A 55,760-nucleotide genomic window follows, 5' to 3' on the forward strand; every position below is an offset into this window, starting at 1 on the left:
ACCCCGAAGGGCCCGCTCGACTTGCATGTGTTAAGCCTGCCGCCAGCGTTCGCTCTGAGCCAGGATCAAACTCTCACGTTGAAGAGATTGATCTGGCCGATCACGTGTATTCTCAGACGGAGCCTCACAATCGACCAGGCACCCAAACGCTTCACAGCGCCCAAATACCCGTCGGTGAGCTCAAAAAGAGAAACACACGATCGGCACAAGTCTCTCACGCCAGGGCCTAAGCCCCAGCCGCAAGGACAAACGCCGCCCGCGTCTCCCTTCCTCAAATCCAACTTGTCAAAGAGCCGCCCCGTCGCCGGAGCCCATCACGCGGCAAACAGAAGACCGCCCGGCAACCTCGCCGGCCAGTCCCGCCGCTTGTCAGAAGATAGACCAGCGCCCGGACCACTCTCGCGGCCGGCGCCGATGAGCCGGGGTATAGATCCACCAATCACTGCCGTCAACAGGCTTGTTGGCCGGGAAGCCGATTTTCTTGGACTCCGCCGACGACAGGTGTGTGACGCCCGATTCGCCCCCCAGGCCTTCAGGCGTCGACGCTCAGGCTCAGGCCGTCATAGGCGGGCACGACCCCCTCCGGCAGCCGCGCCGCCAGGGCGGCGTAATCGAGGTCGGTGTGCAGGTTGGTCAGCACCGCCCGGCGCGGCCTGACCTCGGCGATCAGGGCGAGCGCATCGGAGACCGAGAAGTGCGTCGGGTGCGGAATGTCCCGCAGGGCGTCGATGATCAGCAGCTCGAGACCGAACAGCCTGGCCAGGCTCGCCTCCGGGATCAGGCTGACGTCGGGCATGTAGGCGGCGGCGCCGAAGCGGAAGCCCAGGGCCGCCTCGGTCCCGTGCTCCACCGGGAGCGACTCCACGGTGATCGGACCGCCCGCCCCCTGCACGATCAGGTCCCGGTCGACGGGGAGATCGTGCAGGTCGAGGATCGGCGGGTAGGCGCTCCCGGGGGGCGTCTCGAAGCAGTAGCCGAACCGGCTCGTGAGCAGCGACCGGGTCAGGGCCTCGGCATAGACCGGGATGCGCGCCCGCATGGCGATCACCAGCGGGCGCAGGTCGTCGATGCCGTGGGTATGGTCGGCATGGGCGTGGGTATAGGCCACCCCGTCGAGGTGCCGCACCTCCGCGTCGATGAGCTGCTCGCGCAGGTCCGGCGCGGTGTCGACCAGAAGCGTGGTCCGGCCCGACCCCGACAGGCGCTCGACCAGGATCGAGCAGCGCCGCCGCCGGTTGCGCGGGTTCTCCGGGTCGCAGGCGCCCCAGCCGCTGCCGACCCGCGGCACCCCGCCGGACGAGCCGCAGCCGAGGATGCGCAGGGTCAGGCGCGCCATCCGGATCCCCCGCTCCGGCCCGCCCCCTCCCCGGGCGCCGCCTTGTCGAACAGGCGGAAGAAATTGGCCGTGGTGATCCGCGAGAAATCCTCGGCGGAGAGCCCCAGGGTCCCGGCGAGCGACCGGGCGGTGTCGGCCGTGTAGGCCGGCTCGTTGGTCCGGCCGCGATGGGGCTCGGGGGCGAGGAACGGCGCGTCGGTCTCCACCAGGATCCGGTCCAGGGGCACGGCCCGGGCGATGTCGCGCAGGGCGTGCGAGCGGCGGAAGGTGACGATGCCGGAGAACGACACGAACAGGCCCAGCTCCACGCCGACCTTCGCCAGCCGCGGCCCCGACGAGAAGCAGTGCAGCACCGCCCGGAACGGTGTCCGACCCATCTCGTCGGCGAGTATCCGCTCCATGGGGTCGTCGGCGTCCCGGGCGTGGATCACCAGCGGCAGGCCGGAGAGGCGCGCCGCCGCGATATGGGCGCGCAGCACCCGCTCCTGCACCGCCTCGGGGGCGGCGTCGGGGTAGTGGTAGTCGAGCCCCGCCTCGCCGATCCCGACGCAGCGCGGGCTGCCGGCGGCGAGCGCCGCGATCGTCTCGGCGGGCACGTCCGGCTCCTCGGCGGCCCCGTCCGGATGGGTGCCGATCGTGTGCCAGACCTCCGGATGGGCCTCGGCGATCGCCCGGTAGGTGTCGGCCCGGGCGACCCGGGTCGAGATCGTGAGCATCCCGGCGACGCCCGCGTCCTTCGCCCGGGCGATCACCCCGGGCAGGTCGGCGGAGAAATCCGGGAAGTCGAGGTGGCAGTGGCTGTCGATGAGCATCGGGTCTCGGGGCCGTCGGGCGGGAGGGGCCTCGGGCGGGAGGGGCTTCAGGCGGAAGGGGTTTCGGGGCGCTCGAAGCGCGGGAAGATCGGCGCCGGCTCGGGTAGGGGCGTGCCGGGCACGAGGCGCCCGCCCGCCCCCACGTCGGCAAGCATGCGCCGGTCGGCCGGCACCGCCAGCAGGTCCAGGAGCTTGGCGGCCGCCCCGGGGACGAACGGCTGAACCAGGATGCCGAAGGCCCGCAGAGCCTCCAGGGTCGTGGCGAGCACGGCGTTCATCCGCGCCGGGTCGGACTTGCGGAGCTTCCACGGCTCCTGCCCGGCGAAGTAGCGGTTGGCCTCGGCGACCACCGCCCAGATCTCGGCCAGGATGGTGTGGAGCGCGAGGTCGCCCATCAGGTCCCGTACCTTCGCCGGCAGGGCGTCGACCTGGGCCAGCAGGGCGCGGTCGGCCGGGTCCGCGGCGGCGGAATCCGGCACCGCGCCGCCGCAGTTCTTGGCGACCATCGAGAGCGAGCGCTGGGCGAGGTTGCCGAGATCGTTGGCGAGGTCGGCGTTGATCCGGCCGATGATCGCCTCGTGGCTGTAGCTGCCGTCGCCGCCGAACGGGACCTCGCGCAGCACGAAGTAGCGCACGGGATCGACCCCGTAGGTGTCGGCGAGCTCGAACGGGTCGAGCACGTTGCCCAGCGACTTCGACATCTTCTCGCCCTTGGAGAGCAGGAAGCCGTGGCCGAAGACGCGCCTGGGCAGGGGCAGCCCGGCCGACATCAGGAAGGCCGGCCAGTAGACCGCGTGGAACCGGACGATGTCCTTGCCGATCACGTGGAGGTCCATCGGCCAGAACTGTTTTCGGGGATCGGACTCGTCGGGGAAGCCCGTCACCGTCAGGTAGTTGGTCAGGGCGTCGACCCAGACGTACATGACGTGGTTCGGATGCCCCGGCACCGGCACGCCCCAGTCGAAATTGGTGCGGCTGACCGAGAGGTCCTTGAGGCCGGAGCGCACGAAGCTGGCCACCTCGTTCCTGCGGGTTTCGGGCCCGATGAAGTCCGGCTGGTCCTCGTAGAGCTTCAGCAGACGGTCCTGGTAGGCGGACAAACGGAAAAGAAAATTCTCCTCCTCCATCCACACCACCGGCGTGTCGGTGGCGAGGCTGCGGCGGCTGCCGTCCTCCAGGAGCCGGGTCTCGGCTTCGTCGTAATAGGCCTCGTCGCGGACCGAGTACCAGCCGGCGTAGGTGTCGAGGTAGATGTCGCCGTTGGCCTCCATCCGCCGCCAGATCGCCTGGGCGGCCTCGTAATGGCCCGGCTCGGTGGTGCGGATGAAGCGGTCGTAGGCGCAGCCCATCCGGTCGGCCATGGCCTGGAAGCGGGCGGCCGTGCCGTCGACATAGGCGCGGGGGCTGGTGCCGGCCCGGGTCGCGGCCTGCTGGATCTTGAGCCCGTGCTCGTCGGTGCCGGTCGAGAACAGCACGTCGTAGCCGTCGAGCCGGTGGAACCGCGCGATCGCGTCGGCGGCGATCACCTCGTAGGCGTGGCCGATATGGGGCGCGCCGTTGGGGTAGGAGATCGCGGTCGAGAGGCCGAAGGTCTTTTTGGAGTGCGCCGGGGCGTTGGACGTCACGTTTGTGGTGTTCCGGATGAGCGCGGGAGGCTGCCCGCGTTGTCGCGCGGCAGCGGCCGGGACGCAACCGCCGCAGGGCTCCGGGGACCGACGGTCCCGTCCGTCCGGGATTGCGCAGCAGGGCCTTGAACCCGGGCCTGCCGGCCGCAAGGCGTGCCGGAACCGGGATCGGCGCGCCGGCCCTGCCGCCGGATGCGCCTCATCGCTCCGCGCGCCGCAGCGCCGGGGCACCGCCCGGGGCGATCGCGGCTGAGAGCCACCGGGGGGCCGAAGAGGATGCCGCGGGCCGGGACGGTCAGGAGGGACAAAAAAACCGGAACCTCGTCGAGGGCCCTGGAATACGCCGGGGGGCGTCGGACCCGGATTTTCGATCCCGGCCGGCGCCTTGCCAACCGCGCGACCGGGCTGCGACCGCGCGGCGCGTGCGGGTTGCATCGGAGGCTCGAACCCGGCTCGTGACGGCCGTCGAAGGTCGTGACCAGACTTTCGCAACAGGAACGAAAGATGCATCAAGGCCGGGTCGTGGCTCGGCCTGGATGTTCGCTCACGCCCGCAGGAGGACACCGCGATGAGCCTTCGCGTCGGCATTGTCGGGATCAGCGGTTTCGGCGGCGGCGAGGTGCTGCGCCTGATCGCGAGCCACCCGGCTTTCGAGCTCGTCTACGCCGCGGGTGAGGGCAGCGCCGGCAGCCGCTTGGTGGACCGCTTCCCCGGCGTGCCGGCCAGGCTGGCCGGGCTGGTGATCGAGACGTGGGACCCTGTCGCCCTGCCGAGGCTCGACGTGCTGTTCGCGTCGTTGCCCACGGGGACCTCGGCCGGGGCGCTGGCGCGCGTCCCCGCGCCCGTGAAGATCGTCGACATCGGCGGCGACCACCGCTACGTCGCGGGCTGGGCCTACGGCCTGGCCGACGTCTGGCCCTCCGAGATCGCGGATCGGAGCCGTGTCGCCAATCCCGGCTGCTTCCCCGCGGCGACGCTGACCGCGCTGGCGCCGCTGCTGGCCGACCGGCTGATCGAGCCCGGCAACATCGTGATCGACGCCAAGACCGGCATCTCCGGTGCCGGCCGGGGCGGCGTCGACAGCCGGATCGGCTATGCCGAGAGCAACGAGAACCTCGTGCCCTACGGTCTGCTCAAGCACGTCCACATGCCCGAGATGGCCGAGACGATCGAGCGGCTCGGCGGCGGCAGCGCGGCCGGGCTGGTGTTCACGCCGCACCTGGTGCCGATGACCCGCGGCGTCCTCGCCACCATCTACTGCCGCGGCCACGCCACCACGGGCCAGTGCCTGGACGCGGCCCGGCGCTTCTACGCCGGTCGGGCGTTCGTCCGCGTGACCGACAAGCCGCCGCAGACCAAATGGGCGACCGGCTCGAACCTCGCCTTCGTCAGCTATGCGGCCGATCCGGAGCGCAATCTGGTGATCGCGATGGGCGTGGTCGACAATCTCGGCAAGGGCGCGGCCGGTCAGGCGGTGCAGAATGCAAACCTGATCTGCGGCCTGCCGGAGACCGCAGGGCTGGACGGCGTCCCGGTTTGGCCGTGAGATCTTCCGCGGGTCCGTGCCGTCCGTCGGTCGCCTGCCCGACGGTGGGATCGACCCCGTTCCGCGGACGGACTTGAGTCGGGCTGGCAAGGCCGGGCGCCTGCGCGTGGGGGCGCCCGGGTGATACAAGTCCGACGGCCGCGCGCCTGCCGTCGCTTCCGGCGCTTCCGGAGCGGGAGGCCCCGCAACCGCATCGCGTCCCGTCTCAGCCCCGGTCCCCCGTCGTGCCGCATACCCTGACCCCCGAGACCGCCGCCCGCCTCGCCGCCGTCACGCTCGCGCACGTCACCCGCGCGTATCCCAACAAGCCGGATCACGTGCTGGGGGGACCCGAGGATGCCCGGCCGCCGTCCGTCCTCCATCCGGTCTTCTACGGCAGCTACGATTGGCACTCCTGCGTCCATGGCTACTGGCTCCTGGGGCATGTCCTCCGACGCTTCCCCGACGGTGCGCAGGCGGCGGCGATCCGCGCCCTGTTCGACCGGCAGCTCGTGCCGGCGAAGATCGCCGGGGAATGCGCCTACCTCGCCGCGCCGACCGCGCGGGGGTTCGAGCGCCCCTACGGCTGGGCCTGGCTCCTGAAGCTCGCCCACGCGCTGTCCCTCCTGCCGGAGACGCGGTGGTCCCGTGCGCTGACACCCCTCGCCGACATCATCGCGCAACGCGTCCGGGACTTCCTGCCGATCGCGCCCTATCCGGTGCGGGTGGGCACCCACTTCAACACGGCGTTCGGGCTGCGGATGGCCGCCGACTACGCCGAGGGCGCGGGCGACGCGGCCCTGACCGCGCTCCTGATCGAAACGGCCGAGACCTGGTACGGCGACGACGCCGATTGCCCGGCCTGGGGCGAGCCGGGCGGCGACGACTTCCAGTCCCCCGCGCTGATCGAGGCGGAGTGCATGCGGCGCCTCCTGCCGCGGGAGCGCTTCCTGCCCTGGTTCGACCGGTTCCTGCCGCACCTCGCGCTCCGGCGGCCCGCGACGCTGTTCGTCCCCGCCCGCGCGACCGATCGCAGCGACGGCAAGATCGCGCATCTCGACGGCCTGAACCTGAGTCGCGCGTGGTGCTTCCGCGCCCTGGCGCGCGCGCTGCCGCCGGGCGATCCCCGCGGCGTCGCCATGCTGGCGGCGGCCGACACCCATCTCGACGCCGGTCTCTCTCACCTGACCACGGACTACATGGGTGAGCATTGGCTCTCGACCTTCGCGGTCTTGGCCATGGATGCTTGACCGCCGGGATCGGCCCGCGTCTCCTGCCCGGACCGAGACGTCCGAGGACGTATCCGGCACCGCCTGCCAGGCCGCGTGGCCTTCGACCCTGAACAGGCCGGTCGAGGCATCGGCTCGGGCAGCGGGGGGGATCGCGCGCGCTCCACCAGTAGGGGGCCGTGGCGGCCCCGCGCTAGCCGACCTCGGCCAGATCCCCGAACAGCGACAGCACCACCGGGCGCCGGTCGAGATTGTAGATCGCCGCCTCCCGGGCGGCGCGGCCGAAGCGGTCGGCGACCTCCACCAGGGCGGCGAGCCGCGCCGGCGGCTCGTCCCGGCGACGGTCGAGCTCGGCCGAGACGAAGCGCAGGACCGCGTCCTGGGCGGCCTCGAACCGCGCCTCCGCGTCCCGGCCCGCCAGGGTCTCGGCGAACTTGAGCACCCGGCCCCAGTCGGGCGTGTGCGCCCGGGCCAGCAGGGTCTCGACCTCGGCGACGAGGCCGGCCGTGACCGGGTCGAGCATCGCCAGCGCCCGGGCGACCGAGCCCTCGCACTGCGCGACCGCCCGGGCCAGGGCGGCATCCTCGGGCTGCGGGAACGGGGCGGGCAGGCCGCGCACCACGCGCGCCACCTCGTCCGGCGCCAGGGGACGCAGCATCAGCGCCCGGCAGCGGGAGCGTATCGTCGGCAGCAGCCGGCCGGGCTGATGCGCCAGGATCAGGAACAGCGCCCGGGGCGGCGGCTCCTCCAGCACCTTGAGCAGGGCGTTGGCGGCGTTGGCGTTCAGGTCGTCGGCGCTGTCGAGGATGCAGACCCGCCAGCCGGAATCGGTGGCCGTCGACGCGAACAGGTCCAGCGCCCGGCGGACCATGTCGACGGAGATCTTGGTCGGCAGCGCCTTGGCGCCGGCCGTCCTGTGGCGGCGCAGCGCCACGAGGTTCGGATGCGACAGGCCCGCCACCTTGCCGGTGACGGGGTCGCCCGCCGGCAGGTCGAGCCCGGCCGGGCCGCCGCCCCCGGGATGGGCGAGCAGGCGGCGCGCCACCCGGTAGGCCAGCGTCGCCTTGCCGATCCCGGGCGGGCCGCCGATCAGCCACGCATGGTGCAGGCGGCCCGCGGCGATCGCCGCCGCGAAGGACTCCGCCGCGGCGTCATGGCCGACGAGCGTCAGGGTCTCGCGCGGGCGCGGGATGCCGGGGAGGTCGCCGGGCTCGGTGTCGTCGGTGGCGCGGTCGATCGGTTTCATGGCGCGTCCCCGGACCCGGCGGGCGCTCGCCGCCCTGGCGATCCCGGTCCGGCTCTGCTTACAAGGGCGGACCCGCCGCGCCCAGCGCCCTGATGCCGGCCGCCTGCCCGCGTCCGGTTAGGGGGCGGACGCCGTCACGCCGCATCGCCCCGGCTCCCCTCCCCCGGCAGCAGATCGGGCAGGCGCGCCGCGACGGTCTCGCGGATCGCGGCCTCGACCGAGTCGGGATCGCGGCCGGCGTCGATCACCGCGCAGCGCTCCGGCTCGGCCCGGGCGATCGCCAGGAAGGCCTCCCGCAGCCGGGTGTGGAAGTCGAGGGACTCGGCCTCGAACCGGTCGGCACCCTGCCCCGCCCCCTGCCCCGCCCCCTGCCCTGCCCCGCGCGCGGCCGCGCGGGCGAGGCCGGCCTCGGGGGCCAGGTCGAGGATCAGGGTCAGGTCCGGCCGGGTCGGGCCGACCACGACCCGCTCCAGGGCGGCGACCACCGCCGGATCCAGGCCGCCCGCGGCGCCCTGGTAGGCCCGGGTCGAGTCGACGAACCGGTCGCACAGCACGGTCTCGCCGCGGCGGAGCGCCGGGCGGATCAGCCGGTCGAGGTGGTCGATCCGGGCGGCGCTGAACAGCAGGGCCTCGGCGAAGGGACCGTAGGGCTTGGCGACGCCGTCGAGGAGCGCCGTGCGGATCTCCTCCGCCCGGGGCGAGCCGCCGGGCTCGCGGGTCACGCACACGCCCCGGCCGGACCGGGCGCGCAGGGTCGCGGCGAGGCGGGCGATCTGGGTCGACTTGCCGGCGCCCTCCCCGCCCTCGAAGGTCACGAAGGCGCCCCGCGCCTCCGCGGGATCCCCGAACCGCGGCACGATCACGCGCGCGCCGTCACGACGGGTTGGCGGCCTTGTCGGCCGCCTTGTCGCCGCCGCCCTTGTCGCCGCCGCCCTTGCCGGCCCGGTCGAGGGCCTTGCGGACGAGACCGGTGCCGAATTCCAGCGCCGCGTCCATGGCCCGCTGCGGCAGCGTGCCGGGCTCCACCGCGGCGCCGGCGTAGAGGGGCTGGTCGAGGGCCACCGTGTCGCCCCGCTGGACCCGCAGGGCCCCGACCCGCTGCCCCTCCGCCACGGGGGCGACGAGCGGCCCGGTATAGACCGCCTTGGCGCTCACCCGGTCGCTGGAGCCGCGCGGCAGCAGCACCCGCACCGGCTTCTTCGCCACCAGGGGCACCGAGCCCGACTGGCCGCCGAACACGGAGGCCTCCGCCACCGTCTCGCCGGCCCCGAAGATCTGCCGGGGCTCGAAGGCGCGGAACCCCCATTCCATCAGCTTGCGCGCCTCGGCGGCGCGGTCCCGGGCGGTCTTGAGCCCCGAGACCACCAGCACCAGCCGCTGGCCGTTCTGCACCGCCGAGCCGGTCAGCGCGTAGCCGGATTCCTCCAGATAGCCGGTCTTGAGCCCGTCCGCGCCGATGTCGAGGGCGAGCAGCGGGTTGCGGTTCTGCTGGCGGATCTTGTTCCAGGTGAACTCCTTCTCGGCGAAGATCTTGTAGAAGTCCGGATAGGTCTCGATGATGTGCAGCGCGAGCTTGGCCATGTCCCGGGCCGTGACCTTCTGGTCGGGCGCCGAGTAGCCGGTGGCGTTGCGGAAGGTCGAGTTCGTCAGCCCGATCTCCTTGGCGCGCTGGTTCATCAGCCCGGCGAAGGCCTCCTCGGACCCGGCCATGTTCTCCGCGATGGTGATCGCCGCGTCGTTGCCCGACTGGACGATCAGGCCGCGCAGCAGGTCCGACATCTTGATGCGGCTGTTGACCTGCGCGAACATCGACGAGCCGCCGCCCCCCGCCCCGCCCCGCTTCCACGCGTCCTCGGTGACGGTGAACTCCGTGTCCATGGAGAGGCGGCCGGATTTCAGCGCCTCGAACACGATATCGGTGGTCATCAGCTTGGCCATGCTGGCCGGGGAGAAGCGGTCGTCGGCGGCCTTCTCGAACAGGACCGAGCCGGAATCGGCGTCGACCAGGATCGCGTGCGGCGCCGCGGTCTGGAAGCTCTGCGCGGCGGCGCCGGCGAGGCCCGCACCGAGCGCGCAGGCGGCCGCGAGAAGGGTGAGAAGGGTCCTGCGCATCACCGGTCCGTCCCGCGCCTGTCGCCCGGTCGAAGGGACTTCGACCGTATCCAGATAACAAGCGTGACCATATTATGGTTTCGGCGCCGGATCGAATGGAAATGCCGCCTCGCCGATCCGGTCCGCCGCGCCCGCGGACGCGCGCCGGCGGCGTCAGTAGATCCCGGCCAGGCGGGACGGCCGCGACCCGGCCGGCGCCGCGGCCTTGCCCGGCCCGGCCGCCGTCCTGCCGGCGGCCTTCTCGGCGGTTTTTTCCGCCGTCCTGCCGGCGGCCTTCTCGGCACCTTTTTCCGCAACCTTGGCGGTCGCGGCCGCTCGGCCCGGGGCCGCGTGCGGCGGGGCGCCGCTTCCGGCCGGCGGGGTCGCGGAGGCGAGACGCGCCAGGGCGAGCTTGGCCGAACCCGGCATCGCCGCCGGAGCGGCGTGCGCGAGCCGCGTCGGAGCGGGCGCGCCGATCCGGGCCGGCCCGACGCCGCGGATCCCGGGGGTCTCCCGTGGCCGGCCGCCGGCGGCGCGTCGGGACGCGCCGGGTTCAGGCCCGCGACCTTCAGGCCCGCGCCCCTGAGCGTGGGGGCCTGCGCGGTTGCCTGCGCCATCGCCGGCACGGGGGCGGGCCGGAACTCGCGCACCCGCGGGGCGGTGGGCTGCACGGCCGCCGGGACCGTCACGGCGGCCGCGGCCAGCACGACCGGCGCCGCCCTGCGGATCCGGGCGGCCGGGACCGCGGCGGGCTCCTCGCGCTCTTGAACCGTCTCTTGAACAGCCTCCTGGGCGGGCTTGAACGCGAGCGGCGCCGGCGTGGAGCGCGCGTAGCGCTCGGGCTCCTCCGAGGGGCCGAGATCGGCCACCATCACGGCCGAGCGGCCGGCCGGGCGTCCGTCGGTGCGCAGGCTGGCGAGCAGCTTGCGGTCGTCGCTGCCGGCGACCGAGGCTTTGCCGGCATACTCGACCCGCACCCGCGCGGTGCCCTGGCGGTGGAAGCCCAGGGCCTCGGCCGCCTCTTCCGACACGTCCATGACGCGGCCGGCGTGATAGGGGCCGCGGTCGTTGACGCGGACCACCATCGAGTAGCCGTTGTCGAGGTTGGTCACCCGGGCATAGCTCGGCAGCGGCAGCGTCGGATGGGCGGCGGCGATCGAGTGGCGGTCGAACACCTCGCCGTTGGCGGTCATGCGGCCGTGGAAGGCGGACCCGTACCAGGAGGCGAGGCCCTCGCGCACGTAGCCGCTCGGGTTCTCCTTGGGCACGTAGGTCTGGCCGGCCACCACGTAGGGCTTGCCGGTGTAGCGGCGGCCGCCCCCCTTCGGGATCACGTCGCCCTCGTTGTAGAGGCGCGGGCTCGCCTTGACGCCGTATTTCGGATCGACGCCGTTGCCGGCGGAGAGCGTCTGCTGGGGCGCGGTGGCGCAGTTGGCGGTGGCCAGGGCCATGCCCGAGACCGCCATGACCCGCAGGGCGAGGCGCGCCGGCCGGGGAAGCGTCGTGCGCACCATCGTGGAATTCACCAAACTCGACGCGTGACCGGGACCGGCCGCGCCAAGAAGGCCGTCGCCGGGTCCACCCAGAATTGTAGCGGTCGCGTAAAGGAAGCCTGAACGACGCCGGCCGCCGGGGTTCAGGAGGCGGGCCAGGCGGGGCCGGAAGGCTCGGAGGTGACGTGAAGAAGAGCGAAGAAGCCGCTGCCGGAGAACGAGAAAATCCGGCACTCCAGCAAGGCGTGCCTCGCCCGCCCCCGTGGAGGCGGCTGCGGGATTCGCCCACCGTGTTGAGCGCCGCACAGAACCCGAGGTGTGACGAGCGGGGCGCAGAGGGGGGAGGGAGAGACGCGGGGGCACCCTCCGTCTCGGTGAACGCCCCCCGCATCTCCCCGGGAAACGCCGGTCCGCCGCCCCGGAGGGTTCCCTCAGCGCGATTGCGGGTCGGTCAGCTGCGCGATCGACCGGGCGCCGCGCTGCTTGAACAGCAGGTCGAGCCCCTCCAGCATCAGGGCGTGCATCTTGGTCCGCTCGGCGTAGGCGAGGTCCCGGAGCTGGTCGTAGACCGGCGGCTCCAGGTAGACCGACATCTGGCGGGCGCGCTGCTTGAGCGTGGCGGCCGGCTTCGGCGCCGGGGGCGCCAGGGCCAGCGACACGATCTCGGCGCCCTGCGGCCGGGACGAGAGCCGGTCCGGCGGGTTCGCCGAGGCCACGATCGCCGCGAGGCTGAGCTTAGGCGGCTTGGACATGCTGACCGGTCCTCAGGGACTGCGTGCGGCGCTCGACCCACGACCAGAGGCGGCGGACTTCCCCGGCGGCCTGTCCCTTGGGGTTGAACTCGGTGACGCCCTGGCCGAGACCGATCGCGTCCTGGTGGTCGGTGCGGGAGACGATGTTCACGTCGGGCAGGATCCCGAGCACCGCCAGGCCGTCCGACGCGTCGCGGACCCGGTAGGAGCGCGGCGGGGTCTGGTTCAGCACGAAGGCGAACTTCTTCTCCAGCCGGTAGACGGCCGCGAGCGTCGGCTTGAACGCCCGCAGGTCCGCGGGGGTCGGCCGGCACGGGATGATGCAGAGATCCGCGGCGCGGATCGCCGAGAGCGTGCCGGTGGAATCGACCCCCGGCGTGTCGATGAACACGTAGTCGTAGGCGGAGTCGCGCAGGCGCTCCATCACGGCGTCGATCTGCGTGGCGTCGATCTGCGCCACCTCCGGGCCGTCGGCGGTGCGGTGGTCGAGCCAGTCGGAGATCGTGGCCTGGCGGTCCATCTCCAGGATGCAGACCGTGTGGCCGGCCTCCCGGGCGGCCACCGCCAGGGAGATGCACAGCGTGCTCTTGCCGCTGCCACCCTTCTGCGTGACGAAGGTGATCGCTTTCATCCTGGGCGTCCTCCAGAAGGCCCCGCAGAAGGACCCGCGCATCCCGTCCCGCGGCGCCGCGTGCCGACGCCGCGCCGATCGGGTCAACCTCAGGTCCCCGAGTCGCGGCCTGCCGCGATCCTGTGACCCAAGGATGCCCGACGCACGGTGCGTCCGGCATGGTTAATGAGTCGTTAAGATCGCGATCCGGCTTCGGTTTGCAGGTGCGGGTCGAGAGCGAGGCAAGGTTTTAAACTTCAGGTTAAGATTTTTGGCGTAGAATGGGTTAACAGCCTTTTCAGAGCCGCGAGGATACCGTAGCGTGAAGAGCGGCGACATCAGGAGCTGGTCGGAGGTGAATACCTCAAGTTTAAAGGCGTTGGATGTCCCGGCGAGGAATGGCATGGCCGAAGCCCCGATCCCGCAATCCGTCCTTGAGGCCTCCGGCGTGATCGGCACGTGGGTCCACGATTACTGGGCCGGGCAGCTGGAACTCTCGGCGACCCTGGCGGGTCTGCTCGGCCTCGACCCGGAGGCGGCGGCGACCGGCGTCTCGCTCGAGGCCTTCCTGGACCGCACCCATCCCGAGGATCGGGTCCGCATCGAGAGCTACCTGCACGCGGTGGCGGCGACCGGCGGCCCCATGGAGGCGGAGTTCCGAACCCGGGACACGCGGGACGGTATCCGCACGCTGGTGCTGCGCGGCCGGATCGAGCGCGACCCCTCCGGCGGGACGACCCGGGGGCGGGGCATCGCCATCGACCGGACGGAGGAGCAGGCGGCCAATCTCGTGCAGAGCGAGCGCGTGGTGAACCGGATGGCCGAGCACATCATCGCCCTGCGCGAACTCGCCCGGGCGCTGCATCGGCCGGCGCTCACGGACCGGATCGAGCACCTGATGATCGAGATCGGCTTCGAACTCGCCCGCTTCCTCCCCGAGCCCGAGGACGAGCCGCGCCACTGAGGCGCAAGCGGCCGGGCCCCGCTTTCGGGACGCCGCGTTCGCGGCGCGGGACCGTCGCGCGCGATTGATCGCGCCGGTTCCGGCAAGCTACTGTCCCGGCAACACGTTGCCGGGAGGACGGGATGGCCCGCGACACGATCTACGACCGCGACCTCGACCGCGTGCCGGCCAACCACCAGCCGCTGACCCCCCTGCTCTACCTGGACCGGGCCGCACGGGTGTTTCCCGACCACGTCGCGGTGGTCCACGGCACCCTGCGGCGGACCTATCGGGAGCTCTACGCCCGGGCCCGCCGGCTCGCCGGGGCGCTGGCGGGGCGCGGGCTCGGCCGCGGCGACACCGTGGCGGTCCTGCTCGCCAACACCCCCGAGATGATCGAGTGCCACTACGGCGTGCCGATGACCGGGGCGGTGCTCAACACCCTCAACACCCGCCTCGACGCCGCCGCGATCCGCTTCGGCCTGGAGCACGGCGAGGCCAAGGTGCTGATCACCGACCGCGAGTTTTCCGGCACCGCCGCGGCGGCCCTGGAGGGGCTCGCCACCAAGCCGTTCGTGATCGACGTCGACGATCCGGACTATGACGGGCCGGGCGTGCGGCTCGGCGAGACCGATTACGAGGCGTTCCTGGCGGCCGGCGACCCGGACTACGGCTGGCAGCTGCCCGACGACGAGTGGGACGCGATCACGCTGAACTACACGTCCGGCACCACGGGCGACCCGAAGGGCGTGGTCTACCACCACCGGGGGGCGGCGCTGCTGGCGCTGGGCAACGTCATCACGGGCGGGCTCGGCCAGCACCCGGTCTATCTCTGGACGCTGCCGATGTTCCACTGCAACGGCTGGTGCTTCCCCTGGACCCTGTCGATCGTGGCCGGCACCCATGTCTGCCTGCGCCAGGTGCGGGCGGAGGCGATGTACCGGCTGATGGACGCCCACGCGGTCACGCATCTCTGCGGCGCGCCGATCGTCATGCAGATGCTGATCAACGCCCCCGATGCCGAGCGCCGGGACCTGCCCCGGCGGGTCGCCTTCTTCACCGCCGCCGCCCCGCCCCCCGAGGCGGTGCTGGCGGGCATGTCGGAGGCGGGCTTCGACGTCACCCACCTGTACGGCCTGACCGAGAGCTACGGCCCGGCGGTGGTCAACGCCTGGAACGCGGACTGGGATGCCCTGGCGGCCGACCAGCGGGCGGCCAAGAAGGCCCGCCAGGGGGTGCGCTACCCCGTGCTGGAGGCCCTCGACGTGCGCGACCCGGAGACCCTCGAGCCGGTGCCCGCCGACGGGGCGACGATCGGCGAGGTGATGATGCGCGGCAACGTGGTGATGCGCGGCTACCTCAAGAACCCCGCGGCCACGCAGGCCGCCTTCGCGGGCGGCTGGTTCCGCACCGGCGATCTCGGGGTGAAGCACGCGGACGGCTACATCCAGCTCAAGGACCGCTCGAAGGACATCATCATCTCGGGCGGCGAGAACATCTCGTCGATCGAGGTCGAGGACGCGCTGTTCAAGCATCCGGCGGTGGCGGCCGCCGCGGTGGTGGCCAAGCCCGATCCGAAATGGGGCGAGAGCCCCTGCGCCTTCGTGGAGCTCAAGCCGGGGGCGTCGCCGAGCGCCGACGAGCTGATCCAGTGGTGCCGGGGGCGGCTGGCCTCCTACAAGCTTCCACGCCACGTGGTGTTCGGGGAGTTGCCCAAGACCTCCACCGGCAAGGTGCAGAAGTTCCTCCTGCGCGCCCGCGCCCGGGAGGACGAAGCCTGAGGCGACCGGGGAGCGGGCGGGCCGATCAGGCCTGCGGGGGATCCCGACGGTCGGCGCGCACCGGAATCCGCACGGCCTTGGCGGCGCGCAGGTCGGCCGCGACCTGGGCGAAGAACGCCTGGAACGACACCAGGCTGAACAGCCCGATGGAGGCGACGAGGGCGGCGGAGACCAGGGTCTTGGCGGTTGCGGGATCCACGGCTTGGAGTCCTTGGTTCGGTCTCGCCCGGAGCGATCCCGGGCGCGGGCGCCGCTTCCGGCGCTCCGACTTCGTCAAGGTGGGCGCTCCGTCGCGGCCGCACCAGCGCCGCCGTCGGCGCGCCAGGCATGCGTGTGGGTCCGGGCTCTGCTGGAATCCTGGTTACCGTGGCTCCCGGCGCGGCGGGCGTGCGGAACGCGCGTTTGATGTGTGGGACGGTGCAGCTTTCCCGTCTGGCCGAGCGTTGCGTTTCCCGCGATAAGCGCCCGCGCGGAGATGGGTGCATCCGGGAGACACGGTATGGCCGGCAACGGCATCGCGAACGGCGCCTTCGCGGCTTTGCTGGCCGTCCAGGCGACGCTCCTGGCGGCGGGGGCGGCGCGGGCGCAAGGAACGATCCCGGCCCCGCCGCCGCCGCAGGCGACGTCTCCGTCCCGTTCTCCGGCGCAGGGAGACGCGCAAGGGGCTTTCCAGGGTGCCTCCCGGGGACGTTCCCAAGGAACCTCCCAACAGGCTTCCCAAGGGGCCTCGGAGGAAGCGTCTCGGGCGCCTGAGCCGGCCGAGCCGGCCGAGCCGGTGACCCGGGCGGGCTATTTCTACATCGGCGGCCGCTACGAGAAGGTCGGCGACAGGACCGTGATGGTCGGCCAGATGTTCGTGCAGTCGCGCACCCCGGCCCGGATCACCCAGGCCTACCCGGTGGTGATGGTGCACGGTCTCGCCCAGACCGGCGTGAACTATCTCGCCACCGCGGACGGCCGCCCGGGCTGGGTGCAGCGCTTCGTCGAGCGGGGCTATCAGGTCTACGTGGTCGATCAGGTCGGGCGCGGGCGCTCGGGCACCAACCCGGAAGTCTACGGCCCCTACGACCGGCTCGGCACCCGCAGCCTGGAGCGGACCCACACGGCGCCGGAGGTCTACGACCTGTACCCGCAGGCCAAGCTCCATGCCCGCTGGCCGGGCGGGGCCGGCGTGCAGGGCAACGCCGCCTTCGACCAGTTCTTCGCCAGCCAGGTCCCGTTCCTGGCCAACACCCAGCAGACCGAGGAGCTGGTCGACCCCGCCCTGACGGCGCTGCTGGAGAAGATCGGGCCGGCGATCCTGCTCACCCACGGCCAGGCGGCCCTGTTCGGCTGGGCGCTCTCGGATGCGCGGCCCGACCTCGTGAAGGCGCACGTGTCGGTCGAGCCGAACGGTCCGCCGTTCTTCGACGTGCAGTTCCGCGGCGGCAAGGATTTCTGGGAGAAGATCGGGGACGGGCGCGCCCGCGCCTACGGGCTGACCCGCATGCCGCTGAGCTTCGACCCGCCCGTGAAGGCGCCCGAGGAGCTGATCGTGGCCCAGCAGGCCAAGGCGGCCGACGGGGCGGTACGCTGCTGGCTGCAGGGCGATCCCGTCCGGACCCTGCCGAACCTCGCGAAGGTGCCGGCCGTGGTGGTGACCGCGGAGGCCTCCTTCCACGCCACCTACGATGCCTGCACGGTCGCGTTCCTCGCCCAGGCCGGCGCCAAGCCCGACGTGATCCAGCTGGCCGACCGGGGCCTGCGCGGCAACGGCCACATGATGATGCTGGAGACCAACAGCGACGCCGTGGCCGACGTGCTGGCCGACTGGATCGCCCGGCGCGTGCGCTAGGCGCGGCGTCGGCCCCGTGCGGCCGGTCGAGCGGGCTTTAAGGTGACCGAGCCGGGCCATGACGGGCAGGCCGGCGCCGTGTCCGGTGGGAGACGCCCTGCCCCCTGCCCGCCCCGGCGCTACCAGGGCGTGTCGCTACGGCAACAGCTCTCGCCTGACGGTTCAAGGCCGCTTGCGGCCGCCCGGGGCTGCGCGTAGTCCTGGCAGACGAAACGTCAATAAAAACAGTACTTTATCACAATTCTAAACAGCGCGGCAGCGGCGACGGGAGCGATTCCGGCGAACGCGACCGGCTGCCCCCGGCGTCGCACACGGCCAGGTCCCATGAGAGTTGCCCACCCCCCTCCCCGCGCCCTGTGCGTCCCCGCGCGTCTCCCGCCGCGCGCCCCCGCTCGCGCCCTGCTCGCCGGCGCCTCGCTCGCCGTCCTGGCTCAGGCGGCGCCGGCCCTGGCCCAGGACGCGACGCCGTCGCGCCGGGCCGGCGTGCAGCTCGAGGAGCTCAGCGTCGAGAGCCAGGGCGGCGGCGCGCCGGTCTCGGCACCCCGCGCCGCTGCGGCCGCGCGGGCGGTGGAGAGCCCCACCGGCCCGATCGACGGCTACGTGGCGCGCCGCTCGGCCACCGCCACCAAGACCAACACCCCGCTGATCGAGACCCCGCAATCGATCACCGTGGTGGGCCGCCAGCAGCTCGACACGCAGAACGCCCAGACCCTGACGCAGGCGACGCAATACGTCGCCGGCACCTACGCGGGCACCTTCGGCGCCGACACGCGCCTCGATTTCTTCCAGCTGCGCGGCTTCGTGGTCAGCGATTACGGCCTCTACCTCAACGGCCTGCAGCTCCTGAACTACGGCTTCGCCTACAGCCGGGTCGACACGTTCGGACTGGAGCGGATCGAGGTGCTGCGCGGCCCCTCGGCGGTGCTGTTCGGCGCCGGCAATCCCGGCGGCCTGATCAACCAGATCAGCAAGCGTCCGACCGAGACCCCGTTCGGGCTGGTCGAGGCCGGCGGCGGCTCCTTCGACCAGCGCTACGCCGCCTTCGACGTCGGCGGCCCGGCCGACGCGGAGGGCCACTGGTTCACCCGGCTCACCGGCTATGCCCGCAACGGCGGCACGCAGGTCCAGGGGGCGCCGGACGACAGCTACTACATCGCCCCGGCCTTCACCTATAAGCCGGACGGGTCGACCAAGTTCACGGTGCTGTCGAGCTTCCAGCACGACAACACGGCGGTGACGGCGAACTTCCTGCCCTATTTCGGCACGGCGCGGCCGACCGTGCTGGGCCTGCGCATCCCGCGCTCGCTCAACGTGGGCGATGCCGGCTTCAACACCTACCGGCGCGACCAGGCCTTCATCGGCTACGAGTTCGAGCACGTCTTCGACGACACCTGGGCGGTCCGCCAGAACGCCCGCTACGCCCACACGCAGAGCTACCAGAATTCCTACATCGGCCAGCTCGGCTACACCGACCCGCTGCAGACGCAGCTCGGCCGCTACCTGTTCCGGGATTCCGCCAAGGTCGCGCAGCTCGACGTCGACACCCAGGCGGAGGCCAAGTTCTCGGACGGGTTCTTCCGCCACGACTTCCTGATGGGCGTGGAGTACCGGAACATCCAGATCCACGACAACCAGGCCTCGGGCTTCCCCGGCCCCGACCTCAACATCCTCGCGCCCGCCTACGGCCCGCAGGCGGTCTCGGCTTCGCCCTACCTGATCAACGCCGACTCGTTCCAGCAGGTCGGCCTGTACTTCCAGGACCAGATCAAGCTCACCCCGGAGCTGACCCTGATCCTCGGCGGCCGTCAGGACTTCGTCCAGAACACCGTCTACGACCGCCTGACGCCGTCGAACACCAACGGCCGCAACGACAGCGCCTTCACCTACCGGGCGGCGGCGATCTACAATTTCGACTTCGGCCTCGCGCCCTACATCATGTACGCGACCTCTTTCCAGCCCGAGATCGGCAGCGACATCAACAACCGGGCGTTCAAGCCCGATACCGGCGATCAGGTCGAGGGCGGCGTCAAGTTCGAGCCGCCCGGCCAGGGCTACTTCCTGACGCTGGCGGGCTTCGACATCCACCGCAACAACGTGCTCACCCCCAACCCGGTGAACACGATCTTCCAGACGCAGGTCGGCGCGGTGCGCTCCACCGGCTTCGAGGCGCAGCTGGTCGCCAACATCGCCGACGGCCTCAACCTCGTCGCATCCGTCACCAAGTTCGACTTCACCACCGTGCGGGATGCCGATCCGGCGCGGGTCGGCAAGATCCCGGTCAACATCCCGCAGACGCTCGCCTCGCTGTTTGCCGATTACACCATCCCGGTCGGGCCGTGGCGCGGCTTCGGCTTCGGCGGCGGCGTGCGCTACGTCGGGAGCTCGTTCGCGGACGTCTCCAACACCCTGCGGGTGCCCGACTACGTGCTGTTCGACGCGCAGGTGCACTACGATTACGAGAACTGGCGCTTCCAGGTGAACGCGGCGAACATCGCCGACCGGCGCTACGTCGCCTCCTGCCAGTCGAACGTGTCCTGCTTCTACGGCGACGCCCGGCGGGTGCTGGCGAAGGTCAGCTACAGGTGGTGAGGCGGAGCACCGCGTCTCCGCCGTAGAACCGTGCGGGCCCGAACCGGCGCCGATCAATCCCGGTCCCGGTCCGGGGCCCCCTGCCCGCCCGTCCGGGAAGGACGGGGGGCGGAAGACCGTCGATCAGCGCATGTGGCGGCGCATCATGTGATGGCGGCGGTGCATCATGCGATGGCGCATCATCCGCGACTGCATCCGGGCCGTGCGGTGCATGCCGCCGAAGTTGCTGTTGCCCGTGGCGGCGGCGTTCCGGTCGAGGCCGTCGCCGGGGGCGGCCAGGACCGGGGCCGCCGTCCCGAGGACGAGGCCGAGGGCGAGCGTGGCGCCGAGAATGATCTTGTTCATGGGAAGGTTGTCTCTCCGCGACCCTGCGCCGCGCCGACCGAACGGATTGCGGGCGCTCCGGTTCCGGACGGGGCCCGGAAACGCGGCGCGACATCCCGCGGCAGGGCCGGAGCCCCGGGGTGCGCGGCCCGGTCCGGACGAAGGGCCGGATCAGGCCCCCGGATCCGCCGCGACGGCGAACAGGGTCAGCGGCTCGGGCAGGGTCGCCCGCGGCACCGGGACGGCCCTTGTGCCGGCCGGCAGGCCCCCCGGGAGCAGATCCAGGAAATCCCCCGAGGCCGCGACCTCGATCTCCGCCGCCTTGGCCTGGGCCTCGATCCGCGACAGGGCGTTCATGGCCGGGCCTAGCACCGTGTACTCGGCCCGGACCCCGTCGTCGAACACCCCGACCAGGAGGTCGCCCGCGTGCAGGGCGACCACGACCCGCAGGGTGAACTGCCCCTCCGCCGCCCGGGCCTCGTTGAGGGCGGCGATCCGGCGCCGGATCGACAGGGCGCAGGCCAGGGCCGCCCGGGCCTGCGCGTCGGGGCGGCCGACCACGAACTGCACCAGCACGGCGTCGCCGACATACTTGTCCACGAGGCCGCCCTGCTCGGCCACCGCGGCCTGCGCGGCCGCCCGGACGGCGAGGAGCGCCGCCACCATCGCCTGGGGAGGATGCTCGCGGCTCAGCCGGGAGAAGCCGCGGATGTCGAGGACCATCAGGCAGGCGTGGCGCCGGTGCACGCCCAGGCCGGATTCCCCGTCCTCGGCGGCGAGGTCGAGGGCGACCGCGTCCGGCACGAAGCGCGCGAGCTGGGTCCGCTCGTGCTCCATCCGCAGGGCCCGGGCCACCGCGGCGCGCAGGCGGGTCGTGCCGTCGACCACCAGGAGACCCGCCGCCACGAAGGTGGCGAGCCCGGTCACCTGCGCGGTCGGGAAGGTGTCCGGGCCCGGGAACAGCTCCGGGTCGCGCAGGCCGAGGAGGAAGGCCGCGCCCCAGCAGGCGGTCACCAGTCCGCAGAACAGCTGGGTCTGCGCCACCCGCATGCTCAGGCCGGTCTGGAGCAGGAGCAGGAAGGCGGGCAGGCGGCTCACCGCGTCGGCGCCGAGCCCTGCGCCGCCACCGGCCATCATGTGCTCGATGATCACGTAGACGGCGAGCCCGGCATTGAGCAGGGTGCCGGCCCAGCTATAGGCGTTCGCCCCCGGGCCGCCGCTCCGCTCCCGGAGCCCGAACCAGACCGTGCCGAGGCCGTAGAGGCCGAGGATGATCCAGTGGCTCAGCGCGTGCAGCGAGCCGTCATAGGCCTGGGCCGCCATCAGCAGCACCAGCACGATGACGATGCGCAGGCCGAGCAGGCGCAGGCCGCCCCCCGCCTGCATGGCGCGCAGGATCGCGGCGTCGTCCTGGGTCGCCTCCGTCCGGCTCTCGGCCGGCGCCCGCGCCAGCCCGGGAAGCCGCGGGCTGCCGACGCCGCCCGGAACCATCAGCCGCCCCGGTCGAGCCGCCGGGCCGCCGCGAAGCGGTTGAGGAAGCGCGGCTCCTTCTCGGGGGCGATCCGGACCGCGAGGTGCAGCGTGCCGTCGGCCTCGGCGCGGCGGTCCAGCATCTCGGCGTTCTCGTAGAGCCAGTTGAGCGCCGCCCCGTCCTCCGGCGGCAGGACCACCGCGAAGCTCGACCGGTGGCGCCCGATCCGCGCCTCGATCCGGGCGGCCAGGGCGGCGAGCCCCTCGCCGGTCAGCGCCGAGACCAGGACCGGCGCGGCGCTGTCGCGGTCGTTGCGGGCCTTGGCCTGGCCGCTGAGATTCAGGAGCCGGGTGCGCTCGTCGTCGTCGAGGAGGTCGGCCTTGTTCCAGACCTCGATGATCCGCTCGGCACTGGTCTCGATGCCGAGCTCGCGCAGGACCTCGCCGACATCCTCGGCCTGGGCCTCGGAATCGACGTGGCTCACGTCGCGCACGTGCAGCAGCACGTCGGCCTCGATGGCGTCCTCCAGGGTCGCCCGGAACGCCGCGATCAGCGGCGTCGGCAGGTCGGAGATGAAGCCCACCGTGTCGGACAGGATCACGGTCTCGCCGTGGGGCAGCTTGGTCGCCCGGGCGGTGGGGTCGAGGGTGGCGAACAGCATGTCCTTGGCGGTGACCTCGGCCCGGGTCAGGGCGTTGAACAGGCTCGACTTGCCGGCATTCGTGTAGCCCACGAGCGCAACGATCGGGTACGGCACCCGCGCCCGGCTCTGCCGGTGCAGGCCGCGGGTGCGCACCACCGCGTCGAGGTCGCGCTCGATCCGGGTCATGCGCTCCTGGATCATGCGCCGGTCGGCCTCGATCTGGGTCTCGCCGGGGCCGCCAAGGAAGCCGAAGCCGCCGCGTTGCCGCTCCAGGTGGGTCCAGGAGCGGACGAGGCGGGACTTCTGGTAGGCGAGGTGCGCGTGCTCGACCTGGAGCGTGCCCTCCCGGGTCGAGGCGCGGCGGCCGAAGATCTCCAGGATCAGCCCGGTGCGGTCGATGACCTTGGCACCCCAAGCCTTCTCCAGGTTGCGCTGCTGCACCGGCGAGAGGGCGCAATCCATCACCACGAGGCCGATCTCCCGGGCGCGGATCAGGCCGGCGATCTCCTCGACCCGGCCCTTGCCGAGATAGGTCGAGGGCCGGATCCGCGGCAGGCTGACGGCGAGGCTCTCGATCACGTCGAGCTCGATCGCGGCGGCGAGCCCGGTCGCCTCGTCGAGGCGCGCCTCGACGGAGCGCGTGGGCACGGCCGGCCCCTGCCCGACCCCGTACGCGCCGCGGGCCAGATAGGGACCGATCACCAGCGTATGGGTCGCCGCGGCGATCTCGCCCTCGGGGGCGGCCTGCGCCTGGAGGCGGGCTTCGCCGGACGTCAGCGTTTCGGTCATACGGCCTTCGGCGCCGACGGGGGGCCGGCGGCTTCGTTCGAGAAGTCGGACTGCGTGAGATGGGGCGTCGGCGAACCCGAGCCAAGGCTCGGCGCCGGGGCGTGGGCAGAAATCGGCGCGGGGCCGTTCAGCCGCGCCCCGCACGGCGGGGGATCGGGCGAATGCCGATCCCCCCGTGCACGCCCCCGCAGGGGCTACGATCGTCGCACCTCCGGGCCGGAGACCGACGCCGGCGGCGGAGCGCGACAGGTCCCCTCCCCCGAACCGGAGCGGGAACCGCCGCGCCGTTCTCAGGCCGCATCGCCGCCGGCGATAAGTGAATCCGGTCCCCTGCCCGGACCGAAGGATTCGCGCCTTTTCACGCCTTCTCGGCGGTCTCGTCCGGCTCGAACAGCTGCACCGGATGGCCCGGCATGATCGTCGAGATCGCGTGCTTGTAGACCAGCTGCGAATGCCCGTCCCGGCGCAGCAGCACGCAGAAGTTGTCGAACCAGGTCACCACGCCCTGGAGTTTGACGCCGTTGACCAGAAAGATCGTCAGCGGGATCTTGTTCTTGCGGACATGGTTGAGAAACGTGTCCTGAAGGTTCTGTGCGCGTTCGCCCGCCATCTTCTTGGCCTTCTTGTTGTCCCGGCTCGCTCCGTCCGGGATGGGTATGCCGCGGGCCGGATCGTCCGATCACCCCGTCCGCCGCCGTGTATACAACATGACGGCGTGAAAGCGTGGGTGCAAGCAACCCCTGTACCCAGGCGATCCATGACGGATCGGCACCGCCCTCAACGCGTCCCTGTGGCCCCCGCGCTCACGGCCCGATGCCCAGGGACTTCAACTTGCGGTGCAGCGCCGAGCGCTCCATTCCGATGAACTCCGCGGTGCGCGAGATGTTGCCCGAGAACCGCGCGATCTGCGCCACGAGGTACTCGCGCTCGAAGATCTCCCGCGCCTCGCGCAGCGCCAGGCTCATCAGCTTCTCGCCGCCCGCGCCCCCCGGGGTGGTCGGCACCAGGGCGCCGATCTCGGAGGGCAGCATCTCGGAGGTGACCTCCTGCTCCGGGTCGGCCTGGGTCAGGATCATCAGCCGCTCGACGTTGTTCTTGAGCTGGCGGACGTTGCCCGGCCAGTTGTGCGACTGCAGCACCGCCATGGCGTCCTCGGCGATCCGGCGCTTGGGCAGGCCGGTCTGGGACGAGATGTTGTCCATGAAGAACTGGATCAGCTCGGGCACGTCCTCGCGGCGCTCGGACAGGGCCGGCACCCGGATCGGCACCACCGAGAGGCGGTGGAACAGGTCCTCGCGGAACCGGCCGGCGGCGATTTCGTCCTGAAGATCCCGGGAGGAGGACGAGATGATCCGCACGTCGACATGCACCCGGGTGGTGCCGCCGACCCTTTGAAAATTCTGGTCGACGAGGACGCGCAGGATCCGGTTCTGGGTCTCGCGGGGCATGTCGGCGACCTCGTCGAGGTAGAGGGTGCCGCCATGGGCCTCCTCCAGGGCGCCGACGCGGCGGCCGCTCTCGCCCTCGACCCCGAACAGCTCCGCCTCCATGGTCTCGGGCAGGATCGCGGCCGCGTTGAGGAGCACGAACGGGCCGTTCGACCGGGCCGAGGCCTTGTGCAGGCTGCGGGCGGCGAGTTCCTTGCCGGAGCCCAGCGCCCCGGTGATCATCACCCGGGCGTTGGTCGGCGCCACCCGGTCGAGGGTCTGGCGGAGCTGGTTGATCGCCAGCGACGCGCCGACGATGCGGTTGGCGTTGCCGGAGCGCGCCGTCAGGTCGCGGACCTCGCGCCGGAGGCGGGAGGCCTCCAGCGCCCGCTCGGCCACCAGGATCAGCCGGTCGGCCTTGAACGGCTTCTCGATGAAGTCGTAGGCCCCCGCCTTGATGGCCGAGACCGCGGTCTCGATGTTGCCGTGGCCCGAGATCATCACCACCGGCAGGTCGGGATTGGCCGCCTTGATCAGGTCGAGCACCTGCAGGCCGTCGAGCCTCGAGCCCTGCAGCCAGATGTCGAGGAAGACGAGGTGCGGCCGGCGCGCCTCGATGGCGGCGAGCGCCTCGTCGGATCCGCCGGCCGTGCGGCAGCGGTGGCCCTCGTCGTCCAGGATCCCGGCCACGAGGTCGCGGATGTCGGCCTCGTCGTCGACGATCAGGATATCGGCGCTCATGCGTGCATCTCCGCGATCCGGGGGGCCGTCGGTGCGGCGCCCTTCTCCTCTGTCGTGACGGGACGGGTCTCAGGGGCAGCCGCCGCCGGCTCGGGCCCGTGCTCCCGCGGGACCCGCATCCGCACCTGGCCGCCACGGCCGGCGGGATTGTCGTTCAGCTCGATCCCGCCGCCGTGCTCCTCAAGCACCTTGCTGACGATGGCAAGCCCCAACCCGGTGCCGCCCTCGCGGGTGGTCATGTAGGGCTCGAGCAGCCGCTGGCGCCCCTCGGCGGGGAAACCCTTGCCGTTGTCGGTGACGGCGATCACCGCGAACCCGTCCTCGACGGCGAGGCTCAAGCCGATCTTGCCCTTGCCGAGTTCGGCCTCCGGCACCTCCGCCACCGCCTCGACGGCGTTCTTGAGGATGTTGGTGATCACCTGGCTGAGCAGCCGGATGTCGAAGGCCGCCACGATCTTCTCCGCGCTGCCCGCGCCTCCTTGGGCCGAGAACGCGAAGTCGATGTCGGGATGCGCCACGCGCATCATGAACAGGTTCTGCTTGGCGATCTCGGTGAGGTCGTTGGGCGCGATCGCCGGCTTGGGCATCCGCGCGAAGGCCGAGAACTCGTCGACCATGCGCTTGATCTCGTCCACCTGGCGCACGATCGTGGCGGTGCACTGGTCGAACACCTCCTTGTCGGTGGTGATCACCTTGCCGTACTTGCGCCGGATCCGCTCGGCCGAGAGCTGGATCGGGGTCAGGGGGTTCTTGATCTCGTGGGCGATGCGGCGGGCCACGTCCCCCCAGGCGGAACTCCGCTGCGCCTGGACGAGGTCGGTGATGTCGTCGAGCGTCACCACCGAGCCGCGGGAGGCCCCCTGCGCCTGCTCGCTCGTCACCCGCACCGTGATGGTGCGCTCGCCCCGGGACCGGGCGAGCTGGATCTGCTGCTGCTGCAGGCTGCGCGGGCGGGCCTCGCTCTCGGCGAGGACCGGGGCGAGTTCGGGCACCGCGCGCCCGAGCGACTGGCCGACCAGCGCGTCGCTGGGGAGGTCGAGCATCCGCTCGGCCGCCGGGTTGGCGATGGTCACGAAGCCCGCCGCGTCGAGGCCGATCACCCCGGGCGACACCCCCGACAGCACGGCTTCCGTGAAGCGGCGGCGGGTGTCGATCAGGTCGTTGGCGGCGATCAGCCCGGTATTCTGGCGGCGCAGCTCCTGGGTCATCTTGTTGAACGCCTCGCCGAGATGGGCGAGGTCGCCGCTGGTCTTCTTGGTCGGCACCTGGGCGTAGAAATTGCCGGCCGCGACCTGATCGGCGGCGTTGATCAGCCGGCGGATCGGCGCCACGAACCGGTTGGCGAAGTTCATCCCGAACCACACCGCCGACAGCAGCGCGATCAGGGCGATCAGCAGGAACACCGACGCGAAGGTGATCTGAATCGAGCGGCGCAGCGAATCGTAGGTGAGGTACTCGGCCGCCGCCGCCCGGGACACGCCCGGGAACTCGATGGCGAGCTGGCTCACCTCCCGCTGCACCATCAGCACGGCGTCGTCGTAGGCCGGCATGCGCAGGAGCGCGGCGAAGACCCGCCCCTCGGTGGGCAGCAGGCAGATCGGGTCGGCCGAGCTCGCCGCGTCCTCGAAGGCCGCCGCCGAGGGCAGGCGGTTGGTCTTCAGGATGTCGATCTTGGCCCGGGCCACCACCTCGGTGGGGCCGCGCATGATCTGGGCGACCGGGAGGCCGAGATTGGAGGCGCGGGTGGTCAGGAAGGTCTGGAACCAGTCGCGGTTGACGTCGAAGTTCGGCCGGGCCCGGGTGAGGTCGTCGGCGAGGATCCGGATCTCGCGGGCGAGACTCTGGCACTGGTTCTCCTGGTAGGCGTCGGCCACCTCCACGGATTTCAGCACCACGTCGCGGACCCGGTCGGTGAAGCCGAGCGACAGGCCCCGGTCGATGGTCACGGACGCCACCACGGCGAGCAGGATCGTCGGCAGGATCGCGATCAGCGAGAACAGGCCGACGATGCGGGTGTGCAGGCGGGCGACCGCCGCGTTGGCCTTGCGGGCGTGCAGGAAGACCCGCGCCTCCCAGGCGATCACCACGGCCAGGCCGAGCACCAGGGCGGCGTTGATGGCCAGCAGCGACACGCCGTAGGCGGGCGTGGGCGTCACCCGGATCACCCCGGCCAGGATCAGGAAGGTCGCCAGCGCCGAGACCAGGGCGGTGACCACCACGGCGGCGCCGATCCAGCCCGGTCCCCGGGGCCCGGGGCGCAGGGATTCCGCCAGGGACGCGTCCGGCCCCGCCCCGTCGCCGGCCCCCTCGGGCTCCGGTAACGGGCCTTCCTCTGTCCGTGAGCGTCTCAGGAACGGCATGACTGGTGCAGGGCCACAACAGTGTGGCGGAATTAATACGAATTCGGGCCGGGTGGCGGCGGCCGCCTCAGCATTTTGCCGCAGTCGCCGGCCCCGACCCTCCGCCATGCCGTCGCGCGGCCGAGGGCCAGGGGCCGCGCCGAGCGGGATCGGACCGTACAGCCGGGACTAAGGCCGTCGAAAACCCTCCGACACGGCATGGGCTCATGTCGTTCGAGGCGGCGGCCGTAGCTGCCCGCGCGTTGAATACGGCGCGACCGGCGTGTTAATCATCGCATCGACGATCCCGATCGCGTTCACGGGCTTGAATGGTCTGGCGATGACTGCGGTGTTCCTGAGGTGAGCCGACCGGCGGCTCCCATCCGGTTCCATCCCGCCTCATCCCGAAGGGGCGGGGCGGCGCGGTGATCCGCGTCGGGCTGATCGGCTACGGCTATTCCGGCAAGACCTTCCACGCGCCCCTGATCGGCTCCGTGGCGGGGCTCGACCTCCGGCTGATCGGCTCCGGCGATGCCGCCAGGGTCGCGGCCGACTTCCCCGGCCTGCCGGTGGCCGGCGACCCCGTCGCGGTCGCCACGGCGGACGCCGTCGACCTCGTGGTGATCGCATCCCCGAACGTCAGCCACGCACCCCTGGCGCGGGCCGCCCTGGCGGCGGGCAAGCACGTCGTCGTCGACAAGCCGTTCACCCTCGACCTCGCCGAGGCCCGCATCCTGCACGCGGCGGCGCGGAGCCGGGGCCGGCTGCTCGCGGTGTTCCACAACCGCCGCTGGGACAGCGATTTCCTGAGCGTTCGCCGCGCCATCGCGGCCGGGGTGATCGGCCCGGTGCGGCATTTCGAATCCCATTTCGACCGGTTCCGCCCCCAGATCCGCGACCGGTGGCGGGAGGGCGGCGGCCCGGGCAGCGGGATCTGGTACGATCTCGGCCCGCATCTCGTGGACCAGGCGCTCCAGCTGTTCGGCCTGCCCGACCGGGTGACCGCCAACCTGGCGCGCCTGCGCACCGGCGGCCTCGCCGACGACTGGGTCCACGCGGTCCTCGACTATCCGAACCTGCGGGTGGTGCTCCGGGCGAGCCTGCTGGTCGCCGGCGGATCGCCCCGCTTCGTGGTCCACGGCGTGGCCGGCAGCCTGGTCAAGCGTCGCCCCGACCCTCAGGAGGGGCAGCTGCTGGCCGGGCTGGCCCCGGGGGCGCCGGGATGGGGCGAGGACCCGGACGGGCTGGAGATCCACGACGGGGCCGGGGCGGTGACGCAGGCGCCGGCCGCGGCCGGGGATCAGCGGCAGTTCTACCGCGGGGTGGTCGAGACGATCGCCCGCGGATCCGTCGACGATGCGGCGGCTCTGGAGGCCGTCCGGGTGATGGCGTGCCTCGAAGCGGCCTTCACGTCGGCCCGCACCGGGATGTCGGTCGGCCTCCCGCTCGCGCCGGACGAGCGGGATCGCTGAGGCGTATCGTCCCGGTCGAGTCAGGGCCTTGACCCTTCCGACGGCGCCCCGTAACCCCGGACGCGGAGGCGAACGGGGTCTGGTGGCCCTCCTGGTCTTCAAAACCAGTGGTACGCCAACAGCGTACGGTGGGTTCGATTCCCATCCGCTTCCGCCAGATAGCCTTTCGCCGGCCTTCGCCTCCCTTCACTAAGCCACAAGAAAATCAGCATTTTCCGCCGGACGCCGTTCATGGGCGTTCGCTGGCCTTCGCCGAAATTCACGCCTATGGTGTGGGTATCGGAGTGGGTGCGTATACTGTGCAGGGAAAGCTCACTGCCCTCGGTGTCGCGAAGCTGAAGACCCCCGGCATGCATGGGGACGGCGGCGGCTTGTGGCTGCAGGTCACCGGCAACGGCGCTAAGTCCTGGATCTTCCGGTTCACCCTGCGCGGCAAGTCTCGCGAGATGGGCCTCGGCTCGGCCGGTACCTTCTCCCTGGCCGAGGCGCGCGACAAGGCTCTGACGTGCCGGAAGCTCTGCTACGAGGGCATCGACCCGATCGAGGCTCGCCGTGAGCAACGCCAGGCGGCCGCCCTCGATGCTGCGCGCGCCATGACCTTCCGGCAGTGCGCTGCGGCCTACATCGAATCACACAAGGCCGGGTGGCGGAACGAGAAGCACGGCGCTCAGTGGCTCGCCACGCTCGACGCCTACGTGCACCCCGTGTTCGGCGACCTGTCGGTCCAGGCGATCGACACCGGCCTCGTCATGAAGGCGGTCGAGCCGATCTGGACCACGAAGCCGGAGACCGCCGTCCGCGTGCGGGGCCGCATCGAATCGATCCTCGACTGGGCCAAGGCACGCGGCTTCCGAGCCGGCGACAACCCGGCGCGCTGGCGCGGGCACCTGCAGAACCTCCTTCCGCGCCGCTCAAAGATCCAGCGCGTGTCGCACCATGCCGCCCTCCCCTTCACCGAAGTGCCGGCCTTCATGCAGCGCCTGGCCGGCCAGCCCGGCGTGGCCGCGCGCATGCTGGCTTTCACGATCCTGACGGCCGCGCGGACAGGCGAGGCGATCGGGGCCCGCTGGGACGAGATCGACCTGGAGGCCGGGATCTGGGTCGTGCCGGCCTCGCGGATGAAGGGCGGCTTCGAGCACCGCGTCCCCCTCCCCGCCCCCGCGCTGGCGATCCTGGCCGAGATGTCCGCGATCCGTGGCAGCGACTATGTCTTTCCCGGCGGCCGGCGCGGGAAGCCGCCGTCCAATATGGCGATGCTTGAGCTGCTGAAGCGGATGGACCGCGGCGACCTCACGGTTCACGGCTTTCGATCGAGCTTCAAGGACTGGGCGTCCGAGACCACGCACTTCCCCCGCGAGGTAACCGAGGCGGCGCTCGCTCACGCGATCGAGAGCAAGGTCGAGGCGGCGTACCGGCGCGGCGATCTGTTCGCGAAGCGGCGCGAGCTGATGGACGCCTGGGCGGCTTTTGCGGGGTCGCCTTGCTGACTGCGCCGAAGCCTCATGCTCGTGACGAGTGGCTGAGTCTACGCCACTTAGCCGTGCATTGGGCGGAGCAAGTCGACGGCCTTGATCAGCTCGATGTGGCAAAGCGTCTGCTCTTGGCTGCCGAGCGCGGGGAGATCAGCGCCGAGTATGTCCAGATCGGCAGCACAAAGAGCGGCAAATTCATCAGCTCCGATTACGGGGGTCTGAGCGGTTTTATCAAGCATTCGTCTGACAACGGAGTATCTCGGCGGGATGCCCTAACCTATTTACTTGAGGAGATTGCGGACCTCGCGGTCGAACTTCATCGCGATGGCGTTCTGAGGTTCGCCGAGATGTACGGCTATCCGCCGCCGCCGTGGTGGGCTGTCGAGGCTCCGCTGACAGCTGCGCCCCATGCGCAGCGCCAGCGCGGGAAGCCGCCGGTGAAGCGCGACCGGGCAATCGGCAAGATGCGCCCGTGGATCGCGCGGCATGGGTGGGCAGCCTTCGAGAGCATGACCGACGAAGCCTTAGTGGGGGAGTTCCGTGAGACGCGCCCGACCTGCCGGGCAGCGCGGGAGAAACTCCGACAGGAAAGACCGACAAAGACCGACAAAACTCCGACCACAAACAATTAGCGACAGTCCTCAGACTTCGCCAACATCCGTCCGTCTTCGCCGGCAGCTCGGCGAAAGTAGAGGACAGCAGCCATGAACACCGAGAGGTTTCAGGCGGCGCAGGCAGACCTGCGTCCGTCAACGCTGAAGCTTTTTCATAGCCCCAAAGAGGTCTGTGAGGCGCTCGGCATCGGAATGACCACGTGCTATCGCCTGATCAACGAGGGCAAGCTGAAGAAGGTGAAGATTGGCCCTCTGACGCGGATCCCCGACGATTCCTTGCGCGCCTACGCCGCCTCGCTTGAGCAGGAGGCCGCGTAGCAGGATGGCCCAGAAAACAGTTGAGGGACGGAGCGCGGCCAGGCGCTCACGTCCCTCGGAAGATGTCGCCTCGACAGCCGACCTCTCCGAAATAGCACCCAGCCCCTTCACCGTCCATAGGATCGCCCACCGCTTCGGCCTGCCGCCCGCAACCGCTGCGGTGCTCGCCGAGCTCGCGTTCCCGGCCACGGACACGTGGAGGGCGACGCGATGAGCGACACCCCCGACACCATGCTCGGCATCCTCGAAGAGGTCGAAGCCTTCCTGCGCGGCGGTGATCGCTGGCTGCGCAACGAGGTTGAAGGCTGGCGGATGGATGAGCCGGACATCGACGAGGATGGCGGCGAGGACATCCATTTTCGCGACACGAAGCAGCTCGACCGCTTCATGGAGAACATGGGGCGCGCAGCGAACGCTGTGTCGGTCGTGGTTGAGGCTCTCCGGGGAGGTGGCAAATGAGCGCCTCCTCCGAGCCTTGCATCTTCGCGATCCTGCCCGGCCCCGCCGGCGCGACCGCCATCTTCTTCCCGGCCGCGCCCGACAGGTGCGTGGTCGAGGATCTGCCGACACTCGACGGGCGCCTTGACGTCCGCCGGCTGGCGGCCCGCATCGCGGAGTTCGCCCCGACCCTGGCGGTGATCGGCTGCGCCAGCCCGCAGCCCCGCGGCAGCATCCGCGAGAACTTCCGGGGCGGCGTCGCCTACGGTGCGGTCTGCAGCGTGGTGGCGCTGGCAGGCCTGCCGGTGACCTACGCCCGGGCCAGCTCGTGGAAGCCGAGCTACGGCCTCGACGCGGGTCCTGGCGGGCGCCAGGCGGCGCGGATCCTCGCCAGGACGCTGTTCGAGGCCTCGGCGGTCCGATTCGGCGACGAAGTCGAGACCTCCCGGTCCGAGGCCGCGCTGCTCGCCCGGTGGGCGGCGGCTCAGATTACCTCCGCCGTCACGAGGAAGGGGTGATCATGGCTCACCTCAGTGCCGAGACCATACCAACGGCGGATCAATGGGGGCCCTTCCGTTGCGGCCTGGAACAGGGCGAGCGCCGCGCCCGGCTGCGGATGCTGGCGGCCCTGGTGCACGTCCTGACCGGGCCGCGCGGAGCCCGCCTGGTGGGTTTGCTGCAGGCGGCAGAGACTGAGCCGCGCGTCCTGGTCGAGGCGCTGGGCGACCTCAACCGGATGGCGCCGCTCGACAAGCGCAGGATCTGGGCGTCCTACGCCGAACTCACCGCGCCGACGCGACCGCGGTCCCGATCCTCGAACCTGGAGGACCGGCGATGACCGAGCCTCGACTGAACGATCAGGATCCGTTCGGGACCCTCGACACCGCCCGCGAGAACGTGGCGCAACTCGCGGCCAGCATCCAGGCGCACGCTCACGTGGTCCAGACCTACGCAGAGGTCGGATACGATCCCGGGCTGATGCTCGCGGCCAGGACAACGCTCGCCTACCTCCGCGCGCTGGAGGCAGGACTGCAGGAGCTGGAGCGGTCCCGGGCGGTCATTTCCTACCGGCAGTCCGGCGCCACCATCGGCAGCGGTGCGGGGGTCTGATGCGAGCGCGCTCCGTGAACTCGCCGCAGACCTCGGCCGACCGATTCCGCCTCGTCCCGTTCGACGCGATCAAGCTCGGGACCGCGCCCCGCTACCGGGTGAAAGGCCTGCTCCCGCTGGTCGGCCTAGCCCTGTTCTGGGGGCCTCCGAAATGCGGGAAGTCGTTCCTGGTGATGGACCTGCTGATGCACGTGGCGCTCGGCTGGACCTACCGCGGTCGGCGCGTCGTCCCCGGGAGCATCGTCTACTGTGCGCTGGAGGGGCAACAGGGCTTCGAGGCCCGGGTCGAGGCGTTCCGCCAGCTTCATCTCGCCGAGGCAGCCGAGCCGACGCCGTTCTACCTGATGCCGTCGCCGCTCAACCTGGTGCAGGACCACGCCGCGCTCATCGCCGGGATCCGGATGCAGATGCCGGTCGGGCAGCGGCCCGGTGTGGTCTGCCTCGACACGCTGAACCGGAGCTTCATCGGGTCCGAGAGCGACGACGAGGCCATGACCGCCTACGTGAAGGCGGCCGATGCGATCCGCGATGCCTTCGGGTGCTTGGTCGTGATCATCCACCATTGCGGGGTCGAGGGCACTCGCCCCAGAGGGCACTCGGCGCTCGCCGGTGCCATCGACGCGCAGCTCGCCGTTCGCAAGACGGGAGAGGGCCTCGTAACGGTGACGGTCGACTTGATGAAGGATGGACCGGAGGGCGACACGTTCGCCAGTCGCCTTGAGCCTGTTGAGGTCGGCGAGGATGACGAGGGCGACGCGATCACGTCGTGCATCGTCGAGGCCGTGGTCGAGGCCCCGGTTGCGTCCAGGCCCGGGAAGCAGGCGGGCAAGCGCCTCTCGGAGCGCAACCGCCTCGCGCTGGAGGCCCTCCGCGAGGCTGTCATGGCCAAGGGTGTCGCGGCGCCGACCACACTCGCGCTTCCGGCAGAGATCCGGGTCGTGCCGCCTGACGCGTGGCGGGAGGAGCTGTTCCGCCGCGGCATCCTCGACCGGGACGCCAGCGGCTACCGTGAGCAGTTCCGGCGGATGAAGCTGGACCTCATGGCCCGAGAAGCCGTCGCCGAGCGCGATGGGAGTCTCTGGATCGTCCCCTAGTCAGCCATGCCGCAGGTTCGTCGGCAGCGCGTGCTCAGCCTTTTATGCGTTCGAGGACCTTGGTCTGGATGCTGATGTCTGAAAGTCGTTCCCCTGTAGGCTGAACAAGAAACAATCCTCGATACTCGCTGAAGCTGTGAGGGAATGCATCGTAGTCATTTGCGATGCCAACAGCGACTTTGAAAGGCTCGGCAGCGTTCATAGCTGCTAGAAGCTCGTCTTCTTTCTGAAACCAAACCTCCAAGTAAATCGACTTCGTGTCTTTGTCGACGACCCAGCCTTTGGTCCATGAGACCGGCACGGTATCGATAATTTGGCCCCGACTCTTGATGTGGCCCTTCCAACTTCCGCGGTGGGTAAACGTCATTTCAAGGTTGTCGGACCAATGCGCCATCGCGATCTCCCGCACGCTTCTGCCTCAGAGCATCGCCGCCGCTCCGATGGACGCCTTAACCCCAGACTGCATAAGGCGTCACAGGCGTCACACCCGTCACACCCTAAAGGGTGGTGTGACGTGACGTGACGGTCAGACCCGTCACAAACGTGACGTGACGTGACGGTCTGTGACGGTGTGACGGTGTGACGGAGGGTGTGACAGACGTGGATTCGGGCGTCAAAACACCCGGTGCTTTGCCATGCACGCGCAATACGGTTGAGACCGGCATTTCAGCCCAAGTTGGGCCGAAACTCGGCAGGCCGAGGGCGGAAAGGGGTCACCGTGACGGTGATACCTTCGGCCAGACGGGCCCCTTCCACAGCCGACCTTCGAGGTCCCGGAAACCGATGCGGCGGATGGGGTATCCGCCGACTGAGCCAATAAGATAAGCCGCGACAGACACTTAGATCAGCGCCGCTTCCGCTACCCACATGGTCGCCCACGAACTCAGCCGTTTCTAAGCCCGAAACAGGCCTCGCGGGCGCGTGAGACGCCTCTTGCACGCAACGGCCGATTTCGTCATGTTGGCGGCCGGCTCAACGCCTTTCGGCCTTTCGGGACTGTGACGGTCCGCAGGCTCTACCGACCTCGCTCGGAGAGATCCTGTGTCCGCTGCCCTGGCCCTCGTTCCCGCTCCCACCGACCTCTCGCCGGCCCGCGCCGCGCTCATCGACGCCTATGTGCAGCGTGACGCGCTCCAGGCGACGTCGGGCAAGATCCTCGCGGCGCGGGAGCGGCTGAGAGAGGCCGAGGCCGCAGAGGATGCTGCGAAGGCCGCGCTCTCGGCGCTGGCAGCGGGCGAGGCCGAGGCCTATCGCGTCTGGGCGCTCTCGACCCGCGGACCGGAGCCGCGCCCCAATTTGGAGGCGCGCCGAGCGGCCGAGGATCGCCTCGCGGAAGCCAAGGCCCGGGCCGATGCGGCGCGCGGCGCGGCGACGGTGTTCACCAGCGGCATGAATGCTGCCGAGCGCGAGAGCCAGCGCGTCGAGGCGTCCATCGCCTCCGCGGTCAACGCGATCCTGTTGGAGGAGCTACAGGCCGAGACAGAGATCGCCGAGCGCACTTTCGCCGCCGCGGTCGAGCGCGTGAAGTCGCTTCGCAAGCTGGCTGGCGTGATCGTGGATGCGCTGCCCGCGCCCGATCGCGCACTCGCTGGCGAATGCGCCTTCCGGGCGGGCGAGATGTCCAACTTGCGGATCGACCACCACGACCTCGGCGACTGGGATCCGGCTCACCGCGCCGTCGAGCGCCTGACGGCCGACCTCCGCACCGAGCCGACCGCAACCCTCTCCTTGGACTGACCATGAGCCCGCAGCCGCAGCGAAAGCGCCATCACCTGTCGAGCATCGAGCTCGATGAAATCAGCCTGGTCGACAGGCCGGCCAACAAGGGCGCGCGCGTCGCGCTGTTCAAGCGAGACGAGGCCCCGGACATGCAGAACGTCGACGCGATCATCGCGAAGTTCACCGGCCAGAGCGTCGAGACGGTCTCGACCGTCGGCAGGATCCATGCGGCCGTCGAGGATGTGCGTGCCGCGCACCCCGGTATGTCCTACGCGGCGGCCCTGACGAAGCACATCGAGGCGAACCCTGCCGACTTCGACGCGCTGGAGAAGGCGGAGGGCCGCTCCGTGCGGGCCCCGGAGGGCATCAGCAAGGCGCTGACCGATGCGGCGGCAGTGATGCGGCGGACTTATCCGCACCTCACGCGCGAGCAGGCGATGGCCAAGGCCATGGCCGAGGATCCCTCGCTGTACGAGGGCTGAAGTTTCCGAGTTCGCCGGCGGGTTTCGGATCCTTTCCTCGCCGGTGATCGGGCCCGCTCTCGTACTGGTCGAGGCGGGTCATAGGGCCGGATGGGAGTGATGCCCCGGAGCGGTCCAGGTCTGTCGGAGCGTGGACGACACCGCTTCGGCAGACCGCCTTTCGAGTTCGTCAACGGCGTCGACGCCCTTCGCCGAAGACGATCAACCCGGGCGCCACGCGGCATGGGGCGCCCGGAACAGGCCCGCCGGGGTGTTCCTCCGCCCCGGCGGACCACCCTCTCACGGACGCGACATGGGCAAGATTCGCAACACTTCGACGCTTGTCGACAAGCACCCCCAGCGGCCCGAGATCGAGGCTGCGTTGGCCGCCAACGTTTCGCTGCTGAAGCTTGAGAGGCGGTACGGAATCGACAGCGTGACGCTCTGCCGCCACCGGCAGCGCATGCGCCGCGATCAGCCTGAGCTTTTCCGGGCGCTCATCGCCGCCGACTGGAAAGTCTCACCCGAAGAGCTGAAGGCGCTCTATGCCGAGACGTCGGACGGCTGGCTGAAGAATCTCCGCGCGCACCATGCGAAGCTGACCTTCATCTTTGACCGCAACCTGGAAGCCGGCAACGACGGCGTTGCCGCCCAGATCTCGGCGCAGCTGGCAAAGTACTCCGAGCAGATCGGCCGTGCCGTTCACCAACTCGGCGCTGACACCATCCGAATACAGCAAAACGTCATGGTCTTGCCTGAGGTGACGGCGCTGCGCATGATCCTCATGGAGGAATTGCGGGAGGCCCCTGAGCTCAAGGCCCGGGTTGTGGCGCGGCTCCAAGCAGTCGCCGACGGCGGGGCCGGCATCCTGGAGCACGCGGCATGACCAGCCTCGCGGCCCTCGCCCTCGAACTTGCCGATGCGCTGGAGACCGACTGGCGGTCGAAAGCCCGACCGGAGCAGATCCATCCGCCGGGCGACTGGGCGACGTGGCTGGTCTTGGCGGGTCGCGGCTACGGAAAAACGAGAATGGGTGCCGAGTGGGTGCAGGAACGGGCGATGTCGGGGAGTGTCTCGCGCATCGGCCTTGTGGCCCCGACGGCGCCAGATGCGCGCGATGTCATGATCGAGGGCGCCAGCGGCATCATGGCGATCGCGCCGAAGCACGCGCGGCCAGACTATCAGCCGGCGCTGCGGCGCTTGACCTGGCCGAACGGCTGCGTCGCCACCGCATTCTCGGCGGAGGAGCCGGACCGCCTCCGCGGCCCACAGCACGGCGCGCTGTGGGCAGACGAGCTCGCCGCGTGGCCGGATGCGCACAAGGTCTGGGAGCAGTGCGAGATGGGCTTGCGCCTCGGCCGGCAGCCGCAGGCGCTCATCACCACGACGCCGCGCCCGATCCCGGTCATCCGCGACCTGCTGAGCCGGGAAGGTGTGGTGATCTACGATGAGGACACGAAGAGCCATTACGTCGACGTGATCGTGACGCGTGGGAAGACCGCGGACAACATCAAGAACCTCGCGCCCCGGCGCGTGCGGAAGCTCTATGACCAGTACGGCGGCACGCGCCTCGGCCGCCAGGAGCTTGAGGGCGAGGTCCTGACCGACACGCCCGGCGCGCTGTGGCGCCTTGAGGATATCGACAGGACGCGGCTGCCGGTCGAGGCCGAGCCCGACATGAAGCGCGTCGTCGTGGCGGTCGATCCGGCTGTCAGCTCCCGGGAGAAGTCGAACCTGACCGGCCTCGTGGTGGCGGGCGTGGACGCGGACGGGCATTTCTACGTCCTGGCCGACCGCTCCGACGTGCTCACGCCCGACGCCTGGGGCCAGCGCGCCGTCGCGCTATACCGAGCCTTCAAGGCCGACCGCATCGTCTGCGAGGTCAACCAAGGCGGCGACATGGTGGAATCCACCATCCGCAACGTCGACCCGAACGCACCGGTCCGGAAGGTCCACGCCAGCCGCGGCAAGGCGGTCCGGGCCGAGCCGGTGGCAGCGCTCTACGAACAAGGCCGCGTGCATCACGTCGGCGAGTTCCGGCAGCTCGAAGACCAGTGCTGCAGCTTCACGAGCGACTTCGACCGCCGCAGGGCCGGCTACAGCCCCGACCGCCTCGACGCCTTGGTCTGGGCGCTCACGGAGCTGTCCGGCCGAGGCCAGATCGAGCCCGACGTCATCATCGAACCGGTCGGCATCCGCAACGAAGGCGGCACGCGCCTCGACCTGTCGTGGTCGCTTGGCTCCTACGAAATGGATTGAACACACGCCATGACTGCACAGCGCGAAATCGGCGGCATCCAGTTCATCTGCGAGATGATGAAGGGAGAAGACGCGCTTGGCCTCTTTCTCCGGTGCGCATCAACGCTGCGGCCTGCACAGAACCTCTTCATCGCCATCGCGACCGGCGAAGATGAGGTCGCGCTGATCCATGCGTTTTTCGAATTCGCGCGGGAGATGGATCCCGCGAAAGTGCATCCGCTCACGATGGACCTGGCGCGCCTCGCTCGGCCGGCGGACGGAAGCCCCTTCCCCGAAGATCTGGACCTGATGTCCATCCTCGAATGCGCGTTCTTCGGCGCGGCGGTGAACTTCGGTGACACGATGCCAGCCGGCATTGATCCGTTGATGCTTAGATCGCGCGCCTTACAGCAGCGAGCGCAGGCTGAGCCAGTTGTCGAGAACAATGGAGGCCAGTCGTGATTGTCGAAGAGCTCATTGGTAGAATTTCGCTACAAACAAAAGGCATCGACGACGCCAAAAAGGCAGTAAAGGTCTTGGCCGAATTCCGTAAGGCCTTGAAGGGCTTGGCGGATGGTGCACGCGGCCGCTTCGACGGGCCCGGCAGGCTGGCCCGCGGCCTCCGAGACGCCGTGCAGGCTCAGAAGAAACTCGCATCCGGCGGCGACATGGGCCGGGCCGACAAGGGCGTGAAGCAGCAGGTCTCGACGGTGAAGCGCTTGGCCGACGCCTATCGCGATGCCGCGAAGGCGCAGGCGGCGCTCAGCCACGGGCCGCGCACGTCCGGTCGCTCGTGGATCAGCGGCGAGCTGGAGGCTCTGCGCCGGTACAAGCGCGAGATGAAGGCGGTCGAGCGCGAGGCCGGCCGGCGCGGGGTGCCTCGGAACCGCGTCGGACAGATGTCGCGCGTCCCGTATGGCGAGCGTCATCCGATTGGCGAGGCCATCGGCGGCGGTGTGCTCGGCGCCGGTGCCGCCCGCGGCTCGCAGTACGCGGTCGCACAGGGTGCCAACGTCCTCCAGGAGAGCAACCGCGAACGTAACGCCGGCATGGAGGCGGCGCAGATCGCGGCGCTCGACAAGCGGGCGATGGAGCTCAGCGCCGAGTTCCCCAGTGTCGACGCCACCACGATCCGCAGCATGGGCCGCGACGCCCGCAACATGTTCCCGAACTTCGACAAGGCCATGGAGGCGCTACCGGACTTGGTGAAGGCCCGCGTGATGCTCCAGGCCGCGAAGGGCAAGGAGGCGGCCGACAACGAGCTGCAGGACTTCCTCAAGGGCGAGGATATCCGCGGCGATACCGAGGACGTCGGCAAGTTCCGCACCAACCTCAACAATGCAATCAAGGCGGTTCAGGTCGAGGGCGGCCAGCTTCCACTTCGCGAATACAAGCAGTTCGCGAAGATGTCGAAAGCCGGCGGCGGCAACCTGTCCGACGAGTTCATGGCTGCGGTAGCTCCGACCTTCATGCAGTCGGAAGGCGGCGCCCGGTTCGGCACACAGATCGCGGCTGGTATCGCGTCCCTCATCTCCGGCCGCCGAACCAAGAAATCGACTGCTGCCCTCGGTGAGCTTGGACTGCTCGACAAGAAAGGCAAGCTCAAGAACGCAGCAAAGTATCAGGAGAACCCGCACAAGTACGCGACTGAAGATATGATGCCCGCCCTGCAACGTAAGGGTGTCGATATCAACGACGACAAGGCGGTTCAAGCGTATATGGCCAGGATCTTCTCCTCGGCCATCACGGAAAACCTTTTCACGAAAATGATCACTCAGCGTGATCAGGTCGCCCGCAACATTAAGACCTATAAGGGTTCGACCGGGCTTGAAGGCGCCAAGGGGCAGACCCGCGGCGACCCCTACATCGGCTTCGAGGGGCTGGTGGCGCAGATCAAGAACTTCCTCGGCGTGACGCAGAGCGAGAACGTAGCCAGCGCCACCAAGGGGCTTGCCTCGATCACCGAGGCGATCGGCGACTTCAACAAGAAGCTGTCGAATGATCCCGCGACCGCGCAGGCGGTTGGCGTGGGCGAGGCTGGAGCGGCCGCCGCAGTCGGCGGTTGGGGCATCTACAAGTTCATCAGCGGCGCGAGGAAGGTTCTCGGCCTCGGTGGCGAGGCGGCCAAGGCCGGCGGCGCGGAGGCGGCGGTCGAGGGCGCGAAGGTAGGACCGCAGGCGAGCGCGCTGGACACCGCTGGCCGGGCCATCACGCGCGGTGCGGCGGCCGCGGCCTTCCCGGTCACGGCCGGCCTCACCAAGGGCGATCAGAACAAGCTGATCGAGCGCGCCGTGCGCGTCATCCAGGACAAGCAGGAGGCCAGCGCCGAGGTGGAACGGGAGACGCGGCGCGGCCGAGCGATGTCCGCCGCTCCGAACATCCCGACGCTACCGGGCGGCCCGTCGAGCGGCCTGCCCCGGATGCTTCAGGATCCGAAGGCGCAGTTCGGCGCGGTCGAGCAGCGGCTGAAGGAGATGCAGACCAATTCGCAGAAGGTGATCGACACCCTCGACCAGAACGTGAAGCTGCAGCTCGACTACAGCGCGATCGACGCGGCTCAGGGCCGGGCCGAGAAGCTTATGGCGACGCTGAATGCAGCGAAGGGTGCGGCCGCCTCGATCGGAAGCGGAACGTCCGGTAATGGCGCCGTCAGCCTCTACAAGGGTAGCAACACGTTCAGCACGGGAGTGACCGCGCCGTGAGGTGGCCCTGGTCCCGAAAGCCGGCGCCGTCAGTCCGATCCGAGGCGGAGTTGCGCGACATGGCGGAGGAAATCGCCGAGCGCTTCGTCGCGCTCTACGATCCCGCGCGGCCCCAGGCTGACATCCCGGTGATGCCGATCATCGAAGATATCTGCGTTCGTGAGGGCCTATCGGTGGACGAGCTCGACCGCCTGGTGACGCACTTTGGCGCTGTCGCGGACGAGTTCAGCGAGGCTCGGCTATTGGCGGCTGAGCCGGCTGGCCGGGCGTAGCTGCTTTCAGCCGGTCGAGGATCCGTTGCTGCCGGTCCAGCACCGAGTGCAGACCGTACATCAGCACGCCGCCGATGAGGCACACAGCGGCGAACACGACGTCCATACTTGATGACGGGTTCCGTAGGGCCCACGCTCCGAAGCCGAAGCTGACGATGCCGGCGAGAGGTAGGACCAGGATCATCCCGGCAGGATAGCCGCCGGGATGGCGGTGTCGAGGGGGCCTGGATCAGCCGCCGGTAGCGCGATGCTCCCGACCCGGCGCTGGACGCTTCGCTATCGGGTGCTTCTGATTGAACCGTCGCGTCAGCACGGCGAAAAAGCTTCCACCACCGACGATCGTGAATCCGAGGGCGCACCATAGGAGCATAGTGGGTGTCATGGCCTACTCCTCCGATTGCATGACAAGGAAATTTAAGACGTAGGGGAATATATGGAACCCCAGCGCGATGACACACCACTGGGCAGCGTTTGCGTCCAGATCCGCGTTGGCGTCTCTTATGAACGGCACGATTGCCGCTGCAGCTAGGATGCCCGCGGCTAAAGTATTACTGAAGGCGTTAAAGTGTTTAACGCACTCGTTGACGCGCTTTGCGTCGAGCTTGCGATCAATCGGGTCATCTGGCGGCGGCCGGGAGCTCCGATCAAAGCTCGCGGCATTTAGTTTGCGAACCACATCTTCTGCTTCGCCCTCGGAGAAGGAGTCGACGGAACGCAAGGGCGTTGATGTCTTTCTCGTCGAGCCTGCCATCAAACAGGCTCTCTGAGGATACTATAGTTGACCTGATATAGCGTCCCTATAGATGATCTGCAGTATATAACCGAATATGTCAGATAATATCTGTAAGTAGAATCATACGCGAATGTTTCTTTGCGACGTGAGGCGGTTGCCAATACTAGTTTCTCGGGTCTGTAATGAACTATGTCCGCTATGTCGTCGGCGGCAGTTTCCACTACATTACGAACGCGATCATTGGGATCAATTCGCACGGTAAATCTAAATTTGTACTCTTGATCGTCGTCAAACGGCATCACAACGACGGTTTCGTCTGCCGCGACTAAAAAGAAACTGTTATATATTAATTCTCTATTTCTAATGATTGCCCTGGGCCGAATCATCAATAGCCCCTTCGCGCCAGAAACTTTGCGTCGATAGCCGACCGATTTGTAGCGTGGCGCTTCCTAAGAGGCAAACACGACAACTCCGCATTCTTGTCAAACCACGGCAAATTCGATGGCGTAACGTCGAATTCTAAATAATAGACGTGAGGCGTCGCAAGCCGCAACTCAGTAAAATGCTGAGACAAAATCAATGCTACAATCCTAGTGCCAAGTTACGCTCTCCCGAGCGATACGATCTGGCTGGTCGATTAGATGCCCGATTAAAACAAAAACATGCGCAAGAGAAGATGGGCCAAAGGGAATTTTGGCTAATATAAAACCCGCGACAAGGCTAGTAGCTTCCTTGATCTCTACTGGAATTCCACGAACGGGCAATCCATCTTTATCTACGATACCAATCCGAGGCCACGATAACGCTTGTGATTTGGAGGCTTTTAAGCCTTTGAACGGAAGCGTATCAAGGAATTGGGTCGCGTGTTTTAACGCTTCTTCCAACTCCTTCTGAGAAGCCCCGAGCGCGGCAGCCGAAGCGATGGATGGCAATGAAGCGTCCCACTTAGTCATGACGTTGCTTTCCCTCCCTATGGAGCGGCTCATAGCCATTGCTGGAAAGCCAGTCCGCGAGGACGTAGCGGATCGCTTCCGGACGCGTCGGCTTAGGCTCAGGCTGCGCCTCAATCCAGGCGTCTAAGGGCTGCAGCTGGTCCGGCGGGATGCGAACGCCAACGTGCGTTGCGCCCACCTTGGGGCGCCCTCGCGATTTTCTGTCATTAGGTATTGACGCCATGCTTTTCTAATGACAGAAAAGGCGGGCCGGAGCAAGGCTGGAACCCTCGCTCACGGCCCTGACCACCACGATCGAGCGAGGATCGAAATGGCTACTCACGCCCATAGCACACGCACGCCCTTATTACGCCCAGTTGGCAGCCCGCAGCCCTTATTAGGCACAGGGCTCGGCCGGCAGCCGGGCCCCGTCACCATGGCCCTTCGCGCGATGCGTGCGGCCGAGCCGCTGCCGCCCGCCGATGCCGCGATCGAGGCCATCCGCGAGGGGCTGATCCGCTACTTCGTCGAGGAGGACGGCCCCGACCGCCAGCGCGTCCGCGAGCTGCGCCGCCGGATCGCGGACCGGATCGAGGCGGACCTGGCCTTATTAGATGCGCTCGACCCGGATCCCGAGGCCGAACCGAGCTTAGGGGCCACCGAAGTCCTGGCCTTGTGCGAGCCGGGCGCCGCCTTGGCAAAGGCACGCCAGCGCTACGACTGGGACGACCAGACCTATTGGGGCCGCAGCAGCTGCACGGACGGCGAACGGGACGCTGGCGAGGAGCCCGAGGAGGAGAACGAGCACGGCGGCGACATTCAGGACGAGCCGCACGATCCGCAGCCGGACGATATCACCCGGAGGATGCACGGCTATGATCCGCAGGTTGCCTCACGCGCCCACAAGGCTCTCCGTGACGCCGAGGCGATGCGCGCTCGCAAGGATCAGGAGGCGCGCGCATGAAGCCGGATCCCGTCTACTCCATCATCAGCGACATGGAGACCGACATCGCTGACGTCGGACGCTGGGGCGAGTTGCTGTACCAGCTCGCCGCGTCTCCGAATTCGCTCGATGCCGGCACGCTTCACGTCATCGCGGCACCGATCCACGCATTGGGTCAGCGCCTAGAAGCGCGTTGGAGCGAGGCGTTTCGAGCCGCGGGAGGTCAGCCATGACGGCCTCTACCCGCCGCGCCGCCCTAGGCGCCATCCTCGCCGCCCCGCTGGCATCCGTGCCGGCGGTCGCTGCTTTGTCCCACCTGCCGGGCCAAGAGTCCCGATTCATCGCAATCGGTCCGCAGCTCGTTCAACTGTTGGACGAATACGATCGCCTCTGGGCGCCCGTGCGCTCCTACTACGAGGCCTGGGAGCGAGCGGCAGAGCGGTTTCCGATTCCCCGGTGGCAACTAGCGGAAAAGCTTCCGGAGTGGGGCGCGTACCTCGCCGCGCGAGAGCCAGCAGATGCCGTCAACGACAGGCTCGTGTCTCTGTACGAGCCGTTCGAGGACGAGCCCATGACGACGCTCCCCGCTATCCTCCTGCGGCTGCGCTACGCCCTGACGTTCGACGCATTCGCCGAGGACGCCATGGACGAACTGCGCGAGCATTGGCGGAGGCACCCGCTATGCGCCTGATCTACTCCTGGCTGGCCTTCGCCAACCTGCGCCTCGCCCTGGCCGAGTACGGCCGGGCCGAGATGCTGGACCGGCTCGCCGATGAGGCGATCGTCCGAGCCCGCGCCCGGGTCGTGGTGGCCGACAGCTTCGGCCAGCGCGCCGGCTTTCGGGAGCGGCTGCTGCCGATGCGGTGATTCCCGTTACGGCCACCCGCGCATTTTGTGCGGGTGGCTCTTCGCTGTCCTTCGCCTCCTTTCGTCCGCAGCCGTCGCATCCACATGGGTCTTCATGTGGGTAGGCCGAACTGTTCAAGAGCTAAGTATGAGCGATCATTACTCAAAAGCGGCTTCCTCGGCGGACATCCGCTTCCGCCAAGCCGCCCTCCGTCCCCGACGCGCAAGGGATCCCGGTCTCCGCCGCCCCGGGTCGGCGCGGGAATCGACCGCGCGCCTCCCGCAAGCGGCGGCCCTCTTCAGCATTCGGAAGCGTCGATTGCCTGAATGATCTGGTAGGATTGTTCGAATATTATCGAATTCTATTCGGATATATTCCACCGCTCATCGAAGGGACGCGGATAGAGCGAATCGAGGCGGATGACGGCGCAAGCTGCGCCGCCGATCGGGCCGGCCGCCGGAGACCCGCGCCGTGATCGACGCGGTGCGTCGAGGTCGCGCAGATCTCCCGTGCCCCGTCGCAACAACGTCACCCGTCGCGCCGCCCGTCGGCCTCGCGATCCTGGAGGACAGGCGCGGCGGGACGATTCCGGAGGCGTAAAACAGGTTCGCGAGGACCGATCAAAGCATCCGATCGCCGCGTCGGGCAGCGAATACGTAAGCCAATTTTCGAAGTTGCACTTGGCGATATTCGCTCAGGTCGATTGGCGGATGTCATCGCGCGAATCCTTAACGTTTCGGCAATCCGTTGCCGCAATGCCACGCTTGGCTTTCAAAGCGCAGACCCGGTGCGGACGAGGTTTGTCAGCGCAGCAAAGCTAAGCAATATACGGCCGCTGATTGAAGTGATGGCGCCTTGGAATGTGCCGCGATCAGCTGTCTTCCTGGGGCGAGCTACTGATGAACAAGAGCGAGATCCGACCGGCGCCAGCACGGTCCGTGACACCCGCCCGCCGGTTGCGCTGGCTGTGCTGCGGCACCGCGATGGTGTCGGTGATGGCCGCCTCGGCGGCGCACGCCCAATGCGCGTCGCCCACCGCGTCCGGTGTCAGCCTCCTCGGAGGCGTCAACCCGACCCTGCCGATCTCGTCCGTGGGTTCGAGCGTCCAGTCGCTCGTCGGCGTCCTGACGACCCAGAACACCGCCTCGCTGACCCAGACCTCGGGCTTCATCGGCGCGCCGGCCAACCCGGCGGAGAACCTCAACGGCGGCGGCGTCTGGGTGCGCGGCCTCGGCGGCACCTTCGACACGCGCATCCCCGGAGCCTATTCGGCCAGTCCCAGCGTGTTCGGCGCGTCCGCCGCCGGCGCGTGCAACGTGCGCACCTTCCAGGACTTCTCGGGCTTTCAGACGGGCGCCGACGTCGCGCGCCTCAACGTCGACGGCTTCAACATCCACGGCGGTGTCACGGCGGGCTACACCGAGTCCACCGTCCGCTCGTCGGGCTTCCGGGCGGACTTCCAGACCCCCTTCGTGGGCCTCTACGGCGCGGTCACCAAGGGCAATTTCTTCGCGGACGGCCAGGTCCGCTGGGACTTCTTCCAGGGCCTGCTCAACGATCCGAGCAACACCCTGTACAATCAGCGCCTGGACGCGCGGAGCCTGAGCCTGACCGGAAACATCGGCTATCAGGTCCCGCTCAGCGACGGCTGGTTCGTGGAGCCGTCCGCGGGGGCCGTGTACTCGGAGGTCAAGGTCGATGCGCTGCAGACCGGCGGCACCCTGTTCATCGCCAGAAATCCGGGCCTCTCCTTCCCGACGAGCGTCAAGATCCAGGATTTCGACAGCATTCTCGCCCGCGGCAGCCTCCGGTTCGGCAAGAACATCGTCATGGACGGGGTCGTGCTGCAGCCGTTCGTGACGGCGAGCGTGATCAACGAGTTCGGCGCCCCGGTCCGCACCGACATCGCGACCGGCCTCGGCGCCGTCGGGAACGCCATCGGCCTGCCCGGCCTCGGCATCCTGGACTCGTCCGCACGGCTGAGGACCGGCCGCATCGGCACGTACGGCCAGTTCTCGGGGGGCATCGCCGGCCAGATCCTCAACACGGGCTGGCTCGGCTACGTCCGCGGCGATTACCGCACCGGCGACCGCGTCGACGGCTGGGGCGTGAGCGGCGGTCTCCGCTACCAGTTCACGCCGGAGACCGCCGCGCGCGCGCTGATCACCAAGGGCGACGCGCCGCCCCTCGTCCCGGTGCTGGACGGTCCCGTGAACTGGACGGGGTTCAGCATCGGGGGCTCGGTGGGCGGTCTCTGGAGCCAGACCCAGCAGAACGTCTCGACGTTCTTCATCGACGTGTTCGAACGCGCGGACCCGCATGTCGCGGGGGTGTATGCCGGCGGCCAGGTCGGGGCCGATTACCAGTTCGGCAGCATCGTCGTCGGCGTGGCCGGCGATGCCGGCTTCACGAACGCGGTGGGCGGGCGCGGCTGCTCGGCCGCCAGCGGCTACGGATTCAACTGCCAGTCGCGGATCGACGACCTCTACATGGCCACGGGCCGCGTCGGCTACGCCTTCGACCGGACGCTCGTCTACGCCAAGGGCGGCGCCGTCTTCGCCGACACGGCCGAGCGTCAGCAGAACAACTTCGCGAGCCAGCCCCTGATCCTCGGCATACCGCCGCTGCCGAATTCCAACGTGACGGCGTCCGAGACCGGCTGGACGGTGGGCGCGGGCTTCGAGTACGCGATCACCCGGAACTGGAGCGCCAAGGCCGAGTACCTGCATTACGAGCTCGACCGCAAGCGGTACGCCAATTTCGGCACCCTGGCCAACCAGGCGTTCGTGACGACGCAGAACATCGGCGACATCGTCCGGGTCGGCGTCAATTACCGCTTCGTCTTCGAGCCGACCCCCGTGGTCGCGGCGGTCTCTCAGCCGCTGATCACGAAGTACTGAGGGCGGGTCTGGGCCTCGTGCGGAGCGATCCGCGCGACGCCCGCCGTCGAGGCTGCGCGCACCGCCTCAGTCCGCGCCGGAACGGGTGCGGCCGGGTCGCCGCGGGAGCCGTCGCCGGCAGGGCATCCGGTCGGTCGAACTTGGGTGGGGGTTGGGCGGGGGGAGCGGGCCCGCGCGGCGATCCGGCGGCGGGGCCTACTGGACCCCGAGGATCAGGACGCTCGCCCGGCCGTCGGCGGCGGTGAGCGCGGTCGGGACGCGCACGGTGCGCACACCCTGCCCGGGATCGGTCCGGTAGGCGACCGGGCCCGCCGCGCCCACGCAGCCGCCGAGCGGCACCAGCGCCAGGGCGCTCGCCGCCAGGGCAATCAGGGCCGGAAGGGTCGATCTCGGCAATGTTCAGCCCTCTCGCGGCAATGTCGGCCGCCGTGCCAAGCTGGATTCGCACCATGGCGCAAATGCGACGATGCAGGAACACGGTTATCGAACCGTAAAATCGAGATTTCAGTCGACAGGACCCGTCCCGAAATCAGTCGTCGTCCGCTCTCGCTGCGCCGCGCGGGCGCCTGTCTGGGCCGGCGGCGGCATCCGGTGCGCCTGCGCGACCCCGCGACACGGCCGGGACCTCTACTCCGACGCCGGCCGGGCGTGGATCCTGGCCGCGCGCGCCAGGATCCGCCGCGCCTGGAGCGCCACCGGCCCGTCGATCATCTGTCCGTCGACCGCGACCGCGCCGGTCCCCGCGGCGACCGCCGCCTCGAAGGTCTCGACGATGCGGCGCGCGCGCAGGATCTCCGCCTCCGCGGGCGCGAGCGCCGCGTCCGCCAGGACGACCTGGCGCGGGTGGATGCAGAGGATGCCGGTGAAGCCGAAGGCGTTCGCCGCGCGGGCCAGCGCCTGGAAGGCGGCCGCGTCGTCGATGATCCCGACCGGGCCGGGCACGCCGAAGGCCGCGAGCCCGCGCCCCCGCGCCGCGATCGCCACCGCCTGGGCGGGCATCGCCAGGGCCTCGAAGGTCGCCTGCGCGCCGATGGCCGAGGCGTAATCCTCCGGGCCGAAGCCCAGGCCGACCAGGCGGGGCGTCGCGCCCGCGATGGCGTCGAGGGCACGCAGAGCCGCCGGGTGCTCGATCACCGGGATGAGCCCGATGCCGCGTTCGGGGAGGCCGGCGGCCCGCTCGGCGGCCGCCAGGGCCCCGTCGACGAACTGGCACAGGGCGGCGTCCTCCGCCTTCGGCAGGATGACGGCGTGCACGCCGGGCAGGGACGCGGCCCGGATGTCGTCCACGAGACGATCGGGATCGTTGTTGATCCGCACCACGGTGGTGAGCCCGTGCCCGGCGAGGGTCCGCACCGATCCGGCGAGCGCGTCCCGGGCGGCATCCTTGCGGGCCGGCGCGATGGCGTCCTCCAGGTCGAGGATGACCGCGCCGGCGCCGCGGGTATGGGCACCCGCCACCATGCGGCCGGCATCGGCCGGGATGAACAGGAACGTGCCGATCTCGGTCCAGAACCCGGTCCCCGTCACGTGACGTTCTCCTCGGCGAGCCGGCGCCGGGCCGCCGCGTCGTAGCCGACGCGCGCCAGGATCTCGGCGTTGTGCTGGCCGAGATCCGGCGCGGGCGTCCGGATGGCGCCCGGCGTCTCGGACAGGCGCGGCGAGACGCCGTGCATCGGCAGGGCGCCGATGTCGCGGTCCTCCATCTCGACCACGACCTCGCGCCCGATCACGTGGGGGTCGTGGACGATCTGCGCCGCGTCGTAGACCGGTCCGACGGTCACCTCGGCCGCCTCGAAGAAGCCGAGCGCCTCGGCCAGATCCATCGTGGCGATGAAGCCGCCCACCACCCGGTCGATCGCGTCGGCATGGTCCAGGCGGTCGGAATTGGTGCGGAACCGCGGATCGTCGATCATGTCGGGCCGGCCGATCGCCCGGAACAGCCGCGCGCACATGTCCTGCGTCGAGGCCGAGAGGGCGACCCAGGCGCCGTCCTTCGTGGGGTAGATGTTGCGCGGCGCCGAGATCGAGGTGCGGTTGCCGATGCGCGAGGGCGCCCGCCCGGTCACCCGGGCGATGGCGACGTCCGGGCCGAGGGTGGCGAAGAGCGGCTCGAGGAGCGAGACGTCGACCACCTGCCCCAGGCCCGTCTCGGCCGCGACCTTCAGGGCGACCATCACCGCGTAGGCGCCCTGGAGGCCCGCCACCATGTCGGCGAGCGCCATGTTGGGCATGATCGGCGGCTTGTCGGCGAAGCCCGTCTTGGCGGCGAAGCCCGACATCGCCTCGATCAGGCTGCCGAAGCCGGGCCGGTTCCGGTAGGGGCCGGTCTGGCCCCAGCCCGAGACGCGGACGTAGACGAGGCGCGGATTGACGCCGAGCAGGATCTCGGGACCGAGGCCGAGACGCTCCATCACCCCCGGGCGGAAGCTCTCGATCAGCACGTCGGCCTGCGCGGCGAGCCGGGTCAGGACCTCCCTGCCGGCCGCCGCCTTGTAGTCGAGGGTGAGGCTCTTCTTGTTGCGCGCGTAGACCTTCCAGTAGAGGGGCTGGCCGCCGTCCTTCCAGTCCCGCAGGGTGTCGCCGCGCCCGGGCCGCTCGACCTTCACCACCTCGGCGCCGAAATCGGCGAGCATCAGGCTCAGCATGTTGCCGGCGACCAGGCGCGACAGGTCGATGACCGTGAGCGCCTGCAGCGGCGGCCGGGCGGCGGTGTCGTAGGGGCGCGGCGCGGCGGCCGGCTGCGGGTCAGGACGGGACAGGACGCATCTCCGGTTCGGCGGGGCGCGGGCGCCCGGGGCTCACATCGCCCCGAGCGCCCGGGGGAGCCACAGGGACAGGGCGGGCCAGTAGGTGACGAGGACCAGGAAGGCCAGCATCGTCAGGAGCCAGGGCATCACCGCGACGGTCAGCTCGGAGATGCCCATATGGGCGATGCCGCTCGCCACGTAGAGGTTGAGCCCCACCGGCGGGTGGCAGAGGCCGACCTCCATGTTGACCGCCATGATGATCCCGAAATGGATCGGGTCGATCCCGAGCTTGACGGCGATCGGGAACAGGATCGGCGCCATGATCAGCAGGATCGAGGACGGCTCCATCACGTTGCCGGCGATCAGCAGGATGATGTTGACCACGAGCAGGAACACCAGCGGGCTGAAGTTCATCGCGATCAGCCAGGCCGCCATCGTCTGCGGGATGTTCTCCGAGGTCATCAGGAAGGAGAACAGCACCGCGTTGGTGATGATGTAGAGCAGCATCGCGCTCATGTTGGCCGAGGCGAGCAGCACGCGCGGCACGTCCGAGAGCTTCAGGTCGCGGTAGACGAACACCGCGATCACGAAGGCGTAGACCGCCGCCGTCGCCGCCGCCTCGGTGGGCGTGAACACGCCGGCATAGATGCCGCCGATCACCATCACGACCAGGAACAGGCCCCAGACGCTCTCCCGGAACGCCCGCAGGCGCTCGCCCCAGGAGGCCCGCGGCATGCGCGGGTAGCCGCGGCGTTTGGCGATCACGAAGGTCACCGTGCCGAGCATGAACGACAGCACGAGGCCGGGCATCACGCCCGCCAGGAACAGGTTGCCGATCGAGGAATTCGTCGACACCCCGTAGAGCACCAGGATGATCGAGGGCGGGACCAGGATGCCGAGCGCCCCCGAGGTGGTGATGATCCCGGCGCCGAAGCGCTTCGGGTAGCCCTCGGCCACCATGGCGGGCAGGATGATCGAGCCGATGGCCACGACGGTCGCCACGCTCGATCCCGACACGGCCGCGAACAGCGCGCAGGCGACGACGCCCGCAAGCCCCAGGCCGCCGGGCCAGTGGCCGACCAGCGAGGTGGTGAAGGCGATCATCCGCCGCGCGACGCCGCCCTGGGCCAGGAAGTTGCCGGCGAGGATGAAGAACGGGATCGCCATGATCGAGAAGTTCTCGATCCCGGTGAACAGCTTCAGCGCCACGCTCTCGATCGGCACCTGGGTCAGGGTGAACAGGAAGGTCAGCACCGTCAGGCCCAGCGCGATCGAGATCGGCATGCCGGTGAGCATGAGGGCGATGAGGAGCCCGAAGATGATCAGGCCGCTCATGCCGGGCCCCCGTCCCGGCCGAGCTGGATCGGGTCGACGCCCTCGACCGTCGCGACCCCGTCGACATGGGCGTGGTCGCGGGCCGGCAGGTGCCCGGTCCGGAGGAAGGTCCACGCCACCTGCAGGAAGCGGAAGCACATCAGGTAGGAGCCCAGCGGGATCGCCAGGTAGACGATCCAGACCGGGATCTCCATGTCGGGGGTGGTCTGGTCGGTGTGGCCGATGCGCCAGACGAAGCTCGCGCCCAGCGACCCGACGATGCCGGTGAACAGGGCGCCGGCCGCGAGGCTGACGAGGATCATGGTGCGGCGCGCGCCGGGCGGCAGGCGGTTGACCAGCACGTCGACGCCGACATGGATGCCGGTGCGCACCCCGTAGGCGGCGCCGAACTTGGCGACCCAGATGAACATGTAGATGCACAGTTCCTGCGACCAGCCGAAATCGATCCGGTCGGTGTAGTCCTGCAGGGCGGGGATCCCGGAGAGGAACCGGTGCACCACCGTGGCGAAGGTGATGATCGTCGCCGCCGCCATCAGCGTGCCGATCAACACCTCCTCGAGCCGGTCGAGGATCTTCAGCAGCATGGTCGGGCGGCCCGGCGCGGCGGGATCAGTTGTTCGGCGCGCCGTCCGCCTCCTTGTTGAGGGCGGCGATCAGGTCCTTGCCGACGCGGGAGGCCATCTCGCGCTGGACCGGCGCGAGCGCCTTGCGCCACGCCGCGCTCTCGGCCTCGGTCGGCGTGTAGACCTCGGTCTTGCCGGTGGCGCGGATGTCGGCGAGCGCCGCCTCGTTCTGCTTGTCGGCGATCTCGTGCTCGTAGGCGGTCGCCTCCTGGATGGCGCCCTCGAGGGTGGTGCGGATGTCGGCGGGCAGGCCGTCCCAGAAGCCCTTGTTCACGATCACCGCGTAGCCGACGTAGCCGTGATAGGTCAGCGTGGCGTGCTTCTGGACCTCGTTGATCTTCTGCGTGGTGACGTTCGAGGGCGGGTTCTCCTGCCCGTCGACCACGCCGGTCTGGAGCGCCTGGTACAGCTCCGAGAAGGCCAGCACCTGGGGCAGCGCGCCGAGCTGCTTGAACTGGGCCTCCAGCACCTTCGACGACTGGATGCGGAACTTCAGGCCCTTCACGTCCTCCGGCGCGTGCATCGGCTTGTTCGACGTGAGGATCTTGAAGCCGTTGTCCCAGTAGCCGAGGCCCTTGATGCCCTTGGATTCCAGCTTCTTGAACAGCCCCTGCCCGATCGGCCCGTCCTGGACGCGCCGCAGCACCTGCTCGTTGGGGAAGATGTAGGGGAGGTCGAACGCCTCGAACTCCTTGACGCCGAGGGGGCCGAACTTGCTCGTCGACGGCGCCAGCATCTGCACGGCGCCGAGCTGGAGCATCTCCACCTCCTCCTTGTCCTTGTAGAGCGTGCTGTTCGGGTAGATCTCGACCTTCACCGCGCCCTTCGTGCGCGCCTCGGCGAGCTGCTTGAAGCGCTCGGCGCCCTGCCCCTTGGGCGTGTCCGTCGTGACGACGTGGCTGAACTTGATGACGATCGGCGCCTGGGCGGCGGCCGGTCCGGCGAGGGGCGCCACCAGGGCGAGCGCGCAGGCGAGCGTGCCGAGGAACGGGGCTTTCATGGCATCCTCCCAGGTCGATCCTGCGTCTGCGCGCGAATCGTATTTTGAATGAAATTACAGGTCGCCGCCGGAGCGGCAAGCGCCAAAGCACGCCGCCGCCTGACGGATCGGGCCATTCCTGTGGTCCGGCGGCGACCGGCCGCGACGGCGGATCGGCCGGCGGATCCCGGCGGACCCGCCGGGGCGCGGGCTCCCGGCTCAGCCGGCATGGCTGCCGCGGCGGATCGGGGGCGTCCCCGGCGCGTCGGGCGGCGATCGCGCGTCGCGCCGCGCCAGCTGCTCCAGGGCGACCGCGCAGGCGTTCCGGACATGGGTGCTCGCCGCGGCCTGCGCCGCCTCGGCGTCGCGCCGTCGAAAGGCCTCCGCCAGGGCGTCGATCTCCGCCAGGCTGTGCGGGAGGCGCTCCGGGTGCATCAGCGAGGTCGCGCGCAAGAGCGTGATCCGCGCGTAGAAGCCGCGGAGGATCTCGGACACGAGGTCGTTCCCGCAATGGCCCAGCAGGATGTCGTACAGGGCGGTCTTGGCGCGCAGGACCCGGTCGGTGCTGCCGCTCCCAGCCGCCTCGCGCAGGTGCGCGGCCGCCCGCCCGAAGGCGCCGACGGCCGCGTCCGACGCCTGCGTGGCGAAGGCCTGCGCCGCATAGCCTTCCAGAACCGCCCGCAGGGCGTAGAGCTGGCGCGCCTCGTCCACGGAGATCGCCGCGACCACGGGCCCCCTGTGGGGCCGGGTGTGGACGAGCTTCTCGGCCTCGAGGCGGCGCATCGCCTCCCGGACGGAGGCGCGGCTGACGCCGAGATCCGCGCACAGCGCGCGCTCGATCAGGCGTTCGCCGGGCGCGTACACGCCCGCCGTGATCGCCGCGCGGACGGCGTCCTCCACCTTGCGGCGGAGCGTGTCCGGCCGGAGCGCACCGATCCGGTGCGCCGCGGGCTCGGGACCGCGGCCTGTCACGCGGTGGCGCCTGCGTAGTCCGCCTCGACCACCGCGTCCTGCCAGTCGGTCTTGCCCAGCGAGATCGCCGTGTGCAGGAGGTAGCTGTCGGCCGCAGCCCCGTGCCAGTGCCGCTCGTCGGCGGGGATCCAGACGGTGTCCCCCGCCCGCAGCGGCTCCGCCTTCCGGCCCGCGACGCAGATCCAGCCCTTGCCGGCGGTCACCTGCAGGATCTGCCCCTGCCCGTGGCTGTGCCAGTGGGTCCGCGCCCCGGGGGTGAAGAAGACGTTGTTGATCATGACGCCCCCCGTGGCAGGCATCACCGGGTCGGCCCAGACCTGGCCGGTGAAGGTCGGCCCGCGGCTCTCCGACGTCGCGCCGCTCTCCCGGCCGTGAAAGATCTGCATCGCATCCTCCTCGTGTTCCCAAGCCTGCTCAGCCGCCCCCGGCGTGCTCCCGGTCCCAGTCGCCGATCGCCGCGGAGGCGGTGCGGAAGGCCGCCAGCGCCGCCGGCGCGCCGCAATAGACCAGCGCCTGCAGCAGCACCGCCTGGATCTCCTCCCGCGTGACGCCGTTGGTCAGCGCGCCTTTGACGTGGACGGCGAGTTCGTGGTGCTGGTTCAGCGCCGTCAGCATGGCGATGTTGAGCATGCTGCGGGTCTTGAACGGCAGCGTCGCGTCGCCCCAGACCTCGCCCCAGCAATAGGCCGTCACCAGCCGCTGGACCGGCCGGTTGAACGCGTCGGCGCCGGCCCAGGATGTCTCCACGTGGGCCGCGCCGAGGACCGCCTTCCGGTTCTCGAAGCCCTTGGTGAACAGGTCGCTCTCGTCAGCCATGGGTGGTCTCCGGAAGGGGGAACGCGCGGGGTCGCGGGATCAGGGCTCCTTCGCCAAGAGGCGGTACATCTCGGTGTGGTCGGCCGCCGGCGGGGCCCCGCGCGCCACGGCGTGCCACGTCGCGATGCAGTGCCGGCCGAAGCCGAGGGGGTAGCCCACCGACTCCGCCAGGGCGCCGGCGATGCCGAGGTCCTTGTCCATCAGCCGCAGCGAGAAGCCCGACGCGAAGGTCCCGCTGAGCATGAACGGCTTGACCTTGTTCTCGGAGGTGTTGCTCCGCCCGGACGAGGCGTTGAGCACGTCCGTCATGGCCTCCGGGGCGATGCCGAAGCGCTCGGCCACGTGCAGGGCCTCGACGGTGGCCAGCAACCCGGCGGCGGAGACGAAGTTGTTCAGCGCCTTGGCGGCGTGTCCGGCGCCCGC

At 69.8% G+C, this 55,760-nt stretch carries 56 protein-coding genes, 1 tRNA gene and 1 rRNA gene (1 of these 58 running past the window's edge); 28 read left to right on the forward strand and 30 right to left on the reverse strand.

Annotated elements, in window-relative coordinates:
- From MKL01_RS02050 to metG, 4 genes are all read right to left on the reverse strand, one after another.
- A 16S ribosomal RNA gene (locus MKL01_RS02050) occupies positions 1–81 on the reverse strand; the annotation flags it as partial.
- A 451-nt stretch (positions 82–532) separates the two neighbouring features.
- Positions 533–1,336 carry an MBL fold metallo-hydrolase gene (locus tag MKL01_RS02055; protein ID WP_243903572.1) on the reverse strand — a complete coding sequence of 268 codons (804 nt, stop codon included), beginning with the start codon at positions 1,334–1,336 and terminating at the stop codon, positions 533–535.
- A complete protein-coding gene (locus MKL01_RS02060) occupies positions 1,324–2,148 on the reverse strand; it encodes a TatD family hydrolase (RefSeq protein WP_243903573.1) in 825 nt (274 codons plus the stop codon). Before MKL01_RS02060 ends, MKL01_RS02055 begins: the two co-directional genes overlap by 13 nt.
- 47 nt (positions 2,149–2,195) lie before the next feature.
- Positions 2,196–3,773: a methionine--tRNA ligase gene (gene metG, locus MKL01_RS02065; protein ID WP_243903574.1), complete on the reverse strand. Its 1,578-nt coding sequence runs from the start codon at positions 3,771–3,773 to the stop codon at positions 2,196–2,198.
- 568 nt (positions 3,774–4,341) lie between these two features.
- Between metG and argC the strand changes: the two genes are divergently transcribed.
- Both argC and MKL01_RS02075 read left to right on the forward strand, forming a co-directional pair.
- Positions 4,342–5,319, forward strand: a complete 978-nt coding sequence (argC, locus tag MKL01_RS02070; RefSeq protein WP_243903575.1) for an N-acetyl-gamma-glutamyl-phosphate reductase — start codon at positions 4,342–4,344, stop codon at positions 5,317–5,319.
- A 224-nt stretch (positions 5,320–5,543) separates the two neighbouring features.
- Positions 5,544–6,548: a DUF2891 domain-containing protein gene (locus tag MKL01_RS02075; protein ID WP_243903576.1), complete on the forward strand. Its 1,005-nt coding sequence runs from the start codon at positions 5,544–5,546 to the stop codon at positions 6,546–6,548.
- Between the two features lie 172 nt (positions 6,549–6,720).
- Here the strand turns inward: MKL01_RS02075 and MKL01_RS02080 are convergent, their stop codons facing one another.
- The 6 genes from MKL01_RS02080 to MKL01_RS02105 form a co-directional block, all read right to left on the reverse strand.
- On the reverse strand, positions 6,721–7,773 hold the full coding sequence (locus MKL01_RS02080) for a DNA polymerase III subunit delta' (RefSeq protein ID WP_243903577.1): 1,053 nt from the start codon (positions 7,771–7,773) through the stop codon (positions 6,721–6,723).
- A gap of 134 nt (positions 7,774–7,907) precedes the next feature.
- Positions 7,908–8,636 carry a dTMP kinase gene (tmk, locus tag MKL01_RS02085; RefSeq protein WP_243903578.1) on the reverse strand — a complete coding sequence of 243 codons (729 nt, stop codon included), beginning with the start codon at positions 8,634–8,636 and terminating at the stop codon, positions 7,908–7,910.
- Between the two features lie 10 nt (positions 8,637–8,646).
- Positions 8,647–9,885 carry a D-alanyl-D-alanine carboxypeptidase family protein gene (locus MKL01_RS02090; protein WP_243903579.1) on the reverse strand — a complete coding sequence of 413 codons (1,239 nt, stop codon included), beginning with the start codon at positions 9,883–9,885 and terminating at the stop codon, positions 8,647–8,649.
- Positions 9,885–11,378 (reverse strand): septal ring lytic transglycosylase RlpA family protein, encoded by a 1,494-nt coding sequence (locus MKL01_RS35595; protein WP_279604350.1) that lies wholly within the window; start codon positions 11,376–11,378, stop codon positions 9,885–9,887. The genes MKL01_RS02090 and MKL01_RS35595 overlap by 1 nt, the downstream gene beginning before the upstream one ends.
- Before the next feature lie 410 nt (positions 11,379–11,788).
- Positions 11,789–12,109 (reverse strand): ribbon-helix-helix domain-containing protein, encoded by a 321-nt coding sequence (locus MKL01_RS02100; protein WP_243903580.1) that lies wholly within the window; start codon positions 12,107–12,109, stop codon positions 11,789–11,791.
- A complete protein-coding gene (locus tag MKL01_RS02105; protein WP_243903581.1) occupies positions 12,093–12,740 on the reverse strand; it encodes a ParA family protein in 648 nt (215 codons plus the stop codon). The genes MKL01_RS02100 and MKL01_RS02105 overlap by 17 nt, the downstream gene beginning before the upstream one ends.
- A 382-nt stretch (positions 12,741–13,122) precedes the next feature.
- Here MKL01_RS02105 and MKL01_RS02110 point away from each other — a divergent pair, with 382 nt between their 5' ends.
- Both MKL01_RS02110 and MKL01_RS02115 read left to right on the forward strand, forming a co-directional pair.
- Entirely contained in the window at positions 13,123–13,683 is a 561-nt protein-coding gene (locus tag MKL01_RS02110; protein ID WP_243903582.1) for a PAS domain-containing protein, read from the forward strand.
- Positions 13,684–13,805: 122 nt separating this feature from the next.
- Entirely contained in the window at positions 13,806–15,443 is a 1,638-nt protein-coding gene (locus MKL01_RS02115; RefSeq protein WP_243903583.1) for an acyl-CoA synthetase, read from the forward strand.
- A 25-nt stretch (positions 15,444–15,468) separates the two neighbouring features.
- Here the strand turns inward: MKL01_RS02115 and MKL01_RS02120 are convergent, their stop codons facing one another.
- The gene (locus MKL01_RS02120; RefSeq protein ID WP_243903584.1) at positions 15,469–15,642 is read right to left on the reverse strand and encodes a hypothetical protein; all 174 of its coding nucleotides are present in this window, start codon (positions 15,640–15,642) and stop codon (positions 15,469–15,471) included.
- Between the two features lie 300 nt (positions 15,643–15,942).
- Between MKL01_RS02120 and MKL01_RS02125 the strand changes: the two genes are divergently transcribed.
- Positions 15,943–17,277 carry an alpha/beta hydrolase gene (locus MKL01_RS02125; protein WP_243903585.1) on the forward strand — a complete coding sequence of 445 codons (1,335 nt, stop codon included), beginning with the start codon at positions 15,943–15,945 and terminating at the stop codon, positions 17,275–17,277.
- A 324-nt stretch (positions 17,278–17,601) separates the two neighbouring features.
- Complete coding sequence (locus tag MKL01_RS02130; RefSeq protein WP_243903586.1) at positions 17,602–19,866, forward strand: TonB-dependent siderophore receptor; 2,265 nt, start codon at positions 17,602–17,604, stop codon at positions 19,864–19,866.
- 123 nt (positions 19,867–19,989) lie between these two features.
- Here the strand turns inward: MKL01_RS02130 and MKL01_RS02135 are convergent, their stop codons facing one another.
- From MKL01_RS02135 to MKL01_RS02160, 6 genes are all read right to left on the reverse strand, one after another.
- Positions 19,990–20,211 (reverse strand): hypothetical protein, encoded by a 222-nt coding sequence (locus tag MKL01_RS02135; protein ID WP_243903587.1) that lies wholly within the window; start codon positions 20,209–20,211, stop codon positions 19,990–19,992.
- Positions 20,212–20,361: 150 nt separating this feature from the next.
- Positions 20,362–21,681 carry an adenylate/guanylate cyclase domain-containing protein gene (locus MKL01_RS02140; protein WP_243903588.1) on the reverse strand — a complete coding sequence of 440 codons (1,320 nt, stop codon included), beginning with the start codon at positions 21,679–21,681 and terminating at the stop codon, positions 20,362–20,364.
- A complete protein-coding gene (gene hflX / locus MKL01_RS02145) occupies positions 21,681–23,093 on the reverse strand; it encodes a GTPase HflX (protein WP_243903589.1) in 1,413 nt (470 codons plus the stop codon). The genes MKL01_RS02140 and hflX overlap by 1 nt, the downstream gene beginning before the upstream one ends.
- A gap of 358 nt (positions 23,094–23,451) precedes the next feature.
- Positions 23,452–23,703, reverse strand: a complete 252-nt coding sequence (hfq, locus tag MKL01_RS02150) for an RNA chaperone Hfq (protein ID WP_007563033.1) — start codon at positions 23,701–23,703, stop codon at positions 23,452–23,454.
- Between the two features lie 193 nt (positions 23,704–23,896).
- Positions 23,897–25,261 (reverse strand): sigma-54-dependent transcriptional regulator, encoded by a 1,365-nt coding sequence (locus MKL01_RS02155; RefSeq protein ID WP_243903590.1) that lies wholly within the window; start codon positions 25,259–25,261, stop codon positions 23,897–23,899.
- Positions 25,258–27,621 (reverse strand): sensor histidine kinase NtrY-like, encoded by a 2,364-nt coding sequence (locus tag MKL01_RS02160; protein WP_243903591.1) that lies wholly within the window; start codon positions 27,619–27,621, stop codon positions 25,258–25,260. The genes MKL01_RS02155 and MKL01_RS02160 overlap by 4 nt, the downstream gene beginning before the upstream one ends.
- Before the next feature lie 404 nt (positions 27,622–28,025).
- Here MKL01_RS02160 and MKL01_RS02165 point away from each other — a divergent pair, with 404 nt between their 5' ends.
- From MKL01_RS02165 to MKL01_RS02210, 10 genes are all read left to right on the forward strand, one after another.
- Entirely contained in the window at positions 28,026–29,072 is a 1,047-nt protein-coding gene (locus MKL01_RS02165; RefSeq protein ID WP_243903592.1) for an oxidoreductase, read from the forward strand.
- 64 nt (positions 29,073–29,136) lie between these two features.
- Positions 29,137–29,229: transfer RNA gene (locus MKL01_RS02170), tRNA-Sec, on the forward strand.
- Positions 29,230–29,371: 142 nt separating this feature from the next.
- On the forward strand, positions 29,372–30,559 hold the full coding sequence (locus tag MKL01_RS02175) for a tyrosine-type recombinase/integrase (RefSeq protein ID WP_409566188.1): 1,188 nt from the start codon (positions 29,372–29,374) through the stop codon (positions 30,557–30,559).
- Between the two features lie 53 nt (positions 30,560–30,612).
- Positions 30,613–31,176: a hypothetical protein gene (locus tag MKL01_RS02180; protein WP_243903593.1), complete on the forward strand. Its 564-nt coding sequence runs from the start codon at positions 30,613–30,615 to the stop codon at positions 31,174–31,176.
- A 72-nt stretch (positions 31,177–31,248) separates the two neighbouring features.
- Positions 31,249–31,476: a helix-turn-helix domain-containing protein gene (locus MKL01_RS02185; protein WP_243903594.1), complete on the forward strand. Its 228-nt coding sequence runs from the start codon at positions 31,249–31,251 to the stop codon at positions 31,474–31,476.
- Positions 31,477–31,686: 210 nt separating this feature from the next.
- Positions 31,687–31,935 carry a hypothetical protein gene (locus tag MKL01_RS02190; RefSeq protein WP_243903595.1) on the forward strand — a complete coding sequence of 83 codons (249 nt, stop codon included), beginning with the start codon at positions 31,687–31,689 and terminating at the stop codon, positions 31,933–31,935.
- Positions 31,932–32,432 (forward strand): hypothetical protein, encoded by a 501-nt coding sequence (locus MKL01_RS02195; protein WP_243903596.1) that lies wholly within the window; start codon positions 31,932–31,934, stop codon positions 32,430–32,432. Before MKL01_RS02190 ends, MKL01_RS02195 begins: the two co-directional genes overlap by 4 nt.
- Positions 32,433–32,434: 2 nt before the next feature.
- Positions 32,435–32,752, forward strand: a complete 318-nt coding sequence (locus MKL01_RS02200; protein ID WP_243903597.1) for a hypothetical protein — start codon at positions 32,435–32,437, stop codon at positions 32,750–32,752.
- Positions 32,749–33,024, forward strand: coding sequence for a hypothetical protein (locus tag MKL01_RS02205; protein ID WP_243903598.1), 276 nt, complete (start codon positions 32,749–32,751; stop codon positions 33,022–33,024). The genes MKL01_RS02200 and MKL01_RS02205 overlap by 4 nt, the downstream gene beginning before the upstream one ends.
- Positions 33,025–33,038: 14 nt before the next feature.
- Positions 33,039–34,118, forward strand: coding sequence for an AAA family ATPase (locus MKL01_RS02210; RefSeq protein WP_243903599.1), 1,080 nt, complete (start codon positions 33,039–33,041; stop codon positions 34,116–34,118).
- Between the two features lie 34 nt (positions 34,119–34,152).
- Here the strand turns inward: MKL01_RS02210 and MKL01_RS02215 are convergent, their stop codons facing one another.
- Positions 34,153–34,527, reverse strand: coding sequence for a hypothetical protein (locus MKL01_RS02215; RefSeq protein WP_243903600.1), 375 nt, complete (start codon positions 34,525–34,527; stop codon positions 34,153–34,155).
- 632 nt (positions 34,528–35,159) lie between these two features.
- On the opposite strand from MKL01_RS02215, the gene MKL01_RS02220 reads away from it, so the two are divergent.
- The 7 genes from MKL01_RS02220 to MKL01_RS02250 all read left to right on the forward strand — a co-directional run bounded on the left by MKL01_RS02220 (position 35,160) and on the right by MKL01_RS02250 (position 41,510).
- Entirely contained in the window at positions 35,160–35,855 is a 696-nt protein-coding gene (locus MKL01_RS02220) for a hypothetical protein (RefSeq protein WP_243903601.1), read from the forward strand.
- Between the two features lie 2 nt (positions 35,856–35,857).
- A complete protein-coding gene (locus MKL01_RS02225; RefSeq protein WP_243903602.1) occupies positions 35,858–36,319 on the forward strand; it encodes a hypothetical protein in 462 nt (153 codons plus the stop codon).
- Between the two features lie 292 nt (positions 36,320–36,611).
- The gene (locus tag MKL01_RS02230) at positions 36,612–37,184 is read left to right on the forward strand and encodes a hypothetical protein (protein ID WP_243903603.1); all 573 of its coding nucleotides are present in this window, start codon (positions 36,612–36,614) and stop codon (positions 37,182–37,184) included.
- The gene (locus tag MKL01_RS02235) at positions 37,181–38,557 is read left to right on the forward strand and encodes a DNA-packaging protein (RefSeq protein WP_243903604.1); all 1,377 of its coding nucleotides are present in this window, start codon (positions 37,181–37,183) and stop codon (positions 38,555–38,557) included. Before MKL01_RS02230 ends, MKL01_RS02235 begins: the two co-directional genes overlap by 4 nt.
- 9 nt (positions 38,558–38,566) lie before the next feature.
- The gene (locus MKL01_RS02240) at positions 38,567–38,998 is read left to right on the forward strand and encodes a hypothetical protein (RefSeq protein WP_243903605.1); all 432 of its coding nucleotides are present in this window, start codon (positions 38,567–38,569) and stop codon (positions 38,996–38,998) included.
- Positions 38,995–41,238 carry a hypothetical protein gene (locus MKL01_RS02245; RefSeq protein WP_243903606.1) on the forward strand — a complete coding sequence of 748 codons (2,244 nt, stop codon included), beginning with the start codon at positions 38,995–38,997 and terminating at the stop codon, positions 41,236–41,238. Before MKL01_RS02240 ends, MKL01_RS02245 begins: the two co-directional genes overlap by 4 nt.
- Positions 41,239–41,297: 59 nt before the next feature.
- Positions 41,298–41,510: a hypothetical protein gene (locus tag MKL01_RS02250; RefSeq protein ID WP_243903607.1), complete on the forward strand. Its 213-nt coding sequence runs from the start codon at positions 41,298–41,300 to the stop codon at positions 41,508–41,510.
- A 385-nt stretch (positions 41,511–41,895) separates the two neighbouring features.
- On the opposite strand, the gene MKL01_RS02255 is transcribed toward MKL01_RS02250, so the two are convergent.
- Positions 41,896–42,261 carry a hypothetical protein gene (locus MKL01_RS02255; RefSeq protein WP_243903608.1) on the reverse strand — a complete coding sequence of 122 codons (366 nt, stop codon included), beginning with the start codon at positions 42,259–42,261 and terminating at the stop codon, positions 41,896–41,898.
- Between the two features lie 572 nt (positions 42,262–42,833).
- The gene (locus tag MKL01_RS02260; RefSeq protein ID WP_243903609.1) at positions 42,834–43,196 is read right to left on the reverse strand and encodes a DnaT-like ssDNA-binding protein; all 363 of its coding nucleotides are present in this window, start codon (positions 43,194–43,196) and stop codon (positions 42,834–42,836) included.
- Between the two features lie 415 nt (positions 43,197–43,611).
- Between MKL01_RS02260 and MKL01_RS02265 the strand changes: the two genes are divergently transcribed.
- The 5 genes from MKL01_RS02265 to MKL01_RS02285 all read left to right on the forward strand — a co-directional run bounded on the left by MKL01_RS02265 (position 43,612) and on the right by MKL01_RS02285 (position 47,865).
- On the forward strand, positions 43,612–44,139 hold the full coding sequence (locus tag MKL01_RS02265) for a hypothetical protein (RefSeq protein ID WP_243903610.1): 528 nt from the start codon (positions 43,612–43,614) through the stop codon (positions 44,137–44,139).
- Entirely contained in the window at positions 44,136–44,351 is a 216-nt protein-coding gene (locus tag MKL01_RS02270; protein ID WP_243903611.1) for a hypothetical protein, read from the forward strand. The genes MKL01_RS02265 and MKL01_RS02270 overlap by 4 nt, the downstream gene beginning before the upstream one ends.
- Positions 44,348–44,809, forward strand: a complete 462-nt coding sequence (locus MKL01_RS02275; protein ID WP_243903612.1) for a hypothetical protein — start codon at positions 44,348–44,350, stop codon at positions 44,807–44,809. The genes MKL01_RS02270 and MKL01_RS02275 overlap by 4 nt, the downstream gene beginning before the upstream one ends.
- A complete protein-coding gene (locus MKL01_RS02280) occupies positions 44,800–44,985 on the forward strand; it encodes a hypothetical protein (protein WP_243903613.1) in 186 nt (61 codons plus the stop codon). The genes MKL01_RS02275 and MKL01_RS02280 overlap by 10 nt, the downstream gene beginning before the upstream one ends.
- An 879-nt stretch (positions 44,986–45,864) precedes the next feature.
- Positions 45,865–47,865: an autotransporter domain-containing protein gene (locus tag MKL01_RS02285; protein WP_243903614.1), complete on the forward strand. Its 2,001-nt coding sequence runs from the start codon at positions 45,865–45,867 to the stop codon at positions 47,863–47,865.
- 195 nt (positions 47,866–48,060) lie between these two features.
- Here the strand turns inward: MKL01_RS02285 and MKL01_RS02290 are convergent, their stop codons facing one another.
- The 10 genes from MKL01_RS02290 to MKL01_RS02335 all read right to left on the reverse strand — a co-directional run.
- The gene (locus tag MKL01_RS02290) at positions 48,061–48,261 is read right to left on the reverse strand and encodes a hypothetical protein (RefSeq protein WP_243903615.1); all 201 of its coding nucleotides are present in this window, start codon (positions 48,259–48,261) and stop codon (positions 48,061–48,063) included.
- 231 nt (positions 48,262–48,492) lie between these two features.
- Positions 48,493–49,392 (reverse strand): HpcH/HpaI aldolase/citrate lyase family protein, encoded by a 900-nt coding sequence (locus MKL01_RS02295; RefSeq protein WP_243903616.1) that lies wholly within the window; start codon positions 49,390–49,392, stop codon positions 48,493–48,495.
- Positions 49,389–50,624 carry a CoA transferase gene (locus MKL01_RS02300; RefSeq protein WP_279604355.1) on the reverse strand — a complete coding sequence of 412 codons (1,236 nt, stop codon included), beginning with the start codon at positions 50,622–50,624 and terminating at the stop codon, positions 49,389–49,391. Before MKL01_RS02300 ends, MKL01_RS02295 begins: the two co-directional genes overlap by 4 nt.
- 39 nt (positions 50,625–50,663) lie before the next feature.
- A complete protein-coding gene (locus MKL01_RS02305) occupies positions 50,664–51,947 on the reverse strand; it encodes a TRAP transporter large permease (RefSeq protein WP_243903618.1) in 1,284 nt (427 codons plus the stop codon).
- Positions 51,944–52,531 (reverse strand): TRAP transporter small permease, encoded by a 588-nt coding sequence (locus MKL01_RS02310; RefSeq protein WP_243903619.1) that lies wholly within the window; start codon positions 52,529–52,531, stop codon positions 51,944–51,946. The genes MKL01_RS02305 and MKL01_RS02310 overlap by 4 nt, the downstream gene beginning before the upstream one ends.
- 25 nt (positions 52,532–52,556) lie before the next feature.
- On the reverse strand, positions 52,557–53,570 hold the full coding sequence (locus tag MKL01_RS02315) for a TRAP transporter substrate-binding protein (protein WP_243903620.1): 1,014 nt from the start codon (positions 53,568–53,570) through the stop codon (positions 52,557–52,559).
- A 198-nt stretch (positions 53,571–53,768) separates the two neighbouring features.
- On the reverse strand, positions 53,769–54,521 hold the full coding sequence (locus MKL01_RS02320) for a GntR family transcriptional regulator (protein ID WP_243903621.1): 753 nt from the start codon (positions 54,519–54,521) through the stop codon (positions 53,769–53,771).
- Entirely contained in the window at positions 54,518–54,907 is a 390-nt protein-coding gene (locus MKL01_RS02325; RefSeq protein WP_243903622.1) for a cupin domain-containing protein, read from the reverse strand. The genes MKL01_RS02320 and MKL01_RS02325 overlap by 4 nt, the downstream gene beginning before the upstream one ends.
- Positions 54,908–54,935: 28 nt before the next feature.
- Positions 54,936–55,337 carry a carboxymuconolactone decarboxylase family protein gene (locus MKL01_RS02330; protein ID WP_243903623.1) on the reverse strand — a complete coding sequence of 134 codons (402 nt, stop codon included), beginning with the start codon at positions 55,335–55,337 and terminating at the stop codon, positions 54,936–54,938.
- A gap of 39 nt (positions 55,338–55,376) precedes the next feature.
- A protein-coding gene (locus tag MKL01_RS02335) for an NAD(P)-dependent oxidoreductase (RefSeq protein ID WP_243903624.1) crosses the window boundary here: on the reverse strand, positions 55,377–55,760 show its final stretch. 489 nt of this gene lie beyond the right edge of the window; the window shows 384 of its 873 coding nt (coding positions 490–873); its start codon lies beyond the right edge, outside the window; it ends in the stop codon at positions 55,377–55,379.

The sequence above is a fragment of the Methylobacterium sp. J-070 genome (genome assembly GCF_022829385.1).
Classification (GTDB): Bacteria; Pseudomonadota; Alphaproteobacteria; order Rhizobiales; family Beijerinckiaceae; genus Methylobacterium.

Excerpts from the sequence above, each read along its gene's own strand:
- MKL01_RS02055 (WP_243903572.1), bottom strand. The coding sequence starts at position 1,336 with ATGGCGCGCCTGACCCTGCGCATCCTCGGCTGCGGCTCGTCCGGCGGG.
- MKL01_RS02060 (WP_243903573.1), bottom strand. The coding sequence starts at position 2,148 with ATGCTCATCGACAGCCACTGCCACCTCGACTTCCCGGATTTCTCCGCC.
- argC (WP_243903575.1), top strand. The coding sequence starts at position 4,342 with ATGAGCCTTCGCGTCGGCATTGTCGGGATCAGCGGTTTCGGCGGCGGC.
- MKL01_RS02080 (WP_243903577.1), bottom strand. The coding sequence starts at position 7,773 with ATGAAACCGATCGACCGCGCCACCGACGACACCGAGCCCGGCGACCTC.
- MKL01_RS02090 (WP_243903579.1), bottom strand. The coding sequence starts at position 9,885 with ATGCGCAGGACCCTTCTCACCCTTCTCGCGGCCGCCTGCGCGCTCGGT.
- MKL01_RS35595 (WP_279604350.1), bottom strand. The coding sequence starts at position 11,378 with ATGGTGCGCACGACGCTTCCCCGGCCGGCGCGCCTCGCCCTGCGGGTC.
- MKL01_RS02100 (WP_243903580.1), bottom strand. The coding sequence starts at position 12,109 with ATGTCCAAGCCGCCTAAGCTCAGCCTCGCGGCGATCGTGGCCTCGGCG.
- MKL01_RS02105 (WP_243903581.1), bottom strand. The coding sequence starts at position 12,740 with ATGAAAGCGATCACCTTCGTCACGCAGAAGGGTGGCAGCGGCAAGAGC.
- MKL01_RS02110 (WP_243903582.1), top strand. The coding sequence starts at position 13,123 with ATGGCCGAAGCCCCGATCCCGCAATCCGTCCTTGAGGCCTCCGGCGTG.
- MKL01_RS02115 (WP_243903583.1), top strand. The coding sequence starts at position 13,806 with ATGGCCCGCGACACGATCTACGACCGCGACCTCGACCGCGTGCCGGCC.
- MKL01_RS02125 (WP_243903585.1), top strand. The coding sequence starts at position 15,943 with ATGGCCGGCAACGGCATCGCGAACGGCGCCTTCGCGGCTTTGCTGGCC.
- MKL01_RS02130 (WP_243903586.1), top strand. The coding sequence starts at position 17,602 with ATGAGAGTTGCCCACCCCCCTCCCCGCGCCCTGTGCGTCCCCGCGCGT.
- MKL01_RS02135 (WP_243903587.1), bottom strand. The coding sequence starts at position 20,211 with ATGAACAAGATCATTCTCGGCGCCACGCTCGCCCTCGGCCTCGTCCTC.
- MKL01_RS02140 (WP_243903588.1), bottom strand. The coding sequence starts at position 21,681 with ATGGTTCCGGGCGGCGTCGGCAGCCCGCGGCTTCCCGGGCTGGCGCGG.
- hflX (WP_243903589.1), bottom strand. The coding sequence starts at position 23,093 with ATGACCGAAACGCTGACGTCCGGCGAAGCCCGCCTCCAGGCGCAGGCC.
- hfq (WP_007563033.1), bottom strand. The coding sequence starts at position 23,703 with ATGGCGGGCGAACGCGCACAGAACCTTCAGGACACGTTTCTCAACCAT.
- MKL01_RS02155 (WP_243903590.1), bottom strand. The coding sequence starts at position 25,261 with ATGAGCGCCGATATCCTGATCGTCGACGACGAGGCCGACATCCGCGAC.
- MKL01_RS02160 (WP_243903591.1), bottom strand. The coding sequence starts at position 27,621 with ATGCCGTTCCTGAGACGCTCACGGACAGAGGAAGGCCCGTTACCGGAG.
- MKL01_RS02185 (WP_243903594.1), top strand. The coding sequence starts at position 31,249 with ATGAACACCGAGAGGTTTCAGGCGGCGCAGGCAGACCTGCGTCCGTCA.
- MKL01_RS02190 (WP_243903595.1), top strand. The coding sequence starts at position 31,687 with ATGAGCGACACCCCCGACACCATGCTCGGCATCCTCGAAGAGGTCGAA.
- MKL01_RS02195 (WP_243903596.1), top strand. The coding sequence starts at position 31,932 with ATGAGCGCCTCCTCCGAGCCTTGCATCTTCGCGATCCTGCCCGGCCCC.
- MKL01_RS02200 (WP_243903597.1), top strand. The coding sequence starts at position 32,435 with ATGGCTCACCTCAGTGCCGAGACCATACCAACGGCGGATCAATGGGGG.
- MKL01_RS02205 (WP_243903598.1), top strand. The coding sequence starts at position 32,749 with ATGACCGAGCCTCGACTGAACGATCAGGATCCGTTCGGGACCCTCGAC.
- MKL01_RS02225 (WP_243903602.1), top strand. The coding sequence starts at position 35,858 with ATGAGCCCGCAGCCGCAGCGAAAGCGCCATCACCTGTCGAGCATCGAG.
- MKL01_RS02230 (WP_243903603.1), top strand. The coding sequence starts at position 36,612 with ATGGGCAAGATTCGCAACACTTCGACGCTTGTCGACAAGCACCCCCAG.
- MKL01_RS02235 (WP_243903604.1), top strand. The coding sequence starts at position 37,181 with ATGACCAGCCTCGCGGCCCTCGCCCTCGAACTTGCCGATGCGCTGGAG.
- MKL01_RS02240 (WP_243903605.1), top strand. The coding sequence starts at position 38,567 with ATGACTGCACAGCGCGAAATCGGCGGCATCCAGTTCATCTGCGAGATG.
- MKL01_RS02250 (WP_243903607.1), top strand. The coding sequence starts at position 41,298 with ATGGCGGAGGAAATCGCCGAGCGCTTCGTCGCGCTCTACGATCCCGCG.
- MKL01_RS02255 (WP_243903608.1), bottom strand. The coding sequence starts at position 42,261 with ATGGCAGGCTCGACGAGAAAGACATCAACGCCCTTGCGTTCCGTCGAC.
- MKL01_RS02260 (WP_243903609.1), bottom strand. The coding sequence starts at position 43,196 with ATGACTAAGTGGGACGCTTCATTGCCATCCATCGCTTCGGCTGCCGCG.
- MKL01_RS02265 (WP_243903610.1), top strand. The coding sequence starts at position 43,612 with ATGGCCCTTCGCGCGATGCGTGCGGCCGAGCCGCTGCCGCCCGCCGAT.
- MKL01_RS02270 (WP_243903611.1), top strand. The coding sequence starts at position 44,136 with ATGAAGCCGGATCCCGTCTACTCCATCATCAGCGACATGGAGACCGAC.
- MKL01_RS02275 (WP_243903612.1), top strand. The coding sequence starts at position 44,348 with ATGACGGCCTCTACCCGCCGCGCCGCCCTAGGCGCCATCCTCGCCGCC.
- MKL01_RS02280 (WP_243903613.1), top strand. The coding sequence starts at position 44,800 with ATGCGCCTGATCTACTCCTGGCTGGCCTTCGCCAACCTGCGCCTCGCC.
- MKL01_RS02285 (WP_243903614.1), top strand. The coding sequence starts at position 45,865 with ATGAACAAGAGCGAGATCCGACCGGCGCCAGCACGGTCCGTGACACCC.
- MKL01_RS02305 (WP_243903618.1), bottom strand. The coding sequence starts at position 51,947 with ATGAGCGGCCTGATCATCTTCGGGCTCCTCATCGCCCTCATGCTCACC.
- MKL01_RS02310 (WP_243903619.1), bottom strand. The coding sequence starts at position 52,531 with ATGCTGCTGAAGATCCTCGACCGGCTCGAGGAGGTGTTGATCGGCACG.
- MKL01_RS02315 (WP_243903620.1), bottom strand. The coding sequence starts at position 53,570 with ATGAAAGCCCCGTTCCTCGGCACGCTCGCCTGCGCGCTCGCCCTGGTG.
- MKL01_RS02325 (WP_243903622.1), bottom strand. The coding sequence starts at position 54,907 with ATGCAGATCTTTCACGGCCGGGAGAGCGGCGCGACGTCGGAGAGCCGC.
- MKL01_RS02330 (WP_243903623.1), bottom strand. The coding sequence starts at position 55,337 with ATGGCTGACGAGAGCGACCTGTTCACCAAGGGCTTCGAGAACCGGAAG.